The organism is Halobacillus halophilus, assembly GCF_020171985.1.
Lineage (GTDB): Bacteria > Bacillota > Bacilli > Bacillales > Halobacillaceae > Halobacillus > Halobacillus halophilus_A.
Genome location: NZ_JAIVAL010000014.1, coordinates 57,672 through 114,637 on the forward strand (window position 1 = coordinate 57,672; position 56,966 = coordinate 114,637).

At 42.2% G+C, this 56,966-nt stretch carries 63 protein-coding genes (2 of these 63 cut by a window edge); 22 read left to right on the plus strand and 41 right to left on the minus strand.

The features are described from left to right. The 4 genes from LCM11_RS17925 to LCM11_RS17940 form a co-directional block, all read right to left on the minus strand. Positions 1–1,508, minus strand: partial view of an ABC transporter ATP-binding protein gene (locus tag LCM11_RS17925; RefSeq protein WP_224895646.1) — the 5' portion only. The gene continues 325 nt to the left of window position 1, outside the view; only the first 1,508 of its 1,833 coding nucleotides appear in the window; it begins with the start codon at positions 1,506–1,508; its stop codon lies beyond the left edge, outside the window. A gap of 17 nt (positions 1,509–1,525) precedes the next feature. Next, the gene (locus LCM11_RS17930) at positions 1,526–3,280 is read right to left on the minus strand and encodes an ABC transporter ATP-binding protein (protein WP_224895647.1); all 1,755 of its coding nucleotides are present in this window, start codon (positions 3,278–3,280) and stop codon (positions 1,526–1,528) included. Between the two features lie 328 nt (positions 3,281–3,608). After that, positions 3,609–4,061, minus strand: coding sequence for a TlpA family protein disulfide reductase (locus tag LCM11_RS17935; RefSeq protein ID WP_224895648.1), 453 nt, complete (start codon positions 4,059–4,061; stop codon positions 3,609–3,611). Positions 4,062–4,149: 88 nt separating this feature from the next. After that, complete coding sequence (locus tag LCM11_RS17940) at positions 4,150–4,692, minus strand: peroxiredoxin (protein ID WP_014643036.1); 543 nt, start codon at positions 4,690–4,692, stop codon at positions 4,150–4,152. A 315-nt stretch (positions 4,693–5,007) separates the two neighbouring features. Here LCM11_RS17940 and LCM11_RS17945 point away from each other — a divergent pair, with 315 nt between their 5' ends. Then, positions 5,008–5,853 carry a mechanosensitive ion channel family protein gene (locus LCM11_RS17945; protein ID WP_224895649.1) on the plus strand — a complete coding sequence of 282 codons (846 nt, stop codon included), beginning with the start codon at positions 5,008–5,010 and terminating at the stop codon, positions 5,851–5,853. A 41-nt stretch (positions 5,854–5,894) separates the two neighbouring features. Here LCM11_RS17945 and LCM11_RS17950 read toward each other — a convergent pair whose 3' ends face one another. The 6 genes from LCM11_RS17950 to cbpB all read right to left on the minus strand — a co-directional run bounded on the left by LCM11_RS17950 (position 5,895) and on the right by cbpB (position 11,951). Beyond that, positions 5,895–7,184 carry a hemolysin family protein gene (locus LCM11_RS17950; protein WP_224895650.1) on the minus strand — a complete coding sequence of 430 codons (1,290 nt, stop codon included), beginning with the start codon at positions 7,182–7,184 and terminating at the stop codon, positions 5,895–5,897. A gap of 52 nt (positions 7,185–7,236) precedes the next feature. Beyond that, complete coding sequence (locus tag LCM11_RS17955; protein WP_014643033.1) at positions 7,237–7,479, minus strand: YkuS family protein; 243 nt, start codon at positions 7,477–7,479, stop codon at positions 7,237–7,239. 79 nt (positions 7,480–7,558) lie between these two features. Beyond that, on the minus strand, positions 7,559–8,674 hold the full coding sequence (locus tag LCM11_RS17960) for an N-acetyldiaminopimelate deacetylase (RefSeq protein WP_224895651.1): 1,116 nt from the start codon (positions 8,672–8,674) through the stop codon (positions 7,559–7,561). A 55-nt stretch (positions 8,675–8,729) separates the two neighbouring features. Further along, positions 8,730–9,449 carry a 2,3,4,5-tetrahydropyridine-2,6-dicarboxylate N-acetyltransferase gene (gene dapD, locus LCM11_RS17965; RefSeq protein ID WP_224895652.1) on the minus strand — a complete coding sequence of 240 codons (720 nt, stop codon included), beginning with the start codon at positions 9,447–9,449 and terminating at the stop codon, positions 8,730–8,732. A gap of 63 nt (positions 9,450–9,512) precedes the next feature. Next, positions 9,513–10,988, minus strand: coding sequence for an MDR family MFS transporter (locus tag LCM11_RS17970; RefSeq protein ID WP_224895653.1), 1,476 nt, complete (start codon positions 10,986–10,988; stop codon positions 9,513–9,515). Between the two features lie 513 nt (positions 10,989–11,501). Then, positions 11,502–11,951 (minus strand): cyclic-di-AMP-binding protein CbpB, encoded by a 450-nt coding sequence (gene cbpB, locus LCM11_RS17975; protein WP_224895654.1) that lies wholly within the window; start codon positions 11,949–11,951, stop codon positions 11,502–11,504. 243 nt (positions 11,952–12,194) lie between these two features. Between cbpB and trhA the strand changes: the two genes are divergently transcribed. Beyond that, on the plus strand, positions 12,195–12,830 hold the full coding sequence (gene trhA, locus LCM11_RS17980; RefSeq protein ID WP_224895655.1) for a PAQR family membrane homeostasis protein TrhA: 636 nt from the start codon (positions 12,195–12,197) through the stop codon (positions 12,828–12,830). A gap of 62 nt (positions 12,831–12,892) precedes the next feature. On the opposite strand, the gene fadH is transcribed toward trhA, so the two are convergent. Then, entirely contained in the window at positions 12,893–13,660 is a 768-nt protein-coding gene (gene fadH / locus LCM11_RS17985; protein WP_224895656.1) for a 2,4-dienoyl-CoA reductase, read from the minus strand. Between the two features lie 159 nt (positions 13,661–13,819). Between fadH and LCM11_RS17990 the strand changes: the two genes are divergently transcribed. From LCM11_RS17990 to LCM11_RS18005, 4 genes are all read left to right on the plus strand, one after another. After that, positions 13,820–14,680: a metallophosphoesterase gene (locus tag LCM11_RS17990; RefSeq protein WP_224895657.1), complete on the plus strand. Its 861-nt coding sequence runs from the start codon at positions 13,820–13,822 to the stop codon at positions 14,678–14,680. Positions 14,681–14,766: 86 nt separating this feature from the next. Next, complete coding sequence (locus LCM11_RS17995; RefSeq protein WP_224895658.1) at positions 14,767–15,348, plus strand: SCO family protein; 582 nt, start codon at positions 14,767–14,769, stop codon at positions 15,346–15,348. Positions 15,349–15,772: 424 nt separating this feature from the next. After that, positions 15,773–16,249 (plus strand): YkyB family protein, encoded by a 477-nt coding sequence (locus LCM11_RS18000; RefSeq protein ID WP_224895659.1) that lies wholly within the window; start codon positions 15,773–15,775, stop codon positions 16,247–16,249. Between the two features lie 76 nt (positions 16,250–16,325). Then, complete coding sequence (locus LCM11_RS18005) at positions 16,326–16,538, plus strand: hypothetical protein (RefSeq protein ID WP_139205846.1); 213 nt, start codon at positions 16,326–16,328, stop codon at positions 16,536–16,538. 37 nt (positions 16,539–16,575) lie between these two features. On the opposite strand, the gene LCM11_RS18010 is transcribed toward LCM11_RS18005, so the two are convergent. From LCM11_RS18010 to LCM11_RS18035, 6 genes are all read right to left on the minus strand, one after another. Beyond that, entirely contained in the window at positions 16,576–17,481 is a 906-nt protein-coding gene (locus LCM11_RS18010) for a chemotaxis protein (protein WP_224895660.1), read from the minus strand. A 107-nt stretch (positions 17,482–17,588) separates the two neighbouring features. Continuing rightward, complete coding sequence (locus LCM11_RS18015) at positions 17,589–17,798, minus strand: PLDc N-terminal domain-containing protein (protein WP_224895721.1); 210 nt, start codon at positions 17,796–17,798, stop codon at positions 17,589–17,591. 60 nt (positions 17,799–17,858) lie between these two features. Next, on the minus strand, positions 17,859–18,260 hold the full coding sequence (locus tag LCM11_RS18020) for a hypothetical protein (RefSeq protein ID WP_224895661.1): 402 nt from the start codon (positions 18,258–18,260) through the stop codon (positions 17,859–17,861). 61 nt (positions 18,261–18,321) lie between these two features. Next, on the minus strand, positions 18,322–19,020 hold the full coding sequence (locus tag LCM11_RS18025; RefSeq protein ID WP_224895662.1) for a DNA alkylation repair protein: 699 nt from the start codon (positions 19,018–19,020) through the stop codon (positions 18,322–18,324). A 17-nt stretch (positions 19,021–19,037) separates the two neighbouring features. Beyond that, positions 19,038–19,889: a patatin family protein gene (locus LCM11_RS18030; protein ID WP_224895663.1), complete on the minus strand. Its 852-nt coding sequence runs from the start codon at positions 19,887–19,889 to the stop codon at positions 19,038–19,040. Positions 19,890–20,204: 315 nt separating this feature from the next. Then, positions 20,205–20,348, minus strand: coding sequence for an FbpB family small basic protein (locus tag LCM11_RS18035; protein WP_089753533.1), 144 nt, complete (start codon positions 20,346–20,348; stop codon positions 20,205–20,207). 113 nt (positions 20,349–20,461) lie between these two features. Here LCM11_RS18035 and LCM11_RS18040 point away from each other — a divergent pair, with 113 nt between their 5' ends. After that, positions 20,462–21,613: an aminotransferase A gene (locus LCM11_RS18040; RefSeq protein ID WP_224895664.1), complete on the plus strand. Its 1,152-nt coding sequence runs from the start codon at positions 20,462–20,464 to the stop codon at positions 21,611–21,613. A gap of 29 nt (positions 21,614–21,642) precedes the next feature. On the opposite strand, the gene LCM11_RS18045 is transcribed toward LCM11_RS18040, so the two are convergent. Beyond that, positions 21,643–21,807 (minus strand): Spo0E family sporulation regulatory protein-aspartic acid phosphatase, encoded by a 165-nt coding sequence (locus LCM11_RS18045; protein ID WP_224895665.1) that lies wholly within the window; start codon positions 21,805–21,807, stop codon positions 21,643–21,645. Between the two features lie 268 nt (positions 21,808–22,075). Between LCM11_RS18045 and lepB the strand changes: the two genes are divergently transcribed. Then, positions 22,076–22,597, plus strand: a complete 522-nt coding sequence (gene lepB / locus LCM11_RS18050; protein ID WP_089753571.1) for a signal peptidase I — start codon at positions 22,076–22,078, stop codon at positions 22,595–22,597. Between the two features lie 52 nt (positions 22,598–22,649). Here the strand turns inward: lepB and LCM11_RS18055 are convergent, their stop codons facing one another. From LCM11_RS18055 to LCM11_RS18065, 3 genes are all read right to left on the minus strand, one after another. Continuing rightward, positions 22,650–22,793 (minus strand): YvrJ family protein, encoded by a 144-nt coding sequence (locus LCM11_RS18055; RefSeq protein ID WP_224895666.1) that lies wholly within the window; start codon positions 22,791–22,793, stop codon positions 22,650–22,652. A gap of 972 nt (positions 22,794–23,765) precedes the next feature. Continuing rightward, positions 23,766–23,978: a DUF2922 domain-containing protein gene (locus LCM11_RS18060; RefSeq protein WP_224895667.1), complete on the minus strand. Its 213-nt coding sequence runs from the start codon at positions 23,976–23,978 to the stop codon at positions 23,766–23,768. A 28-nt stretch (positions 23,979–24,006) separates the two neighbouring features. Next, positions 24,007–24,231 carry a DUF1659 domain-containing protein gene (locus LCM11_RS18065; RefSeq protein WP_224895668.1) on the minus strand — a complete coding sequence of 75 codons (225 nt, stop codon included), beginning with the start codon at positions 24,229–24,231 and terminating at the stop codon, positions 24,007–24,009. Between the two features lie 505 nt (positions 24,232–24,736). Here LCM11_RS18065 and LCM11_RS18070 point away from each other — a divergent pair. From LCM11_RS18070 to LCM11_RS18090, 5 genes are all read left to right on the plus strand, one after another. Further along, complete coding sequence (locus LCM11_RS18070) at positions 24,737–25,237, plus strand: DoxX family protein (RefSeq protein WP_224895669.1); 501 nt, start codon at positions 24,737–24,739, stop codon at positions 25,235–25,237. Positions 25,238–25,378: 141 nt separating this feature from the next. Continuing rightward, a complete protein-coding gene (locus LCM11_RS18075) occupies positions 25,379–26,146 on the plus strand; it encodes a carotenoid biosynthesis protein (RefSeq protein ID WP_224895670.1) in 768 nt (255 codons plus the stop codon). Beyond that, positions 26,133–26,789: a lysophospholipid acyltransferase family protein gene (locus tag LCM11_RS18080; RefSeq protein ID WP_224895671.1), complete on the plus strand. Its 657-nt coding sequence runs from the start codon at positions 26,133–26,135 to the stop codon at positions 26,787–26,789. Before LCM11_RS18075 ends, LCM11_RS18080 begins: the two co-directional genes overlap by 14 nt. Before the next feature lie 18 nt (positions 26,790–26,807). After that, positions 26,808–27,917, plus strand: coding sequence for a glycosyltransferase (locus tag LCM11_RS18085; RefSeq protein WP_224895672.1), 1,110 nt, complete (start codon positions 26,808–26,810; stop codon positions 27,915–27,917). Next, on the plus strand, positions 27,914–29,377 hold the full coding sequence (locus LCM11_RS18090; protein WP_224895673.1) for a phytoene desaturase family protein: 1,464 nt from the start codon (positions 27,914–27,916) through the stop codon (positions 29,375–29,377). Before LCM11_RS18085 ends, LCM11_RS18090 begins: the two co-directional genes overlap by 4 nt. A 262-nt stretch (positions 29,378–29,639) precedes the next feature. On the opposite strand, the gene LCM11_RS18095 is transcribed toward LCM11_RS18090, so the two are convergent. The 3 genes from LCM11_RS18095 to LCM11_RS18105 are packed head-to-tail and all read right to left on the minus strand — an operon-like array spanning position 29,640 to position 33,441. Continuing rightward, positions 29,640–30,476, minus strand: a complete 837-nt coding sequence (locus tag LCM11_RS18095) for a phytoene/squalene synthase family protein (protein WP_224895722.1) — start codon at positions 30,474–30,476, stop codon at positions 29,640–29,642. Between the two features lie 2 nt (positions 30,477–30,478). After that, positions 30,479–31,960: a phytoene desaturase family protein gene (locus LCM11_RS18100; RefSeq protein WP_224895674.1), complete on the minus strand. Its 1,482-nt coding sequence runs from the start codon at positions 31,958–31,960 to the stop codon at positions 30,479–30,481. After that, positions 31,957–33,441, minus strand: coding sequence for a phytoene desaturase family protein (locus LCM11_RS18105; RefSeq protein ID WP_224895675.1), 1,485 nt, complete (start codon positions 33,439–33,441; stop codon positions 31,957–31,959). The genes LCM11_RS18100 and LCM11_RS18105 overlap by 4 nt, the downstream gene beginning before the upstream one ends. Before the next feature lie 280 nt (positions 33,442–33,721). Between LCM11_RS18105 and LCM11_RS18110 the strand changes: the two genes are divergently transcribed. Next, positions 33,722–33,928 (plus strand): hypothetical protein, encoded by a 207-nt coding sequence (locus tag LCM11_RS18110; RefSeq protein ID WP_224895676.1) that lies wholly within the window; start codon positions 33,722–33,724, stop codon positions 33,926–33,928. 77 nt (positions 33,929–34,005) lie between these two features. Then, positions 34,006–34,137 (plus strand): YjcZ family sporulation protein, encoded by a 132-nt coding sequence (locus LCM11_RS18115; protein ID WP_087946066.1) that lies wholly within the window; start codon positions 34,006–34,008, stop codon positions 34,135–34,137. A gap of 93 nt (positions 34,138–34,230) precedes the next feature. On the opposite strand, the gene LCM11_RS18120 is transcribed toward LCM11_RS18115, so the two are convergent. After that, positions 34,231–35,589, minus strand: coding sequence for a TrkH family potassium uptake protein (locus tag LCM11_RS18120; protein ID WP_224895677.1), 1,359 nt, complete (start codon positions 35,587–35,589; stop codon positions 34,231–34,233). Between the two features lie 135 nt (positions 35,590–35,724). Then, on the minus strand, positions 35,725–36,150 hold the full coding sequence (locus tag LCM11_RS18125; RefSeq protein ID WP_224895678.1) for a YwpF-like family protein: 426 nt from the start codon (positions 36,148–36,150) through the stop codon (positions 35,725–35,727). A 243-nt stretch (positions 36,151–36,393) separates the two neighbouring features. Here LCM11_RS18125 and LCM11_RS18130 point away from each other — a divergent pair, with 243 nt between their 5' ends. Beyond that, the gene (locus LCM11_RS18130) at positions 36,394–37,428 is read left to right on the plus strand and encodes a zinc-binding dehydrogenase (protein WP_224895723.1); all 1,035 of its coding nucleotides are present in this window, start codon (positions 36,394–36,396) and stop codon (positions 37,426–37,428) included. Between the two features lie 599 nt (positions 37,429–38,027). Here the strand turns inward: LCM11_RS18130 and moaA are convergent. From moaA to LCM11_RS18150, 5 genes are all read right to left on the minus strand, one after another. Next, positions 38,028–39,038 (minus strand): GTP 3',8-cyclase MoaA, encoded by a 1,011-nt coding sequence (gene moaA, locus LCM11_RS18135; protein WP_224895679.1) that lies wholly within the window; start codon positions 39,036–39,038, stop codon positions 38,028–38,030. Between the two features lie 23 nt (positions 39,039–39,061). Beyond that, on the minus strand, positions 39,062–40,324 hold the full coding sequence (gene glp / locus LCM11_RS18140) for a gephyrin-like molybdotransferase Glp (RefSeq protein ID WP_224895680.1): 1,263 nt from the start codon (positions 40,322–40,324) through the stop codon (positions 39,062–39,064). Positions 40,325–40,478: 154 nt separating this feature from the next. Next, a complete protein-coding gene (locus LCM11_RS20435) occupies positions 40,479–40,613 on the minus strand; it encodes a hypothetical protein (RefSeq protein ID WP_263622710.1) in 135 nt (44 codons plus the stop codon). A 108-nt stretch (positions 40,614–40,721) separates the two neighbouring features. Next, the gene (locus LCM11_RS18145; RefSeq protein ID WP_175477904.1) at positions 40,722–40,859 is read right to left on the minus strand and encodes a hypothetical protein; all 138 of its coding nucleotides are present in this window, start codon (positions 40,857–40,859) and stop codon (positions 40,722–40,724) included. A gap of 357 nt (positions 40,860–41,216) precedes the next feature. Further along, positions 41,217–41,753 (minus strand): HD domain-containing protein, encoded by a 537-nt coding sequence (locus LCM11_RS18150; RefSeq protein ID WP_224895724.1) that lies wholly within the window; start codon positions 41,751–41,753, stop codon positions 41,217–41,219. 127 nt (positions 41,754–41,880) lie between these two features. Here LCM11_RS18150 and LCM11_RS18155 point away from each other — a divergent pair, with 127 nt between their 5' ends. The 3 genes from LCM11_RS18155 (at position 41,881) to LCM11_RS18165 (ending at position 43,820) form a co-directional block, all read left to right on the plus strand. Further along, on the plus strand, positions 41,881–42,630 hold the full coding sequence (locus LCM11_RS18155; RefSeq protein ID WP_224895681.1) for an SDR family NAD(P)-dependent oxidoreductase: 750 nt from the start codon (positions 41,881–41,883) through the stop codon (positions 42,628–42,630). 80 nt (positions 42,631–42,710) lie between these two features. Beyond that, positions 42,711–43,043 (plus strand): hypothetical protein, encoded by a 333-nt coding sequence (locus tag LCM11_RS18160; protein ID WP_224895682.1) that lies wholly within the window; start codon positions 42,711–42,713, stop codon positions 43,041–43,043. A 213-nt stretch (positions 43,044–43,256) separates the two neighbouring features. Continuing rightward, positions 43,257–43,820, plus strand: coding sequence for an FAD-dependent oxidoreductase (locus tag LCM11_RS18165; RefSeq protein WP_224895683.1), 564 nt, complete (start codon positions 43,257–43,259; stop codon positions 43,818–43,820). A 330-nt stretch (positions 43,821–44,150) separates the two neighbouring features. On the opposite strand, the gene corA is transcribed toward LCM11_RS18165, so the two are convergent. After that, positions 44,151–45,101: a magnesium/cobalt transporter CorA gene (corA, locus tag LCM11_RS18170; RefSeq protein WP_224895684.1), complete on the minus strand. Its 951-nt coding sequence runs from the start codon at positions 45,099–45,101 to the stop codon at positions 44,151–44,153. Positions 45,102–45,226: 125 nt separating this feature from the next. Between corA and LCM11_RS18175 the strand changes: the two genes are divergently transcribed. Together LCM11_RS18175 and LCM11_RS18180 are read left to right on the plus strand one after the other, a co-directional pair. Then, positions 45,227–45,808 carry a GNAT family N-acetyltransferase gene (locus tag LCM11_RS18175; RefSeq protein ID WP_224895685.1) on the plus strand — a complete coding sequence of 194 codons (582 nt, stop codon included), beginning with the start codon at positions 45,227–45,229 and terminating at the stop codon, positions 45,806–45,808. Continuing rightward, positions 45,801–46,352, plus strand: a complete 552-nt coding sequence (locus LCM11_RS18180; protein ID WP_224895686.1) for a hypothetical protein — start codon at positions 45,801–45,803, stop codon at positions 46,350–46,352. The genes LCM11_RS18175 and LCM11_RS18180 overlap by 8 nt, the downstream gene beginning before the upstream one ends. 719 nt (positions 46,353–47,071) lie before the next feature. Here LCM11_RS18180 and LCM11_RS18185 read toward each other — a convergent pair. Then, positions 47,072–47,995: a manganese-dependent inorganic pyrophosphatase gene (locus LCM11_RS18185; RefSeq protein WP_224895725.1), complete on the minus strand. Its 924-nt coding sequence runs from the start codon at positions 47,993–47,995 to the stop codon at positions 47,072–47,074. A gap of 147 nt (positions 47,996–48,142) precedes the next feature. Continuing rightward, positions 48,143–48,541 (minus strand): hypothetical protein, encoded by a 399-nt coding sequence (locus tag LCM11_RS18190; protein WP_224895687.1) that lies wholly within the window; start codon positions 48,539–48,541, stop codon positions 48,143–48,145. A gap of 255 nt (positions 48,542–48,796) precedes the next feature. Between LCM11_RS18190 and glnA the strand changes: the two genes are divergently transcribed. Beyond that, a complete protein-coding gene (gene glnA, locus LCM11_RS18195) occupies positions 48,797–50,107 on the plus strand; it encodes a type I glutamate--ammonia ligase (protein ID WP_224895688.1) in 1,311 nt (436 codons plus the stop codon). Positions 50,108–50,148: 41 nt separating this feature from the next. Here the strand turns inward: glnA and rsgA are convergent, their stop codons facing one another. The 7 genes from rsgA to LCM11_RS18230 form a co-directional block, all read right to left on the minus strand. Then, positions 50,149–51,192, minus strand: a complete 1,044-nt coding sequence (gene rsgA, locus LCM11_RS18200) for a ribosome small subunit-dependent GTPase A (protein WP_224895689.1) — start codon at positions 51,190–51,192, stop codon at positions 50,149–50,151. Between the two features lie 203 nt (positions 51,193–51,395). Then, positions 51,396–51,566 carry a hypothetical protein gene (locus tag LCM11_RS18205; RefSeq protein WP_224895690.1) on the minus strand — a complete coding sequence of 57 codons (171 nt, stop codon included), beginning with the start codon at positions 51,564–51,566 and terminating at the stop codon, positions 51,396–51,398. Between the two features lie 46 nt (positions 51,567–51,612). Beyond that, positions 51,613–52,536 (minus strand): VanW family protein, encoded by a 924-nt coding sequence (locus tag LCM11_RS18210; RefSeq protein WP_224895691.1) that lies wholly within the window; start codon positions 52,534–52,536, stop codon positions 51,613–51,615. A gap of 383 nt (positions 52,537–52,919) precedes the next feature. Then, complete coding sequence (locus tag LCM11_RS18215; protein ID WP_224895692.1) at positions 52,920–53,975, minus strand: Gfo/Idh/MocA family protein; 1,056 nt, start codon at positions 53,973–53,975, stop codon at positions 52,920–52,922. Between the two features lie 25 nt (positions 53,976–54,000). After that, positions 54,001–54,981, minus strand: a complete 981-nt coding sequence (locus LCM11_RS18220; RefSeq protein ID WP_224895693.1) for a Gfo/Idh/MocA family protein — start codon at positions 54,979–54,981, stop codon at positions 54,001–54,003. A gap of 289 nt (positions 54,982–55,270) precedes the next feature. Then, complete coding sequence (locus tag LCM11_RS18225) at positions 55,271–56,050, minus strand: ABC transporter permease (RefSeq protein ID WP_224895694.1); 780 nt, start codon at positions 56,048–56,050, stop codon at positions 55,271–55,273. Next, positions 56,040–56,966, minus strand: partial view of an ATP-binding cassette domain-containing protein gene (locus tag LCM11_RS18230; protein WP_224895695.1) — the 3' portion only. It continues 45 nt past the right edge of the window; the window shows 927 of its 972 coding nt (coding positions 46–972); its start codon lies off the right edge, out of view; it ends in the stop codon at positions 56,040–56,042. Before LCM11_RS18230 ends, LCM11_RS18225 begins: the two co-directional genes overlap by 11 nt.

The following is a 56,966-nucleotide window of genomic DNA, read 5'->3' on the forward strand; positions in this document are numbered from 1 at the left end:
CTTCCTCGCTCTTCTACTTCTGTGTCATATCCCTCGCTTAAACGGTTAATAAAATCTTCCGCTCCTACCACTTTAGCCGCTTCTTTCACTTCTTCATCACTGGCCGTTGGACGACCAAAGCGAATGTTTTCGAGAATAGTTCCGGAGAAGATAAAAGTATCCTGAAGCACGACACTGATTTGCTGCCTTACACTATCAATGGTGGCATCCTGCAAATCGACGCCGTCAATTTTAACCGCTCCTTTTGTTGGATCGTAGAAACGGCTGATTAAATTGGCAATAGTCGATTTTCCGGAGCCGGTATGCCCGACGAGAGCCACCGTCTCTCCCTGCTTCATTTCTAGATTGATATCATGGAGAGCGATCCGTTTCTCATCATAAGCAAATTGAACATGATCAAATTCTATATGACCTTTCATGTCTTTCAGTTCAACTGCATTTGTCTTCTCTTTTACATTTGGCTGTTCATCCAGGAACTCAAAGATCCTTTCTGATGATGCCATCGCCATAAGCATTTGATTGTACATCATACCCAGTCTTGAGATAGGTTCCCATAGCATACCAAGGTACAGTGCGAATAAGACGAATTTACCAATGGAGATATCTCCGCTTAGGATCAGATAGGCACCGAAAGAAATAAGGATAACGGTTCCTATCGCATTACTCATCTCTACGAACGGCCGGAACATCGCACTTTTTCTAGTGGCTGTATTCCAGGACTGGAAGTTATCGCTGTTCACACCGTCGAAGTACTCTGCATTTTCTCTTTCCTGTGAAAAAGATTGTGTAATTCGAATCCCTTGAATACTCTCGTTCAAATGAGAGTTCAAACGAGACTGCTGAATCCGTACATCCTGCCAGGAGCGCCTGATATTACGGCGCAGCTTTGTAGAAATATAAAACATCAGCGGCATGATCACAAGAATGGCTAAAGCAAGCTTCGGACTCATCCAGAACAGAATTCCGATAATCCCTGTTAGCATGACTATATCCATAAGCAGGTTAATAATTCCATTCGTAAACAATTCCTGAAGAGAGTTAATATCATTCATTATTCTTACTAGAATGGAACCGGCTGATCTTGAATCAAAGAATTTGTGAGAAAGCCGCTGTACATGCGAAAACAAGTGCTGCCTAAGGTCATAAATTACATTCTGACCTAAGATATTTACATATTTAATCCGCAGTGTATTTGCAATATAACTAAGCATGTAAAGAATCGAAATACCGACTACGAGTTGAATTAAAAAATTCGTATCACTGTTACCGATCGCTTTATCAATCGCTACTCGCCCAATTAGGATCGGCACGACCAGACGGACAATCGTTGATACGAGCATTGCAATGATCGAGATCGGAAGCAGTGTTTTAGAGTAAGGCTTCACATAACGAAGCAGTCTCCACATTTGCGACCAGTTAAAGGGCTTTTCCACTGCCTGGTCCTGTGTATATTTAAAACGATTTAAATGTTTACTCGTGACAGGTTTATGTTTCGGTTTTTTTGCCACCTGGTTCTCCCCCCTTCTTAAGCATTAGAAGCATTTAGAATTTTTTCTTTATCCTGATACTGGATATCGTAGATCCTCTGATATGGGCCCCCGTTATCCACAAGTTCATCATGAATGCCTCGCTCTTTCACTTCTCCGTCTTCCAGTACGAGAATTTCATCCGCATGTTTCAAGGAAGAGATACGGTGGGCAATAATGAAGGTTGTCCTTCCTTTCATAACCTCTTGCAGCGCCTTTTGAATCTGGAACTCCGTTTCCATATCCACGGCTGAAGTTGCATCATCCAAAATAAGAACTGAAGGATCGATCAGGATAGCTCTGGCAATCGCAATACGCTGCTTCTGTCCTCCAGATAGTCCCATTCCTCGTTCACCAAGCAGGGTGTCGTAACCCTCCGGCATTTCCATAATGAAGTCATGTGCCTGCGCCCGTTTAGCTGCATCCATCACATCTTCAATGGTCGCATCTGGATTTCCGTAGGATATATTTTCCTTAATTGTAGTAGAAAATAAAAAAGATTCCTGCAGAACAAATCCAATGTTTTTTCTTAGTGTTTTAAGTCCATATTCCTGGACAGGGGTGCCATCCAGTAAAACACGGCCTTTCTCTGGTTCATAAAATCTGGTGATCAGCTGGGTAATACTGCTTTTACCTGCACCGGTAGCACCGATTAAACCAATCGTTTTGCCGGGAGGTGCATCAAAGGTAATATGTTTTAAAGCTGAATCGTCATCTTTTGAATAGGTTAAAGTTACATCTTCAAATGTTACATGACCCTGCAATCGATCTGCGACAATCGGTTCTTCTTTCTCCTGGATATCCTCTTCAGCTTCCAGTATTTCAAGTAAGCGTTCTCCAGATGCTTTTGACTGGGAGAAAAGGTTGATGACAAAGCCTAAGTTCATAAGAGGCCCGAGAATGTACCACACTAAACTGAAGAAGGCCACCAGTTCCCCTAGTTGAAGGGATCCGTTAATGACTAAGTAACCTCCGTAACCTAAAAGAGCTACGACGCATACGTTACCAATAAATTCCATTAAAGGGAAAAAGCGCGCCCATATATTAGACGTCGTAATATATTTCGATCGATAGTCTTCACTCCGGTCCGAAAACCTGCCGATCTCAAAGCTTTCTCTAGAGAGTGATTTCACCGTATTCATCCCGCTGATATTTTCCTGTACTCTCGTATTCAGTTTTCCAAACGACTTCCGGATCCGTCGGAAGGCTGGGTGTACTCTACGATCAAAACTGTAAATCACGACAGCAAGAAACGGCATGGCCGCCATCGTCACAAGAGCAAGCGGAATGGAGTAATAAAACATAACACTCAAACTAATGACAATGAGCAAGGTTATACGAATCAGTTCTGAAAAACCAAACGATAAAAAGAAGCGGAATCCTTCTACATCTGCCGTTAAACGGGACATTAGGTCTCCTGTTTTCGCATTATCGTAATATTTAAAGGATAGACGCTGCAGTTTTTTATATAACTCATCCCGAAGAGTGAAAACGGAGCTGATCCCGAAGTATTCTCCTAAGTATTGATGAAAATAGGTTGCGATCCCCTTCACGATCATTAACAAAATAAAAATGCCGCAAATGTATGGGATTAAATTATACTTTTCGTCCCGGATCACTTCATCTATCGTTTTTTGCAGGATGATTGGATAAACTACTGTGATTCCAGCTACGAAAATCAAGGACAATACCGATAAGAAAAAGAACTTGCGATAAGGCCAGTAAAACTGCTTTAATTTTTTAAAAGTCTCCATAATCCCCCTCCTCCAAATAATTTTAACGTATTTATAAATATATCGGGTATCGAAATAAAATGCCACCCTTACGTGCCAATTTTTAAAAATTTCTGCCAGTTTGAACCCTTCAGCCAGTGACGATGGTCATATCCATTTATTAAAATCCATTGGATCTATGAAGTAATTTTCAACGCAATATTCCCTATAAATATAAAACTTTTTCAGGGAACCTTAATCCAATCATAATCGTGAATCTGATAAAATCCGGCCCTGAAGTTTTACAACTCTCGTTAATGTAAAAAAAGCAATCCCCATAGGTATATGGGAATTGCTTTCTTGGCATTCCTTATTTTTGATTCAGACCAAGAACACGGTTCACACGTTTACGAAGCATTTTCATGCCGCCGCCTCCAGCTTGAAAGTGACGGAGATTTCCTTCTTCATCAAATACATAATAAGCAGGTACGTACTGATTATCGAATGCATCCGTAAGAGCATGCCGATTATCCACGTAAATCGGTTGAGTTATGCCATGCTCTTTCGCTACTTCCTGAATTTGATCTAAGTCGAGATCTTTTTCAGAACGAGGCATATGCACGGCAATTACGTTTAGATCATCACCATATTCATCACGGAATTCATTGACATTAGGCATGGCTTCTTTGCACATGCCGCAGCTGACGGACCAAAAGTGAATTAAGGTTGGTTTATCCCCAATTAAATCTTCTTTCGTGAGTGGCTCACTATTATACCATGTGGTTGCTTCTGGCAAATCAGGCATTGGCGTTCTTAAACGCATAATCTAATCCTCCTCTTCCTTGCTTAAGATAGAGAAAGGTCTAACACCTGGCATGTTAGACCCTTAATCTTCATTTAGTAAAGGGAACTTATAGAGTTTCTTGACCTGGCTTCCAGTTAGCCGGGCATAGTCCACCAGTTTGAAGTGCCTGCAGGACACGAAGCGTTTCATCTACATCGCGTCCAATATTGTTGTGGTTCACTACCTGGTACTGAAGCTCACCTTCAGGACTGATGATGAAAAGACCACGAAGAGCAACCCCTTCTTCTTCAATCAATACACCGTAGTCTTTAGATACCTGATGATTGGTATCGGCCGCTAAATGATATTCAAGGTCACCTAAACCGTTATCTTCGCGGGAAGTATTAATCCACGCAAGGTGAGTGTGTATGGTATCTGTAGATACCCCGATGACTTCTGCATCCAGATCTTCGAATTCGTCGAAACGATCCGAAAGAGCTGTAATTTCTGTAGGGCATACAAATGTGAAGTCCATAGGGTAGAAGAAAAGGACTGTCCATTTGTCATTCTTCATGTTCTCTTCCAGTGATACTTTACCGAATTCTTTGTTTGGAAGTACTGCATCCATTTCAAAGCGTGGTGCTTGCTTGGCTACCATACGATCTGCCATTTGAATCCCTCCGAAAAAAATAATGTAAAACTGTCTTTATCACAGTACCTAGTATAACGAGAACACTAATTATAGTCAATGTCACATAATAATAATTTTAATCTTTGTTGTTCCCGTAGAAAGTTTTCTTACGAATAGTATGTGCGACTCCGTTTCTCATTAAACAATAGTTCATCAGAAAAGTAAAACTATGTACGTCTCATCCCGAATGTTCTACATAAATTGCCAAAAAACGAAATAATAATTGAAATGATTCTGGACTTTCCGATATTCTATAAAGGAACCCTAGCAAGTTTTGGAGAAAGGAGTCGTAAAATGAATATATTTGAAGAAGGTTTTAAGTTTAATCCTTCCGTGGTTGTGGAGTGGATCATCACTGGAGGGCTCAAAATCCTCCTTTTACTTATTGCTTTTGCTATTGTGAAGCCGCTTGGTAAAAAAGCCATTGGTGCAGCAATGAAACGGATGAGCAATCAGCGGAAATTATCAAATGGACGAAGTCAGACGCTTGAAAAACTGGCCATTAATATTTTTTCCTATTCCATTACTTTTATTTTCATCGTCATGCTATTGAGTGCCCTTTCAATTGAAATTGGACCCCTGCTCGCGGGAGCCGGTATTGTGGGACTTGCTATTGGCTTCGGCGCTCAAGGACTGGTTTCCGATATTGTGACCGGTTTTTTCCTATTATCAGAGCGGCAGGTTGAAGTGGGAGACTATGTCACCGCTGGCGGATATGACGGAGTGGTTGAGGAAGTAGGTATACGCACAACTCTGCTCCGCAGCTTTGATGGTACCCTTAATTTTATTCCTAACCGTAACATCTCAGGTGTCGCCAACCACTCCCGTGGAAACATGCGTGCACTGGTGGATATCGGCATAGGCTATGATGAAAACATTGATCAAGCTATGACTGTTCTAAAAGAGGTTGCTGATGAGTTTGCAAACGATGAGCGTTTTAAAGAAGGCCCAAGCGTTCTAGGTGTCCAAAGCTTAGGTTCCTCTGATGTGGTCATTCGCATCTTAGGAAAAACGGAAAATATGGAACAATGGGCTGTAGAGAGAGACTTAAGAAAAGCTATGAAAGAAGCTCTTGATCAAGCTGGTATTGAAATTCCATATCCTCATCAAGTATATGTAACCAAAAAAGAGAACGATTAATCGCTCTCTTTTAAAACAGGCCCGGGGCAACCCGGGCTATTTTATTGCGTATCTTCCCAGGCTTCCACTTTCTTGATTTGTCCATCTTCCATATCTACGATTTTAAACTGTAATTTATCTTCCGATACAATGGTTCCTTCCCTAGCATCATAATCACGGGTATATATCCAGCCTGAGATCGTATCAATATCTTCATGATCTAAGTCTAATTCAAAAAATTCGTTGATATCCTGAATAGATGTTTTTCCTTCCAGAAGGAAGTGTCCATTTTTCAGCCGCTTGATTTCCCGTTCTTCTTCGTGATCAAATTCATCCCGAATTTCCCCCACGATTTCTTCGAGAATATCTTCTACCGTCACGATGCCAGATGTTCCACCATACTCATCCATCAGTACGACCATATGCGTACGATCCTTTTGCATTTTCACAAGCAAATCATGAATTGGCACATTTTCAAACACCTTCATAACCGGACGGATGAAAGACCGAATGGATCCCTGCTCTTCTACATCCTCATAAAAGAATTCTTTCATATGGATAATCCCGATCACCTGATCCTTATCACCATCTACCACCGGGTAACGCGTGTACCTTTCCTGTTTCATCTCACGCAGAACATTTTTCAAGGAATGATTAATATCGATCACAGCCATTTCTGTGCGTGGGATCATTATTTCTTTAGCCGTCCTATTATCGAACTCAAAAATACGATCTACGTAGGTGTACTCAGACCGGTTGATCTCTCCTTTTTGATAGCTTTGCGTTAAGATATGTCTTAATTCATCTTCTGAATGAACTTCTTCTGATTCATTAGCTGTTTGAAAACCAAAAAGACGAACCAGCACATTCGCTGAGCCATTCAAAAGCCAGATCAACGGATACATGAGTTTGCTGTACAGCATCAAAGGTCTGGCAAGAAGAAGTGTTATAGCTTCAGCCTTCTGTATGGCTACTGTCTTAGGAGCAAGTTCTCCGAGCACAACATGCAAAAACGTAATGATGAAGAAAGATATAGCAAAGGAAATCGTATGAGTAATTCCGGATGGTAAATTGAAATTACCAATTAAAGGATCGAGCAGGATCACAAGTGTAGGCTCACCCAGCCACCCGAGTCCTAAAGCGGTAATCGTAATGCCCAGCTGACAGGCGGACAAATAATAATCAAGATTATTCAGTACACGCAGCGAATTTTTGGCTCTTTTATTTCCTTCTGCAGCTTTTGCCTCTACACGTGTTTTTCTAACTTTTACGATCGCAAATTCACTGGCCACAAAAAAAGCTGTTAGAACAATCAAAACAGCTACGGCTAATAGTTTCAACGTCGATTCCATAATGCAACTCTCCCTGTTCTATGTACTGGAGGTGAAAACCTCCATCTGTTTCTTAGGAGAAACGAGCGTCCACTTCCTGACAAACTTCATCCGCAGTCTTCCCATGAGCATCAATAACAGAGGCTTTTGTTTCAGCATCCATGATTCCCATTACGTTGCGATCCTGTCCGGAAATAACACAGCAGTCACAGCTCGCCGCATCCTCCTGTTTTTTCATCTCAACCAACTCATACCCTTTTTGCTGAAGAGCTGAACGTATATCACTTAGATTTTCTTCAATACCTATTCTTTTCATCACCATCCACCTCCCTGCTTTGTTTTAACCAGCATCTATTATTGTTTACTGAAGGCAGATGGGTATGCATCGATTTCGTTTATAGACCTCTTATATGAGCTTCAACCAGGTCGACACCTACAAGCAGAGATTCTTCTTTTGGATTTAATGCCGATTGGTGCAGCCCAGCTTTAGAATCCACTCCGAGCCAGAACATAAATCCTGGAATTTCCTTCAGCATGTAGCCGAAGTCTTCACCGGTCATAGCCATACTTGCCTCTTTAAACTCGTAAGAAGAGCTATCTACCGTGTGTTTGAAGCTCTGCACAGCTTCTGTATCATTATAAACTTGATAATAATTGGATCCGTAATGGATAGAAATGCGGCAGTCGTTGCTTATTTCAAAACCTTTGGCCAGTTTTTCAATGTCAGCCTTGACTTGATCCATCGCTTCCGGTGTCAGGGTACGGATCGTTCCTTCAAGTCTCGCTTCCTGAGCAATAATATTTTGTACGGTTCCTGCTTCCATTTTACCTATTGTTATTACTGCGCTGTCGAGCGGATCTACGCGACGGGCAACGATCTGCTGAAGGTGAGTGACAAACGAACTGCCTGCAACGACCATATCCTTCGCCATATGAGGAAAAGCAGCGTGCCCCCCAACACCTTTAAAATCGATAAATAATTCACTTGTATTCGCAAAAAGCAGTCCGGGTTTCGTGGATACCGATCCTACCGGGAGCTCTGGAGCAATATGAAGTCCAAATATGGTATCGGGTTTATGCTGCTTTAGAAAATCAGCCTGAAGCATAGGCTCAGCCCCTCCCGGACCTTCTTCTGCCGGTTGGAACAAAAAGACCACGTGATGATCAGCAGGATCAGAAGCAAGTCGCGTCAAGGCCCCTAAAGCAATCGTCATATGGAAATCATGACCGCAGGCGTGCATTCTTCCCTGATGAATGGAACGGAACTCGAGACCTGTTTCTTCATTTAAGGGTAAACCATCTATGTCTGCACGGTAGCCAACCGTTTTCTCCCCACTCTTTCCTTCCACTTTGACAAATATGCCGGTTCTCCATGTTTCAAAGGTAAGAGCCTCCTGAGGAAGCTGCTTAATGTAGTCCAATAAGAATGTCTGTGTCTTTTCTTCTTGAAATCCAAGCTCAGGTATCTGATGCAGATTTCGTCTTACTTCAATTAATTTCTCCAATTCCACGGGGGACCCTCCTTATAAGAAAGGCCTTGCTGCTTCAGCAAGGCCTCATCCATACTTATTGATCTAATTTACGAAGTTCTTGTTTAATTTCAGTTTTTGATTTTGTCTGGTCATCGATATCTTTAATTTTCTTCGCTGGCGTTCCTGCGACGAGGGTATTAGGTTCTACGTCAGCTGTAACAATCGAGCCGGCTGCGACAACAGCACCTTCACCGACCGTGACGCCCTCAAGAATAACAGCATTCGCTCCGATAACCACGCCATCCTCAACGACTACAGGACTTGCAGAAGGTGGTTCAATAACCCCGGCTAGTACGGCACCGGCTCCAATATGACAGTTTTTCCCTACCGTAGCACGGCCTCCAAGTACAACGTTCATATCAATCATAGTGCCCTCACCGACAACAGACCCGATATTAATCATGGCTCCAAGCATAATTACGGCTCCATCTCCAATTTCCACTTGGTCACGGATAACAGCACCAGGTTCGATGCGCGCGTTCACTTTTTTAAGATCAAGCAATGGAATAGCGGAGTTTCTGCGGTCATTTTCAATAACATAATCTTTAATTTCACTGCTGTATTTTTCAAGAAGAGGCTGGATTACTTTCCACTCCCCGAATAAGACTCCGGACTGTCCGGAAACAAAGTCTTGTACTTGTTCTCCAAAATCCAGACTCTCAAGCTGGTCACCCTTTATATATACTTTAACAGGTGTAGATTTTTCACTGTTTGAAATAAATGAAATAATTTCATTGGCATCCATTTGATTCAAGTTAAACTCCTCCTTTTATGTACTTCTTTCACCCTTTACTTTATCAAAGCAGCATGGATGATATCAAACTTCTTTTTTTGGAAGTCGCAAAATTAATAAAAAACTAATGACGGCAAGGATGAGTATTCCTATATATACCATATGCAACCCTGAAGTTAGTCCTGATTGTAACACTTCCAGAGCTTGTCTGCCTAACTCATTTCTTCCGCTTTCCCGTAAAAGTAAATTAGTGGAATCCACGGTAAACTGCTCAGGTAAGCCCGATTGCTCAATCGCTGCATTAATCCGGCTGTTCAGCAGTCCTCCGAGCAAGGCGGCACCAATCGCACTGCCTATCGTCCTCATAAACATGTTCGTTGCCGTCGCTATGCCTCTTGTCTTCCAATCGACCGTGTTTTGAATAGAGACGATAAAGGAAGTGGATGAGAGCCCCATGCCTATTCCTATGAACAGAGAACCAATAGCAGCAAATAATGGACCTTTATCAGGCGTTAGTACTGAAAATAATGAAGCTCCTATAATCAATGATACCCCGCCAAGGACGGAAGTTGGACGGAAGCCTATTCTAAGTACAAGCCGTCCGGCAAGGGTGGAAGCAATAGGCCACCCGATCGACATAGCCGTCAAGGTAAAACCTGCGACAGTAGCTGACTGCTCCATAACTCCCTGTACAAACGCAGGAAGGTAACTCGTCACTCCCATGAGAATCATACCTGTCGTCAGAGAAGTTAAATTTGCATAGCGGATGGACTGGTACTTCCAAATATGAAAGGGCATCATCGGCTCGCGGGCTTTTCTTTCCACAAGGCAGAAAATAATAAAGCTTATAATAGAGGCTATTGATAAAGCGAACATAGTCCATGATTTCCAGGGGATGCCTACTCCTCCCTCAACCAGGATAAACATGAGTGTACTGATCGTAATGACCACCCAGAAAGAACCAGCTATATCAATGGGTCTTTTTTCTTCAGAGACGTCTTCATGGAAGAAAAAAATGACACCAAGCAAAGCCAGCAGGCCGAGCGGAACGTTCATCCAAAATACATACGGCCAACTGAGTACATCTACAAAAAATCCGCCCAGGGCTGGACCTGTCACGGCTGAGATCCCCCATACACTGGACAGATAACCTTGGATTTTCGCTCGTTCTTCCTTTGTATAAATATCTCCAACGATCGTTGTGGCTATCGGCATTAAAGCCCCGGCCCCAAACCCCTGAATGAGTCTTGCCACGATTAATACTTCCATCGAAGGAGAAAGGGCAGAGGTCACAGCCCCGATTAAAAACAGGCTGATTCCCATCATAAAAATCGGTTTTCGCCCAAATATGTCAGATAAACGGCCAAACAATAATACTGTCGCAGCATTGGTTAATAAATAAGCTGAAAATACCCAGCTGTATAAACTAAATCCTCCGAGATCAGCCACAATGCTCGGCATGGCTGTCGACACGATTGTTGCTTCGATAGCTGCCAGAAACATTGCCATCATAATGGAAGCTAATACGAGACCACGGTTTCTTCTCTTTTTCTTAGTCATGCGGACATCCACCTTTAAAACCATACGCTAGATTAAACGTTGCTACAGTAATGATAGAATCAATCACTTCATAAATACGTTCTTTGGAAGACTCGACTTCGAAATAATCTGGGGTCCGTTACTTTATAGGTATAGGGTTGATGGGGAAATAACTCGTCTTGTTCTATCACCCAGACACTCGAGCCATAAGCCGTTCATCAACGGACGGAAAGACCACCGTCGTTTGATGCTCGGCTTATGCTGGTCGTGTCTTGCGGGGTGATGCCACATTTGAACACTTTCCTATGGCCCTACACGAAGTAGGGTCGATCGACCCTGCATCGTGCAGGGCCGAAAAGCGAAACGTCTCCCGAAGGACCAAATTCTCACAAAAGTCTCGAAATCAAGTCTTCAAGTAATGGGAACCTTATTGGAAAAACGTCCTGTAGATTTTCCTGACCTGAACCATAAAAAATAGAAGGCACCGATATGATGCCCTCTATTTTATCATAGCTGTTATTTATAGTCTTTTGTTTATGTCCATTTAAAAGTCTCGTGATAATGTTTACTAAACTGTTTTAGAATGGTGCGCCGGGTGACAATTCCATCAAATTCACCATCATCATCAATTACACATACGAAAGGAAAATCAATTAACTTATGCAAAGCGTCAATCATACTGTCTTCATGATGGAGATATGGAAAATCTTTATCCATCACTTCTTTTACTTGAATATCAGATAAACGGTTTAATTCGAATTCTTCAATGCCCAGGGTTTCTTCCAGAATCTTCGACTTACTGATGACCCCTTTAAACTTAAAAGTCGGATCTAAAACAGGTATAGAAGAATAGCCGGTCTTTACCAGCACCAGCAAAGCGTGCTCCAATGGATTGCCAACTTGGACATGAGCTACTTTTTCAGAAGAAATCATTAACTCGGATACTTTTGGAATAACTAATGCTTCTTTTTCTATACTTACCATAAACTTGTTCTCTCCTTTTTCTCTTGCAACTGAAGGAGCAGAAAGACGCTTGGGTTAACCAGTAAATATAGTAACATACATCTGGATAAATCTCGACCTGCAAATTCCGACAAACCTTTTACTGAAGGGTTTTCAGTCTATTTTTTATACCCCTTCTCGTTATATATAAACCTTGTTGTTTATTAAATATTCACGAAGGCGTATAATAAAAAGCAACATGAATTTATTGGGGCTGAGAAACTAATGATGACACACACATTTTCAAGACGCGAAGAAATAGCGAATGCCATCACGCACGGCATTGGTGCTGTATTAAGTGTGGGTATGCTGGTGATGCTGGTCGTATTTGCAAGTCTGGAAGGAAACGCCTGGCATGTGGTCTCCGTTTCTATTTACGGGGTTACCATGCTTATGCTGTTCGTTTCTTCTACACTCGTGCATAGTTTTCCACCTGGGAAAATGAAAGACTTATTCGAGATTTTCGATCATTCAGCGATCTATTTGTTTATTGCAGGCACTTATACCCCGATCCTGCTCGTTCCACTGCGCGGTTCCTTAGGTTGGACCCTGTTTGGAATTATATGGGGAATGGCTATTTTAGGTGTCATGTTCAAAGTCTTTTTTGTAAAACGTTTTGTCGTTCTTTCTACACTATTCTATGTGCTGATGGGATGGCTTCTCATTATTGCATGGGGACCGTTAACCTCCGAAGTGCCGGCAGCAGGTATAACTTACCTGATTCTGGGTGGTGTCCTGTATTCCATCGGTTCAATCTTCTATGTGTGGAGAAGCTTCACGTACCACCATATGGTTTGGCATTTATTTGTGCTTGGTGGCTCTATTTTCCATTTCTTCACTATATTCTTCTATGTAATCTAATTGCACAAAGAAACCGCTGCTACGTGCAGCGGTTTCTTTACTATTTTTTCAAAATCCTACCGTTAAAATGGAAATTTATTCAGCCATTGACCCCCGTCCAATGTAACGACTTCCCCGTTCATGTAAGCGGCTTCATCTGAGAGTATAAAACGAGCAAGACTGGCGATTTCTTCTGGCTGTCCAACTCGTCCAAGAGGCACGGATTTCAACGTGCGTTCCGTCGCTTCTTCGGATTGAAACAATCGCTCCGCTCCCCCTGTTCGTTCAATCGGTCCCGGCGCTATGGCATTAGCTCTAATTCCGTACTTACTTCCCCACTCCACAGCAAGCGTTCTCGTCATAGCAAGCACTCCAGCTTTTGCCGATGCTGAATGGATAACACCAGCTCCTGCCCCCCATGCATATGTAGCAACCATGTTTAAAATAGAGCCTTTAATTTGGTTTTCTATCCAATAGTTACCGACGGCCTGACTGCAGTAGAACGTTCCATTTAATACTATATTGATGACCGAATTCCACCCGTTAGGCGATAGCTTTTCTGCGGGTACGATAAAGTTGCCGGCTGCATTATTAACCAAATGGTCAATTCTTCCAAATGCCTCCGCGGTTTCATGAACCATTCTCTTTGTGTCTTCCACTTCCCGTACGTCCATAGCAATTAGCAGGAGATGGTCTCCATTGTCTCCAGCGATCTGTTTTTTTGCTTCCTCCAGACGCTCCTCTGACCGTCCTGTGATCGCGACTTTAGCACCTTCCTCAAGAAATCTTTTAGCCATATAGAGCCCCATACCACTCGAGCCCCCTGTAATAATAACCACCTGATTGTTCATTTCATCATCCTCCTATCTCTCTATATATCTACATTCCACATAAAAAAATGAATTCCTGTTCATTTTTTAAAAAATATTTAAAAGGAGGAGAATCTTCCTAAGTTTGAATTAAGATTTTCGTGGTATAATGACCAAAGAATTCAGGGGAGAGGACTTTCTATGAAATTAACCAGGCGCAAGTTCATTAAGAATATGGTGCGCAGTTTTCTTGGTTTTCTAGGTTTAAGTGGACTGAGTTATTATTATGCCAAGTACGTAGAACCTGATTTATTAACCGTAAAAAAGTTCAGCATCCATCATTCGAAAATTCCTAAAAGCTTTCATAACGTAGATATCCTTCAATTCTCCGATACGCATATCGGATTTCATTATGATTTAAATAAATTCGAGCAGCTTATTGAAACCATCAATAATAAAAACCCGGATTTGATTTTATTTACCGGGGATTTAGTAGATGAACCGCAGACTTACTCATTTACAGATCGTCTTCCCTTATTATTAAACAGATTGGAAGCTCCACTCGGAAAGTACTGGATTTATGGCAACCACGACCACGGTGGATACGGTACGGAGAAGATTTATGAAGTTATGTCGCGCGGTGGATTCACCCTCCTGCAAAATGAAAGCAAAGCGATTCAAAAAGACAGCGATTCCTTTACACTTGCCGGCCTGGACGACGTCATGCTTGGACGTCCAGATATAGAAGAAACACTTTCAGAGCGCAGAGAAGACAGCTTCACACTTCTTCTCGCCCATGAACCTGATATTGCTGACCAAGTCCAGAGGTACAAGGTAGATGTCCAATTATCCGGTCACAGTCACGGCGGACAAGTCCAGCTTCCGATTTATGGCTATTTAATCACTCCACCTTTAGCTGAAAAATATGTAGAGGGTCATTATCGGCTTCCAGATGGAATGGATTTATTTGTAAGCCGAGGATTGGGTACTACTCGGATGCCTTACCGTTTTCTCTGCCGCCCTGAAATATCGATCTTTCGCTTAAACTCGCCAGAAATCTAACTATTTTGTGACATTGAGCACTCGATGCCTGCCTGGCGGAAAGCAGTGGTACACTTAGAGAAGAGAAAAGCAATTGGGGGATTTACATGAAACGCAGAACAATATGGGTACTCGGTTTGGCAGTTTTACTTCTGACAGCATGCGGGTCCCCAATCGAAACAAATATGTCCAGGGATGTGAATTCGCTTGAAGCTGTAAACCAGGATGGTGAAAAAGTTACTCTCCCGGAAGACTACAGCGGAGAATACTGGATTGCAGATTTTATCTTTACAAGTTGTGAGACAGTATGTCCGCCGATGACCGGAAATATGTCCCGTTTACAGCAGGAGCTGGACCAGAAAGGGATGGAGGTCCCTCTCGTTTCTATGAGTGTAGATCCTAAGACTGATACTCCTGAGAAAATGAAGTCGTTTGCGGAACCCTATCAGCCTGATTTCAGCCGATGGAATTTCCTGACGGGTTATTCCTTTCAGGAGATAAAGGAATTTTCGATCAAGTCTTTCCAATCCCCTCTTAAACAGCTGGAGAATTCCGACCAAGTTGCTCACGGAACCAGTTTTTACCTGGTCACTCCCAAAGGAGAAGTAATTAAAAGCTATAACGGTACAGAAGCTGGGAGTCTGGATCAGATTATTGAAGATTTGCAATCCTTAAAAGAAAATGAATAGAAGTCTAACAAAACGTTACGCAGATATTAAAGATAAGCTCCCGTTACTTGAAGACTCAGTTTCGAAGCATTTGTTGAGCGAAAGGTTCTGCGGGGGACGTTTTGCTTTCCGCCCTACACGACGCAGGGGCGGTCGAACCTGCGTCGTGTAGGCCATAGGAAAGTGTTCAAATGTGGCATCATCCCGAAAGACACGATCAGCCTAAGCCGAGCATCAAAAGGGCGGAAAGATTACCGCTTTTTTGATGCTCCGCTTATATCTCGAAACTTAGTCTTCCACAATCCGGCGCTATTCTGGAAGAACATTCATATTATACGAATGATGCAGATTCGCATTTTTCATAAAAATAAATGTAAATTTTTTGCAATTATAACAAAAAACACATATGATAGATTTACACAATTGGATAGAAAGGAGAAATGTAATGAAGAATTATGCTCTTTCAAATAGAGAACTGGCCGAATCCCTGTTTATTGTTAACCGACACGCCAAAACGGCACCCGAACCTAAACACTTATATGATATAAAAAAATATACAATTGACAAACTTTTGCAGGAAAGCCGCGCTAAAAAAATTGGACTCCATTTCTCAGATCACCCTAAACTCAGCCAGCAGCATTCCACCCTCCTCATAGAAATTGCCGGATACTACTTTCATATTCCAGCTAATAAACAGGATTTCGACCAGTTAGAACACCTGGGTAAAGTGGACCAGTCGTACAGGAATCCGAAACCAAAACTATCTCTCTCCAAAGCAAAACGAATTCTTTACCGCTATTTGAACTGGGAACAGCCTGTGAAAAGACAGCCGGCCTACGCCTCTCAATCCCGTCCTGCCGCCAGTTTTCTTGGCCAGCGCGATGTATCCCCGTGGAATCAAAGACGCCGTAAGCATCATTAATTACAGGTAATGTTCTGAACCATGTTTTATTGCTTGAATAATAAGGAAATAGAGGTTGTAGAGGAGGATGATACAAATGAGTACGGACATGCTGGAAGATTTCCAATATCATTTAAAGAAATACATGGAATACACAACAGAGATGCGTGCGGCTTTTGAACACTTGTCGGAACATCAACAAAAAATCATTGTGGAAGCGTCCCCTACTAAAACTGGACCTGAAACTTTATCCAAGCAGGCGTATGCCTGGCACGATGAACTTTACAAACGGTTAAATATTGAAAAATAAGTCAGAAAAAGCCGCTGGGAGACAGCGGCTTTTTTTGTTACAGGATATAGTGATCAATCCACTTGACCAGGTTAAGAATCTCAGGCTTGGATACTTGTGCATCCGCTCCGACCTTTTCTCCTTTATGGCGAAGATCCCGTGTAATTAAAGAAGAAAAAATGATAACCGGCAGAGACGACATCTCTTCACTTTCTTTAATGACTCTTGTCAGATGATGTCCATCGATCTGCGGCATTTCTATATCCGTGATGACCAGCTGATATTCTTCCTCTACTTCTTTCCCTTCGTCCACCAGCTGCTTAAGATGATCCAGTGCTTCTTTTCCATTCTGGAATACAACCGTCTGGTCATACCCCGCCTCTTCAAGAGTCTCTTGTAATAACTCCCGAAGAAGACTGGAATCTTCAACGACCATAATTCTTTTTTCGGACCTCTCTCTTTCCCCAAGGTTCCGTAACTGTTCCTTAGTGATACTGGCCTCAGGATTAATATCAGCGGCCACTTTTTCAAAATCTAATAGAAGCAGCATGCCGCCTTCCATTTTTACAATCCCCGTTATTTTCGTTTCCAGTCCCTGATACATCTCTTTCGGTTTCTCCATCTGCTCCCAGGAAATGCGGTGAATTTGTGTGACCGTATGTACATGAAAAACGATTTTCATTTGATTAAACTCTGCTAGAATGAATTTATCCTGAGCAGGTTTTTTCGAAGGGTCAAAGCCAAGAGCATGAGCGGTGTCAACTACTGGCACGACTTCCCCTCTTACCTCAATAATCCCTTCCACGGAAGGATGGGAGTGTGGAATAGGGGTAATAGGCAGCGGGTTAAGTATCTCTTTTACTTTTATTACGTTGATACCGAATCGATTGGAGCCAATCCCGAATTCCACAATTTCCAGCTCATTGATCCCACTCTCCAGTAGAATGCCTTGCTGATTTTCCATACATGATCGTCCTTCCTATCTTGGTTCATTCTATCTATATATCGTCTTGAAGAACTCTTTTTTCAACAGGATATAGCATAAAAAAACACCCTTTCAAAGAGGGTGTTCTAAATATCATTTCTGATCACTAAATAAATGACGAGCCCTATGACAGGGAAAAACAAAGTGCCCAGTAAAACCATTATAGCAAACTCAGGACTTCTTCCTTTCCTTCGTGAGTCACGGTAGGACCAGATACTTGTAACAATATTTAAGATCAATAGAAGCAGACCAAATAAAAGAAAGGCGAACAACAAGGCAAAGTTAAATTCCATCATCATGGTGTAATCCCCCTTCTATACGCTCTACGAATCGTAAAGTCAGAAGGTTTCAGAAAACTACGCAGCCTGTTTTTTCGCTCTCGCTCTCAGGTGAGTCCATGTTTTTTTGCACAATTTAAACAGTACATATATGACTCCATAGCTGCTGACTGCAAGCAGACAAATAGACCAGTAATAATCCGGCAGAGCCGACTGCTCCTGACTCATCGCATACCTGTCCACCAGCTGTAAAAAAACAATCGTAATTAAGCTGCTTGTAAAATAACTCGCAAAGGTATTCCAGTTTTTTACCATCATCCATTCAATGATGGGACGAGCGACCCACATCAAGGACATAACTAGGACAAAAACAAGAAAAAACTGTACATGCTCCGGTTTAAAGCCGATCATACGAATCACATCATCATTTAACATGGCAATCACTTGATCCAGTACAGAATAATCAATCCACTTCTCCATACAACGCATCCCCCCGTGTTCATTATACAACCATTATGAACATAACCTATGGAGAATAAACTTAAGAAGATAGCAGCCCTTTGTTCTTTGCCCACTTTAATCCTTCTCTTTTGGTTAAAGGGCGGAAAGATTCGGACTCCAATAAGTGAACTACGGCATCCGCATCTGTTTTACTATATTCACGAAGCGCCCAGCCTATAGCTTTTTCGATAAAGAACTCTTTCTCATCCTTCAGCTGATGTGCCGTGTCGAATAATAACTCCTTATCTGTCTGCTCTTTGTACTTTAGTTGATGAAGAATGCTGGAACGCCGGATCCAAAGGTTACCAGAATAGCTCCATTTCTCTGTGATGGGTCTTAACCGTTCGGGATATCGCTTAAAATAGCCACCGCATAAATTGGACGCTATCATATCCACGGTATCCCACCACGAGGCGGTCATTATCAGTTCTTTATACACAGCGACGGAAGATGGAACAGCTCTCTTCACACCTTTTTCCAATAGGCCAAGAGCTGCATAGTGACATTCCCTTTCCGGCTGCTGAAAAAGCAGGATGGCCGCGTCCATCCGTTCTGTTTCCGAAATCGTGTTATACTCTTTAAAAATCGGTCGCAAAATCGCTGTGCGCTCAGGACTTTTAATGCCGTAAAACCGGAACTGATGTTTCATGTAGGCCTCCATAGCCGGCCTGTTCTCTTCATTTTGATGCTCCTTGAAAGTATCTATAATAGCGGATTTGATTTGTTCGCTTCTCTTCACTCAGATCTTCCCTTCCCTCAGGTTTGTAGAAAGTCTGCCAATTGATCGGCCTGACATTGTGCTTCCTCGTATCCTTGAGTGTACAATTGGTGAAGACGATCCCGATTTCTTTCAATACGGCTTACTTGAAGCGGCTTCATTGGTCGCAGTACAAAGGCTTCTCCTGCTTGTTCCATCCGCTTCACTTCTTTCAACTTTTCGTTATAACGTTCATGACGGTTAATCAAAGATTTAGCGAACATCGGGAACTGTCTATATTTCCGATTAAAATACCAGCCCAATTTCATTTTTCCTTTTAAGTAACCGTCATTCCTGGTTAACACGAATACGTGTTTAGTGTTTCCATGCTTAATAGAAGGACCAACCGGAATCGGATCTGAAATACCTCCATCCATCAATTGTTTCCCATCGTACATAATGCTCGGTGCAATCAATGGAAGAGAACTCGAAGCACGCATCACCTTCAACAAACTTTCCCTTGTGGGGAAATGATCATAAAAAAGAGGCTCTCCGGTTTCAAGATTCGTGGTCCCTACTACAAAATCAGCCTTCTTTGTTTGAAATGATTCATAATCAAATGGAACTAGATCATTCGGAAGTTTATCAAAAATAAAATCCATCCCAAATAACTGGCGTTTCGTAAACATTCGTTTATAGGATATGTACTCGGGATGATCCCCGTATTCAACCATGACTTCATAATTTCTACCTCTCTGTCCAGCCACGTAGGAGCTTCCATTGCAGGCACCTGCTGAAGCACCTACTACAAATGGGAACTGGATTCCTTCATCATGAAAGAAATCCAGAACACCTGCCGTATAAGCTCCCCTCATGCCTCCGCCTTCTAAAACTAAACCCGTATCTTTCATAGATGGACCTCCTTTGTGCTTGTACTCCTTATTATACCAGCGATATGCCAATTTTAAATCATCCTGCCTACCTCTAGCTTGGTGCTCCATAAGTTTACAAAAAAGACTCCGTAACTTTCGTGAAGATCTTAACGTTAAGCTCCCATTACTTGAAGACTTGATTAATTAGGTTGAGAGGACAGTCCTTCGGGGGATGATTTCGCTTTCCGGCCCTATTGCGGCCTTTCTAGTGAGACTTCAGCTATAAACTTCAACAGAGTCAATAACTAAAAAAGCAGCCCGCTGCTATGCGGCTGCTTTTATCATATGGTATCATCAATTAACATAAGAGGATTCCAGTTTCTTTGCATGTTTTTCATCTATTAGTTCTTCAATTTTATCAATGGCTTTCTGGTCTTCTAAAAGCTGTTGTTTATTTTGAGCGACTAATTCTTCAAAAGAGATTCTGCTCATTCTCATAACAATCAAACTCCTTTCTATTAAACTACAATCAAATTATAACAAAATTCTACAGAATAACTATCAAAATTGTTTGAACATTTTGTTAAATATATGTAAAGAGGTGCTCACCAATGGAACAATATATCAACCCCCGCCTAAACGATATCCAAATTTCGGGGATTCGCCGCTTCTTTAATATGGTGAATCAATATAATGATGTGGTATCCCTTACAATTGGCCAGCCTGATTTTTACACACCAGATCATGTTAAGCAGGGCGCCATCGATGCAATCCAGCATAATCGGACGACTTACACTCCGAATGCTGGAATTCTTGAGCTAAGAAAGGCCATTCAGCAATATGTATCCGAGAAATATCGTTTATCCTATCATGCCGAGGAAGAAATTATCGTGACGGTCGGTGCCTCCCAGGCGATTGATGCTACACTTCGAACCATCCTTACCCCAGGAGACGAAGTTATTTTGCCAGGACCTGTTTACCCTGGGTATGAACCTTTAATTAAACTTGCGGGAGCCACCCCCGTGTACGTGGATACGAGAGAGCAGGATTTTAAACTAACCGCTAGGCAGCTTGAACAATCTATAACATCCAAAACAAAAGCCGTTATCCTTCCTTATCCATCTAATCCAACCGGTGTTTCGTTGAGTGAAAGTGAGTTACGCGAAATTGCAGATGTATTGAAGAAATATAAACTGTTCGGATTAGCAGATGAAATATATAGTGAACTGGTTTATACAGGGAAACACACATCCATCGCCCAGTTTTCGGATGTTCGGGATCACATCATTGTCATCAATGGTGTTTCCAAGTCCCATGCTATGACCGGCTGGAGAATTGGCTTTTTACTTGCTCCGGCCTGGCTTGCCAGACACATATTAAAAGTACATCAGTACAATGTTTCCTGTCCGACTTCGATCAGCCAATATGCAGCACTCGAAGCATTGACTAACGGGAAAGAAGATCCCTCCTTTATGAAGGAAAAGTATAGAGAACGAAGGGATTATGTCATGAGGCGGTTAACGGAAATGGGACTTGACTACGTCGTACCTGACGGAGCATTTTATATCTTCCCTAAATTTCCTCTGGGAGAAATGACAAGTTTTGAAAAAGCCGTCCAGCTTTTAGAAGAGTGCCGCCTTGCCCTGGTTCCTGGGGATGCATTTTCCACTTACGGCGAAGGTTACATGCGACTGTCCTATGCTTATAGCCAGGAGACCCTTAGAAAGGGACTGGACAGACTGGAAAGTTATATGGCAGATTAAAAAAAACCTGCAGTTCTAGCTGCAGGTTTCTACTTATTAGCTTTATGGTGAATTTGATTGAGGAGAGCGTCTAACTCTTGACTGATTTTAACCGACTCTTCACTGGAAAAACCTTTTTCTAACGCAACTTCGGTCATCCGTTTGCGAAGTGCTTCTATTTTAATGGAAATAGGATCTTCCTTTGATGTAGTCACGACAGGCTACCTCCTTGGCTTTAAGGGCATGTTACAACCGTCCAACGGGAAAGAATGTGTGTTCCCCTTGACAGAAAAATTATCTCAAGTTTTTTTATATTTGTAAATGTAGTTGCCAAAACTTCTATACATTCGACAATAATTTTACACATGTAAATTATCTGTTAAATCACTGCTTTCCCATCTTTTCTTTTAAGTGGGATGTGATAAAATATAGGGGAAGTGAACATTATTTAATTCCATGTTCATGGAGAAAGGAAGATACAAAGTGTCAGAGCAATCTAAGAACGAATGGCTCGAGTGGATTAAAGCCATCGTTGTAGCCATTGCGTTAGCATTCATTTTACGTACTTTTTTCTTTGCCACTTCTATTGTAGAAGGAGCCAGTATGGACCCGACACTTGAAAACGGTGAACGCGTCATGTTCAACAAGATTATTTATTATATTGATGAACCCGAACGAGGAGACATTGTCATTATTGAAAGGCCGGTAAAGAGTTATGTTAAGCGCATTGTAGGACAGCCGGGAGATACGATTGAAATCCGCGATCATACGTTGTTTATAAACGGGAAAGAGCAAAATCAGCCCTACCTTAATCAAACAGCTATTCATGCTACCAGAGATTTTGGTAAAGTAGAGGTCCCGGAAGACCACTATTTCGTGATGGGAGATAACCGTTCCATCAGTAAAGACAGCCGTAATGGACTTGGCTTCGTTGAAGAGAGTGAAATTATCGGGCGAACCGAGCTCGTAATCTATCCATTTAATGAGTGGGGTCTAACGAATTAATCAGTAAAAAGGCGAGTCTGAGAAGTGTATGAACACTTTCAGACTCGTCTTTTTATTTGATCGAATAAATTTTTTCAGGTAGTTGGTGAAGCGTTTCTATTAATAGATCAAGTTTTCCCTCAACGCGGTGCAGCAAATAAAAAGTTACCGCAATCGGGAAGCCGACATCTGTAATGAAAGGCAGCCAAGTTTCCATCTCGTTCCCCTCCTTTTCTATTCCTGGGATAATGTTATCTATGGCTTTGCATATTACTATCTAATTAGATTCACATACCAAGTAAATCCCCACCACTTACGATTTCTATCTTTTATTTCAGCAAAGTTTCTGCGATTTTCCACTAGTCCTTATTCAACAATAGGGCCGATTAGTTGAAGACTCAGTTTCGAGATAATTGGGTCCGTTACGTTAAATGGAAGTAGAGGCTGGTGGGGAAATAACTCGTCTTGTTCTATCACCCAGACACTCGAGACATAAGCCGTTCATCAACGGACGGAAAGACCACCGTCCTTTTGATGCTCGGCTTATGCTGGTCGTGTCTTTCGGGGTGATGCCACATTTGAACACTTTCCTGTGGGGGAACGGTGAGCTTCCTCACTCGTTTCACTCGCTGTGGGATCTCACCTGATTCCTTCTCCAACGGGAGTCTCGCCATTTCCCCACCAGCCCCACTTAGTTAGGAGAAACGGGCCCTTCAGAAAAGAAGTGCTTGGCTTCTATTACCTGCCCGAAATGTTTATGTATCGGGCAATTAATCAAAATTATCGACTTTAAAACGCCTTTCACTGCTTCATGTTATTTCCCTGAAAACGGGTACTTTTTGAGTGATTTCGAGTCTCTGATTTGGCCAGGTCCGAAGGGGGACGATGCAGACTTCTGCGGGATGAACATGATCGGTGAGATCCCGCAGGGCTGATAAGCCCGAGGAAGCTCAGCACATATAAGAAGTTCGACTAAGATCGCCACGTCCTGTGGCAACGTCGAACGACCCTGCATCGTGCAGGGCCGAAAAGCGAAATCGTCCCCCGCAGGACCAAATTCTCACAAAAGTCTCGAAACTAAGTCTTCAACAAAAGGGAGCTTTAGTGAAAGATTAGCCCTGTTCTTAAACGATTTGCGTTTCTTAGAAAGACAGCCGCTATTTATCAAAATAGCGGCTGTGTTCAATTATTAAATTTCTACATCAAGTACATTGCGTTCTACAATGCGGGCTTCTTTTTTTGCGACTAAATCCCCGCCGCTTGTTGTAAAACAGTTCTCCAACAGGATCGTATCCATAACGGAATTAATCAATACCGGATCTGCAGGCTCCACAGGATCGTCCAGAGTAAGGGTTACGGTACGGTTTTCTTCGTTTAAGAATTTCAGCTCTAGCTTCTTCACGTTCATTTCTCCTCTTTTATTCTATTTTTTACAAATCAATCAAAATGGAATTATCATTACGTTCAACCGCGTACAATAGATGCTGTTGAAGAGGCGCCATTGCCGTTGCTACGCGGTACAACTGATCTTCAGAAGCTGTCATTTTAATATTGTTAAAAGACTTCGTACGGAAGACCGTGTTCCCTTTCTCATCCTGCCCATTTTCAAGAACGAGTTGAAGCTGTGAGCGTACAATTTCAGTGCTTACTGCCATTATCTTTCACCTCCCTTCACTTCTATAATCGAATGGAAGCTCAAAAAGGTGTCAAAAAAAAAGATTCGCAGGAGCAGCTTCATGAGCTTCTCCTGCGAACCTTCTTCTTTCTCTTATATGATATGTCATTCCAAAGTTAAGTACAGATTACCCTCGATCGAAAATACACATTCCAATGAGACCTAGTAAAACAACTAAACAAACAATGAACATAACTACTTCAGCCATATCCTCACTCCTTTCTTCTACATCTATTTTAGCAAAAAACACACGAATATGCTGAGTCTATTTTTAGTCGAAATGATCCTATCCATTCATTATAAAAGATTCACTTCCCTAATGAAAAGTAAACTACTAAAATTCATCGGATTGACATAACTTTTAGTCCACTTTGTGAATGATCGCACAAAGTATGGTACCTTAACGTTTACCCTTATATACTATAGGTGTAGCAAGAGATTAGCTAATCATGTGAAATGTTGAACAAACTAAAGGAGTGAGTGTAATGATTAATCAATGGATTCGAAACAATGAGAAAGCAGCCCTTATTTTAACCGTCATTCGAGTGTACTTAGGTTATACGTGGCTCACCTCTGGATTAGGAAAAGTCACAGGAGGATTTGAAGTGAATGGCTTCTTAATGGGGGCCATAGGTAAAGCTGAAGGTGCTCATCCTGCGGTTCAAGGATGGTGGGCAATATTCCTGGAACAGTTTGCCCTTCCGAATCATGAACTATTCGCTTTCCTCGTGATGTGGGGTGAAGTGTTTGCCGGAATTGCACTCATACTTGGTTTATTTACGAATATCGCCGCTCTTGGAGGCATCTTGATGAACTTCGCATTTTTGTTCAGTGGTACAACCAGCACGAATCCACAGATGGTATTACTGACGGTCTTCCTGTTAGTAGCGGGTGCCAATGCTGGTAAATACGGACTTGATCGCTGGGTTCTTCCTCATCTTCCTCGCAAAATAGCCTGGCCTAAAAGGAAAACGCTGGCCCATTAATCACTATAGAAGCTTGTTGAAGTCCTATGGCATATTCCATAGGACTTCTTTCTGTTTAACCCCCTATCCTTTGAGGTATGATTAGGTAGAAAATACTTTTCATTACATAATTTCTTTTAAATTCGAGAGCAGGGTGAAAAGATGGACACAATTATTTATCGCTTTTTCATTTTCTGGTACATATGCGGCGTTATTTTACTTACATTCGACTGGCTGCCACCCTGGCTGGAATGGGCAAACAGTGTGTTTTTAATTACTGCAGGCGTGATTGCTCTTATTTACTTTATTCGAATGTACGGAGCAACTGGAGGTGTACTCTACAGTTTATTTATTATCGTTTTCAGTATCTATATAGAACATCTAGGTGTCGCTTACAATTTTCTTTTCGGTTCCTATGATTATAACCAGAATTTCGGATTAAAGATCTTTGATACGCCAATTACCATTGGGTTCGCCTGGATGCTGATCATTGGCTGTTCTCATGAGCTGGCTCGGGGGATTACGGAGAAATGGAGTGGCTTCTTCCGTCATATTGGTTTTGTTATGACAGGTGGTTTACTCGCTGTAACGATGGATTTGATTCTTGATCCTGTATCGTACAAAGTCAAAGAATATTGGATATGGCAGGAGCCTGGAGTTTATTACGATATTCCCTTTTCCAATTTCGTAGGGTGGTTTGTCCTTGCCATTATATTTCACGCCGTATTTCTACTATGGAACCCGGCAAAGGTCTCTCGCTCTTCGCTTTGGCCGTCACGTATGGCCCTTACGTTTGGCTTAATTATTGGCATGTTTTGTATTATGGCCATCAGTGGAGGACTATTTGGCGCCGCCATTTTAGTAGGGTCCCTTGCCGCTTTATGGTATATTATTTATTTCTGGAGGAAGAAAGGCTATGCTGAAAGCTAAAAAGAATTCAATCATTGAATGGGGATTTTCCAGATTTAATCGCTTTCTGTTGAAGTCACAGTTTAAGCACATTAATGTGTCCTATTCTACCCTTCCTGATGGTCCTGCTCTATTTTTAATAAACCATTCCACATGGTGGGACCCCTTGATGATTTATCATTTGAATAAAGAAATCATTCAGTCCGATGGCTATGGAATGATGCATGAAGACGGCATAAGACGCTTTCCTTTTTTCCGCCGGATTGGTGCTTTTTCCATTAACACCAATGATCGGAGACATCTACTTCAATCGTTGAATTATAGTAAAGAACTTCTTGAACAAGACAGCACGGTATGGATTTTCCCTCAAGGAGAGGAGCAGCACTTGGAGAAGCGCCCTCTTGAGTTCTTCACCGGGGTCGCCTACATAGCTAAGAAGTGTCCTAGCGTCCCTGTAGTACCGATTTCCATTTACTATTCGTTTGAGCACACCAAAAAACCAAACGTCTATATTAAAATTGGAGATCCACTTGCTCGAAAAGAGTACTCTTCTTTAAATAGAAAAGAAATGACGCGTTATTTTGAAAATCGTTCCACCGAACAGCTGGATCAGCTGCGTGAGACGATTATTAAGGAAGACCATCATTCGTTTAGAACCCTGTAATAGAAAGGAAGGGATATCGTGACGTTTTTTACCATTATCCTGATCATGACGGTTCTTCTCAATCTATGGACGATCCTAAACAGCTTTTTCTTACTGCCTTTATCTCCAGCCGGGCACTTAAAAAGCACCCCTCGCGTTTCTCTTCTTATTCCTTTACGAAATGAAGAAGAAAACGTGGAGGGGCTGATGGATTCGATCCATAGATTGAGCTACCCTTCGCTTGAGGTGATCTTTCTGGATGACCATTCAGAAGATAAAACTTATGAGAAGCTCTTGCATGAAACGAAAAATGACTCACGTTTTAAGGTGCATCAAGGAAAAGAGCTGCCGGATGGCTGGAATGGGAAAGTTCACGCCTGTTATCAGCTCTCTGAATTAGCAAGCGGGGACTACTACTTATTTCTGGATGCCGATGCGCGCGTTGCCCCTTCAATCATCGAAAAAACCCTTGCCACGATGGAAAAACACGGAGCTTCGATGCTAAGCGGCTTCCCTCGTTACCCAAACGACCATTTCCTAAGTCATATGCTGGTCCCGCTTCAACACATGGTCGTGCAGCTTCACCTGCCTCTTGCTATAGCTAACTTTACAAAAAAACCAATGTTTACAGCGGCGTGTGGTATTTTTATTATGGTGGAACGAAACGCCTATGAAGCAATTGGGGGACACGAGTCCGTTAAAGGATCCCTCGTAGAGGACGTACACATCAGCAGAGAAATGAAAAAGAACGGCCATAAAATGGTGCTTGCCAATATTACACCTTCCGTTCTTTCCTATATGTACCATCATCCTAAAGAAACGTGGGCCGGCTTTCAGAAGAATATCTATACTGGATTAGGACGCTCCGCGGCACTAGTTGTGATCTTGTCTCTCCTTTATACGCTCTTGTTTCTTGTCCCGTTTGGATTCATCGCTATTGCTTTTGTAGAAGAAAGCTGGCTGTATGTGCTGCCCTACCTGCTAACCGTGTCCTTTAAAATGTACGTCGATGCTCGCACTGGGCATCCATTATGGCTGTCTTTTTTTATTCCTGTGTCGATCGTGTTACTTATATTAATTATGATTTCCTCCATGACGGTACATATCCGGGGAAAATCTTATCAGTGGAAAGGAAGGTCTTACGAATGAAAGTTGCTATAGTCGGGGGCGGCCTAGGTGGGCTGTCGGCAGCTGTCACCCTGGCCAAAGCCGGAGCCGAAGTAAATCTCTTCGAAAAGAACGACCATTTTGGCGGGAAGATGATGCCGGTCAATGAAGCTGGTTATCATTTCGATTTCGGGCCGAATACCATCACCATGCCAGAGGTATTTCAAGATGTCCTTCGCCAGGGCGGTCTAGAAAAAGAACTCTCCTTTTCTAAACTCACCCATCATACAAGAAACCAGTTTAAGGATGGCACAACCTTTGATCTCTCCTCTGATCGGCAATATATGAAGCAGCAGCTCTACTATTTGGACAAAAAAGGCTATCAGAACTATGATGCCTTTTTACTGGAAATTGAGCGCCTGTTTCATTTATCGAAAGAATACTTTCTTCACCGGACCTTTTCCGGATGGAAAGATTACCTCTCTCCTTCCCTGGCCAAAGGGTTTGCGCAGGTGAGACCTCTAGAGTCGATGGATCATTTTTTCAGAAGATATTTTTCTCATCCTGGCATCATTCAATCCCTTAACCGTTATTCGACCTATGTAGGCTCAAATCCCTACGTTACACCGGCTACATTTGCGATGATTGCTCACCTGGAGTTAAATGATGGTGTTTACTACGTCCCGGGCGGAAATACGAAGATCGCAGAAAACATGGCGAAAGCTGCAGAAAATCAGGGAGCACAGCTATATAAGAACACGCGGGTAGAAAAAATCTTAACCCATAACAAGCAGGCCACGGGCGTGGTGGCTGGAGGCCATACTTACGAAGCGGACTACGTGATCGTGAATGGAGACCTACTCCAATCCGTACCGGAATTAATCGATAACAATAAACGGACCTCATTATCTGATAAAAAACTCCGTTCCTTTGATCCTTCCATATCTGCTTTCGTTATTATGGCAGGACTGGACACGACTATGCCAGATCTGCATCACCACCACGTTCTTTTTTCCAGAAATTACGAAAAGGAATTCTCAAGTTTAAAAAATGGCCACTATGCTGAAGAGCCTACCATCTATATCGGAACATCAGCTAAGTCAGACTCCACCCTTTCCTCTGAAGGTGATAATTGTTTCATCCTGGTTAATGCCCCGGCGCTTAGCTCTTCAACTGAAATAGATCGTGAAGAGTATAAAAAGAGGATTTATGAAGATCTAGCCCAGTCCGGTCTCCCGATTAAAAACCATGTAACTTTCGAAAAAGTAATCGGTCCCGAGGAAATTGAGAGCCGCTTCGGTGCATACCGCGGCTCCCTTTACGGTCCTTCCTCCAACCGCAGGCTCCAGGCGTTTATGAGACCATTCAATCAGTCTCAGGATTTCAGCAATCTGTACTTCTGCGGAGGCAGTACCCATCCGGGAGGCGGCTCTCCGATGGTCGTTCTCAGCGGTCAAAACGTAGCCAACCAGATCCTTGGCAAAATTGTTCACCCCGAATAGAAAAAAGTTCTGATAAAAATTATTATTGATTTTTCTTAAGAGGGCTTATTACGCAATAGGGCGGTTATATGTAAGACTCCGTTTCAAGATGAATTGGGTCCGTTACAAGATGAAGAGGTGGCTGGTTTGGCTAGTGGAAAAATGACCCCTCTTCCCCGGAGGATCTACCTCATAACCAATATCTCGAAACAGGGTCTTACAAAAACGGGAACTTAACGAAATGATCATCACGGAAGTTTAATAGAGCCAGAAAAAAAGCAGATTATTGCATTTCCGCAATAATCTGCTTTTTCATTTGGTCAGATACGTAGTTTCGCTTCCCAAAGACCTGATAATCATTATCTCTCACTGTCTGGATGATGGCGCGATACATTTTCGCAGCTCCTCCTACAGGAGTTCTTGAATAAAGTGGATACTCCGGCAAAGTAGCTAATGCATTCCGATAGTAATGCTCAGCATCCTGGGCTAAGTCTTCCCAGAGCCGTATAAATGCTTCATTTACCTTCTTGTTATGGAGATCTGAACGAGTATAACCATAGTCCATCATCATCTGTTCAGGGATGTAAATTCGATTATTGTCCAGATCTTCTCCGATATCCCTCAGGATATTGGTGATCTGCATCGCATACCCAAGTTCAATAGCACCTGTTTTAACTCTGGAGACTTTACCGGGGGCAAGCACAGGCAGAAGCATAAGCCCGACCGTACTTGCGACATGATAGCAATAATGAAGGAGATCGTCTTTTGTATCAATCGTTTTCGGATATAAGTCCATGCGCTGGCCGACAATCATCTCATAAAAAGGAGTCGGATCAAGGGGAAACCGTTTAAAAGCATCCTGAAGAGCAATCCAGCATGGATCTTCCGTTTCGAGCCTGCCCTCCATAAAAAGATCAAACTCTACAGCAAATGCTTCCAGCTCTTCTCTCGGATTTTCCCCTTCATCCACGATGTCATCGGCCCTGCGACAAAAGGCATAAATGGCCCATACTGCCCTCTTCTGATGTTTAGGGAGCATAGCGAACGCTTTCGAGAAGGTCTTTGAATGTTTCTCTATTATGTTTTTGCAATGGTCGTAAGCATGATTCAAGTCCATTATCTCTAAACACCTCGCTTATAATTATGCCTTTCTTCAGAACCATTTTGCAAATGATCCGCTAGCAGCTTAGCCCCCTGCATAACAATGGGAATGCCGCCTCCAGGATGAATGGAAGCTCCAACCGCATATAGATTTGAAAGAGAATACGGTTTTAGCTGGGGACGGAATACTCCGGACTGAAAGAGGGTTGGGGCAATACCGAAGCTTCCTCCTCCATAAAGACCGTCTCTTTTGGCTTCTTCCGGTGTCCTCACCTTTATCCAATTCATATGTTTCCTTAATTCCGGAAAACCTCTTTCTTCCATCTGCTGAAGCACGTGCTCAATTAATTGGTCCTTTTTACTCCAGTCAACATCGTCTCCTGCGGGCACAGGTATTAAGGTATAAAGAACCCCTTTACCAGCAGGCGCTAAAGAATCATCCACGATTGAAGGATGAAACGTATAGAAAGAAGGATCATCGGGCAGCTCTTTAGTTTCAAATACCTGCTTCATGTGTTCGTCGAAGTTTGAAGACATGTAAAATTGATGAATGGTGTGATTCGGATAGATTTTATCCAGTCCCATGTAAAGAAGCAGACAGCCGGAGGAAGGGGTATAATTACGTTTATGCTGCCGTTCTTCAGGCAGTAAACGATCCATTGTAGGAAAATCACCATTCAGAATAAGTTCATCTATTTCGAACTCCTCCCCCGCGGCTGTAATAGACTGTACCTTAGAGTGCGAGGTGTGAAGCTGCTCTACTTCAGAACTGATGTGAATCTCTACCCCTCGTTCCTTGAGACGCTCGACAATTAAATCAACCAGGTGGGCATAGCCGCCTTTCATATACCAGATCCCGTGTTCATGTTCGCTGTACGAAACAAGTGAATACATGGCCGGAGACTGCTCCGGGTGACCACCTATATAAAGCGTCTGCAATGTGTAAGCTTCCACCAGCTGTTCGTCTGAGAAATAGCTTCTCATCATCTTTCTCACATTTTGATATGCTTTCAGCTGAATCAGCGTTTTAATATTCTGACCAGAGAAAAAACGGCGTTTGTTCACGAAGGATTGTTCTAAAAACTGAGATTTACCTCGAAGAAAACGAATTTTCATGTCCTCCAGAAACCGGTCAAATTGCTTCTCGTTCCCTGGGAATTTGGCTTTCAATTCCTGCTTTTGCTGCTCAGGATCCGAATATTTAGTAAATGCACGGCCATCTTTAAATCGGATATCATAAAGAGGATCACATGGAATGAGCGGAATGTCTTTTCGATCAAAACCACCCTCCTCTAATATGCTTAGAAGCATTTCCGGCAGCAGAACAATGGTCGGTCCCTGGTCAATTTTGTAGGGCCCATTTCGCTCATAGGTCAGACGTCCACCAAGGTAATCGTTCTTTTCAAAAATAGTAATCTTTCTTTCCTTTTCTTTGGAAAGGAGCAGGGCGGTTACTAAACCGCCAATTCCGCCCCCTACAATAGCTGTCCGGGTTTGTCTCATGAGGTTTCCGCCTCCTCTCTGATCCACCCTGTGGTTATTCTGGCTGATTCAAGGATGGTTGGAAGTCCGCTTCCTGGATGAGTGCCGCCGCCGACCAGCCAGCAGTGATCCAATTCCTGAAAGCGATTGTGGGGCCGGAAGTACATCATTTGAGAAAGCTGATGTCCTAAGCTGAACGTCGCACCTTTATGAACAAAATGATCGGTTTGCCACTGTTTAGGTGTTAACACTTTTTCTGTAACAATGTGCTCGCGGATGTCACTGAATCCAGTTTTATTTTCGAGCTCATCAAGGATAAGGTTTTTAAATGTTTCCTGCTTTTCATCCCAGTCGATTTCAGAGTAGTTGTTCGGGACAGGGGCTAAGATGTAAACAGCTGAATGCCCCTCAGGTGCTAATGTATCGTCTGTTACGCTTGCATTATGAATATAAATCGACGGTTCGTCGGACAGGACAAGATCTTTCGTCATTTCATCGACGTTTTTCTTATAATCTTCCGCGAAGAGAATCGTATGGTGAGGCATCTGATCATAAAGTTTATCCAATCCGACATAGATCATAAAAGTGGAACACGAATATTTTTTCTTAGACAGATTTTTCTCGGAATACTTTTTCAGCTTGTCCCCCTCCACCATGTGACTCATTGCATTGGCAAAATCAGCGTTTACGATCACCTCATCCGCTTCAAATTCTTCTCCAGATTCAAGTTCAATGCCAACGACTTTTTTACCCTCCGTTTTAAATTTGCGTACGCCGTTACCCAGGTGGATCTGTCCTCCATGTTCCTCGGTTACTTTTGCCATAGACTTAGAAAGCTGGTTGACTCCGCCCTTTGGATGAAAGACGCCGTACTCATGTTCCATATATGAGAGAATCGAAAAGGCTCCCGGGCATTCCCAGGGGGACATGCCTAAATACTTTGCCTGGAATGTAAAAGCAATTTTTAATTTCTCATCTGTAAAGTAATCGGATAATACTTGATAAACCGACTTTCCAAGCGATAGCTTAGGAAGTGCTTTCAAAGCACGAAGGCTTACATAATCGGTCAGCTTGTTATGGCGCGTCTGAAGCAGAGGAAGCAGAGCATCCATTTTCTTTCTCGTATCGTTCATAAAACGGACGTAGCCTTTTTCATTGCCTGGGAAATGCTTGGAGATCACGTTCAGCATTTTCATGCGGTCACGGTACATCGGTACACGCTTCCCATCGAATTGCAGCTCGTACATCGGTGCAAGTTCGATTAGATCCATGTAGTCATGAGCATTTCTGCCGGACATTTCAAATAATTCCTCAACGATATGAGGCATACTCAAAAAGGTCGGACCTATATCGAACGTATAGTCACCTAAAGAAAAATGCCCATTTCTTCCTCCTACGAATGGTTGTTTTTCAAATACATGAACATCGTAACCTTTTGAAGCGAGGATCATAGCTGAAGCTAATCCTCCAGGCCCTGCTCCTATTACTGCCACTTTCTTCATCGCGCCACCTTCTCTCTATATAACGACTAATTTAGAATCATTATACAAAATATCTACGCAGCAAACGAATAATAACCTTTATTCGATGTGCTCAGAAGTCCTTCTTTCGACTTACTAAAAATTCTACCCCTTGCGCATTCCCTTGTTATTGAAGAAAAAACCATAGGAAGCACATCCCTTTTCCTGTGTATGTAAATTATCCTTTTCGCCACTAACCTTAAGACTCCTTCATATTTTTATAAGATTTGCGAATAATAAACAGACAAGGAGGCTGATGGTGATGTACGCTAACCAAAGAATTTCAGGACCCTATTTCCCTTCTCATGTGACTTCTTCTCCTGATCAGAAAAGGTTGATCAATGAGCAGTTGAACCACTGGTGTGAAGAGATTGATTGCAGTGAACAATCCTTGAACGATTCTCAGAAGGAATTCCTTCACCAAAAGAGCAAAATTATTAAATTGGCTCCTTCCACCTTCATGAATTAATCTTCTCTAGGTGAATAACCATACACATATGCCTCCTCCTGCATACGCTGAGTATGTAAACAACAGGAGGTGAGCTTATGTACGGAGGCTATCCTTACGGCGGAAGACGTTGCGGAAGATATGGCGGAGCTGGTTATGGTAACAACTTTGCCTTGATCGTCGTATTGTTCATTCTATTGGTAATCGTGGGTGCAGCATTTTACTGCTAATGTAAATGAAAAATCTTTGCGAGATACAGATACCGGAAAGATAAATCGATTCGATCAAAAAAAGCTCAGCCTGATGGCTGAGCTTTTTCTGATTTAACCAATGATTAACCTCTCTTTTGGATAATGATAATTCCCTTTTGTTCTGTCTTTCTGGAAAGAGAACAAGAAAGTCAATATACCAATTCTCCCGAGGAACATGAGAAGCATTAATACAATTTTTCCAAAAGCAGTCATCCCTGGTGTTATACCTAACGAGAGACCAACCGTTCCAAATGCGGAACATACTTCAAACAGGATTTCATTTAATGTAAAAGGCTCACTTATGGACAAAGCCATTAAAGCGATAAAGCAAAGCAGCATGGCCATCATCATAACCACAACGGCTCTATTTAAATCTTCATTATGAACCTCTCTCCTGAACAGTCGAATTCTGCTTCCGCCACGGGCAAAGGTTAAGATAAAGATGACAACCAGAGCAAAAGTAGTGGTACGTATTCCTCCACCGACACTGCTTGGAGAAGCCCCAATAAACATTAAAGACGACATAAACAGCTGCGTCTGTTCGGTGAACTGGTTAATATCCATAGTTGAAAGCCCGCCACTTCTCGTTGTGACCGACTGAAACAGGGCATAGAAAAATACTTCATGCCAGTCTTTTCCGGCAAAGAAATGATTAAACTCGAGGAGGATAATCATCCCCATCCCGAGCAGTACAAGCATGAAAAAAGTGAAACTCGTCAGTTTTGCAAATAAAGAAAACCGGATTGTTTTTACATCGTTGTTATTAAATAAATACTGTTTGACTTCAATCAGGACAGGAAACCCAATCGCTCCTGCAATAATTAAAATCATATTAATGAATTGAACAAAATAATCATGCCTAAATGGAATGAGTGATTGTCCAGTGATATCAAAACCACCGTTTGTCATAGCACTAATGGTTCCAAAGAAGCCTTGTAAATAAGCTTCGCCAGGATCATAGTACTGAAGGAAATACGTCCCAAGAGTTAAAAAACCGATAAATTCAATGAGAAGTACCACCAGCACGATTTCCTTGACCATTTGGACCATTCCCTGGAAGGAAGTCCGGTTTTGGTCTGTCATAATGAGACGCCGCTCTTTCAAGCCTATTTTTTTCCCAAGCACAAGCCAGATCAACGTGCCGAGTGTCATAACTCCAATTCCGCCAAACTGTAATACTAACGCTAAAATAAATACCCCGGTTGTACTAAACGTCTCCGCCGTCGGGACCGTCGTCAGACCTGTTACACTTACGGCGCTGACGGCTGTAAATAATACGTCTATGAAATCCAGTTTCACGCCCGGTTTATGGGCCACAGGTAAAGCAATTAGTATAGATGAAATGGTGACCGCAATTAGATAATATATGGCAATTAATTGAAATGGCGATAATTCATTCAGCCAGCGCAGGCTCTTTCTTCTCACCCACATACGATATCTCCTTTAACATGCTGTTTCCGACTTAATGATTGAACACCATTCCTATTATAGCAGGGTAATTTAAGATTTTCTTTACCCGATTTAATTTTTTCGCCCGCGCTCTTATGTAAGGAGAACTACAGCAGATTACGAAGAGGCTTCTTCCGCTTTTTTCTTGAAAGCAGCCAGAAGTTCTTCATTCTGATATCCTTCATCCATAAGCTGGCGAAGAGTCTTCTCAATTTGTTCCTGTTGTCGATTCACGATTGACCCCATAAAAATAACATTGATGTGATCCCCAATTACATTCGTATCAATCGGTGTCACTAAAAACGTAGCAGGCTGGTTACTAGGTTTTGTAATTTTCACCTGTACCATAATTTCTTCACTGTTGTTGCACATAGTCTGGAAGAAATCCTGGTAGCTTTGGTCCACATACGCTTCGATGATCCATCGTCCATGATCGTCTTCACGGTTAATAATGAGCCCATCCAGCAGTTTAATCCGTCTTTGTGTAATATCTTCATCTTTCTCTTCTATGATATCCAAAGAAATTAATTTAAAGGTTTTCATGGAAACTCCCCTCCGCAAACACATATTACCTTTATTATAGAGGACGGTTACGATTTGAGCAAAGGCTTAATAATTATACCGGAGAAAGTTTGAAGCAGCCTATGGTTTGATTAAGATCAACTCTCAAGCATGATGGTGCAATAGTGAGATTGGTTAACTAAACTCGCAGATTGGATGAACGGCTCATTTCCGTGTAAGCTAATAGAGACAAGCTTAGAATACAAACTGGGAGGTAATGGTGTGATGAAAGCAGTTCAAGTTACTGGATATGGGGATGTCGATCAATTACAAGTAGTAGATAAAGACATTCCAGAGCCGAAAAGTAACGAAGTTTTAATCAAAGTGAAAGCCTGTGCGATTAATAATACTGAAATCTGGATGAGAGAAGGTGCGTACGGAACAGGAGGCAAATCTGGCTGGCGCCCGGAAGGTGTCCATTTCCCTCGAATACCCGGTTCCGATATAACAGGCACTATTGAAAAAGCAGGCAGCGAAGTAGATCAGCATATGATTGGAAGGGATGTCGTGGTTTTCCCTTTTACTTCAAGCGGAGACGAAGGTAAGGAACATATAGCGGAAGATATGTCGTTCATTGGTTCAGAATACGATGGAGGATATGCAGAGTACGTCGTGTGGCCGGCAGAGCTTTGCTTTGACATGCCCCTATCTGACTACACAGAAAGTACCGTGTTCTCTGTCAGTGGCATGACAGCTTGGCACATGATCGAACAGCTTCAGGTACAGCCTGGTGAAACGATAATGGTGACAGGAGCTAATGGAGGCGTAGGATCATTAAATGTTCAAATCGCTTCTCAAGTATTTGGCGCCAAAGTTATCGCTATTGTAGGGGACCTGGCTTTGGAAGAAAGATTAAAAGAACTTGGAGCAGACCATGTATTGTCTTATCGTTCGGAGCGATTGGCAGAAGAAATCCTGGAGGCAAACGGAGGGCCAATCGATTCTGTAGTGGATGTTGTGGGAGACGCTTTGTTTTCAACTTCTCTGGAAGTATTGAAAAAAGGAGGGAAATTCTGTACTTCCGGATCTGCAGGGGGACAGAAGACAGAACTGGACTTTCGGACGCTCTACTTGAAACATATTACTCTCTATGGATCAGTACTCGGGACAAGAGCAGAGTTCAAGCGTATGCTTCAAGCCATTTCAGAAGGTAAGATTAAACCCGTCATCGATCGGACATTTCCTTTGGAAAAAGCAAGAGAAGCACAAACTTACTTTAAGCAAGCCGGCAAAACCGGAAAGATTGTACTAATTCCATAGTAAGAAACTCCGCTAAATCTACGATGTACAATCTTCAAGTAAAGCTCCCATTACTTGAAGACTCAGTTTCGAGATAACTCGGGTCCGTTGCCAAAAAAGGATGAGGGCGTCTACAGAAACAACTCGCTTTCCTGCGGGGGAACTGGCAAGCCTCCTCAGTCGTTAAAACTCCTTGTGGGGTCTCGCCTAGCTCCTTCTCCCGCGGGAGTCTCGTCGTTTCCTCCGCCGCCCAGCCATTTCATGTGAACGGACCCTGGCAGTAAAAAAAGTGGGAACCCTATCTTAAATGCTTCTATATCGCCAGAGACTACGTTGATCACATAGGTTTCTTCCTCATATAAAGGCATTTACGTAAAGGATTTCGAGCTCTCCATGATCGCAAAGGGGCGGAAGGGAACGGCGAAGCCTGAGGAAGCTCACCACATGCCCGCGGAAAGCGAGTCGTTCCCTGAAGCCCCTTCTCCACCCAATATCTCGAAACTGAGTCTTACACAATCCGGCCCTTTAGCTGAAGATCTATCTTAATTAAAGTCTATAAAAATGTTTTGCATATCCTAGTAAAAAGCCGGATACCCAGCGCGAGGGTATCCGGCTTTTTTTCAGCCGCCGATATACGACATTTCAATTTTCTTCTTCGTTGGTTTACCATTGGCACGGTCAATCGAATATTGGTCATCTCTTCTTGTCCATATTTTTATAAGATTGGAAATAATCGCTTCGTCCGGCTCCCCGCCTCTCAGTAATTCACGAATATCATGTCCTTCTGAAGCAAAGAGACAGGTAAACAGCTTTCCATCTGCTGAAAGACGTACTCGCGTGCAGCTGCTGCAAAAAGCGTCTGTAACCGAAGAAATAACTCCAATTTCTGCTTCGCTTCCTTCATAACGATACCTGGAAGCTACTTCTCCAAAATAATTCGCATCAAGCGGCACTAATGGCAGCTCCTGATTAATTTCTTCAATGATTTCTTTTTTAGAAACAACAGAACCCATATTCCAGCCGTTATGATTTCCTACGTCCATAAATTCTATAAACCGCAGCGTATCACCCGTGTCCTTAAAGTAACGGGCCATCGGAAGAATCTGACTCTCGTTCATACCTTTTTTCACGACCATATTGATCTTTATATCTAGTCCTGCATCCCTGGCAGCTTCTATTCCCTTAAGAACAGGACTGGTTTTAATCCCTCGGCCGTTCGTCTGCTGGAAGACTTCATCTTCAATGGCATCAAGACTTACGTTTACACGATTAAGGCCTGCTTCCTTGAGCTTCTTCGCCTGTTTGACGAGGAATACAGCATTCGTGGTTACGGCAATATCCTTAATTCCATCTATATCGTTTAGTCTAGCCACCAGTTCATGAAGATCCTTCCTCATCAGAGGTTCTCCTCCCGTTAGGCGGATCTTTTCAACTCCAAATTTCGAAAAGATTTGAACAAGCCGGATGATTTCGTCGAAACTTAGAAGCTCGTCCTTTGGCATAAATTTATAATCATCACCGAAAATCTCTGCCGGCATACAGTACGTACACCTGAAATTACATTTATCAATAACAGAGATTCGTAAATCCTTCATTGGTCGTTCATGCTGGTCTAATACATAATCGGTCATACCTTCACTCCTTCTGTGTCTTATCAGAAGCTCTGTTGTCCTGTCTGATCTTCTAGTAAAAGGGCTTCCACGTCGTCCCCTTTTTCATAACCCCGCGTTCCTCCCGGGAGCATAATAAGTACATTTGTATGAGCAAGCGAAGAAACAACGGCTGACTTGTCCATACCGACCGGGTCAACGATCACTTTCCCCTCATGGTACCGGAGGCATCCTCGCACAAATCTGGTAAAAGGATTGGGCTTTTTAAAATCTTTTCCTAATGTAGCCTGGATTCGTTGATGAAAGGGTTCTGACCGCCCTAAATAAGAAAGAATAATGGGATAAGTAAACAACTCAAACCCTACATAGCAGGCGGAAGGGTTTCCTGATAATCCAAACAACAATTTCTCCTGGTAAGAAGCTACCGTCGTCACACTTCCTGGTCTCATCGCTACCTTATTAAATAACACGTCCGCTTCTAATTTCTCATAAATATCAGGCATCAAATCATAATCCCCGACTGATACGCCGCCCGTTGTAATTAATACATCCACCTTATCTAAAGCTTCAGATACAGATTGATAACAAATATCAAAGTCATCTTCCAGCTTCCCAAAATAAAGAGCTTCTCCACCTGCACGCTTTACTTGAGAAACAATCATGTATGCGTTGGAATTACGTATCTTTCCCGGCTCCAGAGGCTCATCAACGTCCAGTAATTCAGTACCGGTGGCGAACACGCCTATAACCGGCTTTTTATATACATTCACATCGCTGTAGCCAAATGTCGCAAGCAGAGCTTTTACACCTGGATTCACTTCCGTTCCAGACTCTACTAACACATCATGTTCCTTTGTTTCTGATCCTTGTTGTATAATATTCTGATTCTTTTCCATTGGTCGCTTTAAAGACATCCAGGACTCGCCATCTTGTTCATAAGTCTGACAAATCTCGAACATAGCTACGCAATCCGCGCCTTCAGGAATTTCTGCGCCCGTCATAATGCGAACCGCTTCCCCTTCCTTTATTGGACGACTGGCACGATGGCCGGCTCCTACCGTTTCCGTTACCCGAAACTGACCGCTTTTTTCCTTGGATAGTCCTTCTGTATCTTCGGACCGTAATGCAAATCCGTCATAAGGAGACTTATTAAAAGGAGGAACCGGGTGTGTAGCGACTATATCTTCTGCTAAGGTGCGGTTATCACAAAACTCCAGAGGAAGAATTTCAGCCTCAGCCTTTTTTTTATAGTTCATCACCGAATCCACTGCATCCGGTACAGGCATAGGTTTTCTATGTAAACTCATGTCAAAAAAGCCTTTCTATATAAAATTTTTCTTTAAAAGTATCTTTTCCTGACCTTAACGGATTTGACAGTTTTTTTCAAAGGTTTAGCTTCTTAAATCCTGTAATACTCTAAAAATAACAATCCCCCAGTCAAAATGACTGGGGGGTTGCACCTTATAATGAGGTGTATTTTAATTTAGTTTTATTAATTTTATCTCCAATTGCTTTTGACCTTTGGAATGACCGTTCTCTAGCTTCCTGGTCCAGCTTTTGGATATAAATTGTAAAAATAAGCACGTTGATCCGCATGTTTACCCCTCCAATACTACGTAACTAAGCGGTATCCTTCTCGTCGTTTAACCAATCCATAAATTCCATCCTTAGTGTGCTGCTCATAATTTTTCACTCCTTTTTAATTTACATGTAATGGATAAATGATGATTTCCTATCAAGCCATTGCTCTTCTGCAGACGGATGGTATCCGGGTAACGGCGCATATTTCTCTTCCTGGCGTCTACTTACTTGAATCTTAAAAATAAACAAATGAATCGTCATAATTTCCACCTCCTCAACTTGTGTATATTTATATCAAAAGAGTAAAATTACCCTTTGATAGCATAACAAAAAACCACAGGTCCCCTGTGGCTTCGTTTTTAGCAAACGATATAATGCTTTCATTAAAAAAGCCACAGGAATACAATATGCGTAACCTGCGGCAGTTATGAATAAATTGATGAAAAAGTTTATTCGCTAATCCCTATTTGCGCAGGTCGATGTTCGATTTTCTGGTTTACTGTCATTTTTAGGTTCGTCATTTATGTCGACCTCGCTTTCAGAAAATTTTGCTTTCATTGGAATTATATAGAAGGCTGATTTAAAAGTAAAGCTTAATTAGGAAAAAAGTTATACTTTTTAACCAGAAAGCTCTCCCTGATCTTCTAAAGCTGCTTCCACTTTCAAATCAAGCTGATTTAATAACTGGATGGCTTCACTTTTGTCCATTTGCTTATAATGATGCAGGCCGGATGGCTGCTCATCCTTTTCATCGGCTTTCCTTACGACTTCTTGGAGATCTGTCCGCTGGGCTGCGAGGGAAAAAGGCAGATAGCTGTCCGTGTGAAGAAGTACAGCAAGCGATACCTCTTTAGCAACCAATCGGTCTTCCCCAAGGCGAATTAATAATTTATGAGCCCGTTCCGCTCCCTTAATAGCATGAATATCATGTTTACGATATTCTTCGTAGTCCCACTTTCCGTCACGGTACCACTCATAATGCCCCATATCGTGAAGTAATGCTGATTTTGTCGCAAGGTCCGGATCTACATTGGATTCAATCGCCATATCATATGCATAACCTGCTACGGTGACCGCGTGATGGATACCTGATCGCTGTAAGTATTTCTGTGTGATACGGTGTTTAAAAACATCGACTAATGTTACGCGTTTGATACGATCACCTCCAATTTTTTAAGATAATACCATGTTCCATCCTGCTCTACAAGCCTTTTCCAATCCATATGACAACACAGGTTTATGAATAAAGACATTAAGGTAAAGTGAGGCAGGAGGGATTACTATGAATTTTCATGATGAAATTGTTTTGATCACGGGTGCAAGTAACGGGATCGGCCGAGGCCTGGCTTTATCCTATGCTGAGCAGGGCGCCACGGTGATTGCCTGTGATAAAGATGAAGAACATGGCCGGCAGCTTGTGGGAGAAATTAGAGAGAATGGCGGCAACGGTTTCTTTTTTTACTGTGACGTACGTGACCCAAAAAATATAAATGAGTTGTTTGAGGAAATAAATCAACACGTCGGCACGATCTCCATTTTGATTAACAATGCCGGGGTAAGTTCATTCCAGCCGCTTTTTGAACTGGATGTTGATCAGTGGGATGATGTGATTCAGACTAACCTGCGAAGTATTTTCCTATTTTCCAAGCAGGCTGGAAAGCTGTGGAAGAACGAAGGTGTACAGGGTAGAATCGTTAATATGGCTTCAACGCGAGCTTTTATGTCCGAGCCGGACTCAGAGGCATATGCAGCTAGTAAAGGTGGTATTATAGCACTCACCCATGCATTAGCATCCTCTCTATCTGATTATAACATTCGTGTAAATTCCATTAGTCCGGGCTGGATTCAGACAGAGAACTACGAACAGCTCCGTGAGGTTGATCATGAGCAGCACTTATCTAATCGAGTTGGAAAAGTCGAAGATGTAGCTAAAGCCTGCTTCTATTTGACTGATCGCTCTAATGATTTTGTTACAGGAGAAAATTTAACAGTGGACGGCGGTATGACAAGGAAAATGATTTACAAACATTAACAAAAATACGGGGAGTCAGGTTTAGGACCCTTGACCCCCGGGTAGTGTTAAAGCAAGCAGAGAACATGGAGGTGACAAGGATGGAAGAATTATCATCATATCAATTGCACCTGTACCAGCCCTTACAAACCAACCAGGTTATGAAATTCTACAAATTAGTTTCTAAAAGTAATCAGAACGTGTATTTGCATCAAAACCATTTGATCGCAGACAGCGGGCACTTACCTAAGCTTATGTCTTTTTTTCTATTAATGGATATCAATGAGCCTCTTGTTATGATTATTGACGGTGAAGAAGTGGAACAAACTTTTCAGGAGATTGAGAGTTCCTGGCAGGATAACATCGCTGAGGCCAACTGCCGAAGAAGGTACACAGATTCTATCATAAACAGTAACTCATCTATATTCGTATAACCTTTATAGAGATAAATACTTACCGCACAAGGAATACGTACCTTAAACGGCTAAAAGAACTCACTTCTAAAAGAAATGAGTTCTTTTTTATGTCTTCTGGTAAGTGCCCTCCCTTCCCAAAAATCATTTTCTATTTCACATACCTGATTTCTTCCCTGCGTAAAATTCGATATAATGAAAGTGTACCTACTTATCCTAAGGAGTGAGTTTTCTATGTATGATGTAGCTATTATCGGGGCAGGACCAGCCGGAGCCAGTGCTGCTTTATTTGCAGCGAAGTCAGGTGTAAAGACAGTCATGTTCGACAGCGGTAAAAGTATAACAGCGAAAGCATGGGTGGAAAATCACTACGGAGTAAAAGAAATCGAAGGTCCTTCTCTTCTTCAGACAGGTCAAGAACAAGCTATTAAATTCGGTACGGAACTTGTGAAAGATGAAGTTCAGAGAATTCAAGAAAATGGAGCTATGTACACCATCGAAACGAACGAAGGTTCTTATGATGCTGAGCACATCATTTTTGCTACGGGAATGTCCGTAAAGCTCGCTGAAGCCTTTGGTTTGGAAACCCGGGACGGCCTTGAACCAAGAGTAGCTAAAATCATTGAAGTGGATAAAAAAGGTCATACGTCTTACCCGAAAGTGTGGGCCGCTGGAACCGTTGCCGGATTAAGTGTTCATACTATTATTACCGCTGGTGATGGCGCAAGAGTTGCGGTAAATGTCATCAGTGCCCTCAAAGGAAAACGCTACGTTGATCACGACGTTTTGAAATCATGATTCGGTAACTTACTGGTAATTAGAGTGGTTTAGATTTCCCGCCTCCGTCAGGGCAGCCACAATAAAAATTCCACTGAAAAAATATTTAGTCTTAGTTCGTTTTTAGATTAAGGAATGTAAAAAAGCTATCCCTTGTTATGAACGGGATAGCTTTTTACGTTATTTAGTCCGGCGCTCCTGCACGTCAAGAGAGACTTCCAATTCATTAAACACGATAAATTCATCTCCTTTGATTGATGATATTTAAAGTGTAGTCGAATTCCGTCTTTTCTATAACGGTCCACCGGGTGATTTTCTTTCAGCCTTCAGTCGTAATCCACTTCAGACTCCTTAATCGAACCAGCCTTTACGTTTGAACCACGTGAACATTCCTATGGAAACACCAATCATAATGATCCAGACGACCAAATAGCCATATTGAGTATTGAGCTCAGGCATATGTTGAAAATTCATACCATAGACCCCAACAATAAACGTCAGCGGCATAAAGATGACGGATATAACCGTCAGAATCTGCATCGTTCGATTGGTTTGATGAGAGTTTAAAGACAAATAACTATCCCTGATATCCTGTGTCATTTCACGGTTTGAAGCTATAATATCTGCGACTTTAATTAAGTGGTCGTGGATATCAGCGAAATACTCCCTGCGGTCGTGCACACCTTCTAAATGATGAGTATTCAAAACACGATATAATAAATCCCTCATCGGGTGCACCGTCTGTCTCAAGGTGAGCAGTTCACTTCTACGATCAAACAGTTCATCCAGCAGGTTTTCCATAGATAGATTCTTCGTATTGGATTCAATTTCGTTAATATGATCTTCAATTTCATAAACGATTGGAAAATAGTTATCCACTACCTTATCAAGGATCTGATAAAGTATAAAATACTCATCTACTTTGCTCATATCTTTGCTGCGTTTGAGCAGCCTCTCCGCTATGTCAAGCGAAGTAGCGGGTTCCTTGTGAAACGTAACTATGGAACACTCTCCTAGAAAAATATCAATTTCTTCTCTTTCTAGTTCTTCTCGATTGACAGAATGAAGCACAAAAAATGTGTGGTCATCATAGTAATCTAATTTAGGCCTTTGCAAATCATGAAGACAATCTTCAATAGCTAAAGGGTGAAAATGAAAATAACTATCCAGCAGTTTGACTTCTTCTTCTGTAGGAGATTCAAAATCTACCCAATACCAGTTCCAGTCGAGCGAGGATAGCTGCTCAAGCGTTAAATCCTTATGAAGTCCATCCTTATTCGAATAGGCCGTGACATGAATCATATACTCACCTCTTACTTATGTAGCTTCTTCTACTCATACCCTGCAAGTAAAAAGAGAAAACACTCAACCTGATTCTTCCATTGTGATAGGATAAGACTGAAGAACAATTAAGGAGCTTGTATATTATGAATAAATCGAAATTTAACACCCATTTATCGGGAAAAAAAGTCACCCTGCGATCCATTCAAGATGAAGACATCCCGCTGCTTTGGGAGAAAATTTATGCTAATGAGCAAGAGTGGAAAAAGTGGGACGCCCCCTACTACCCTCTTGAACCGCATACGCTTGAAAGCTACCGCAGTCACGAGAACGCTCGTAAAGAACGCTTAGGTACTGATGAGCCGGATTCGCGCCTGTTGATTGAGGTTGATGGTCAAATCATCGGAACCGTGACGTACTATTGGGAGCACAAACCATCTTTATGGCTTGAGGTAGGCATTGGTATTTATGATCCTGACTACTGGAATGGAGGTTTCGGAACTGAAGCTTTAACGTTATGGATTGACCACCTTTTTCAATCGCTGCCAATAGTACGTGCCGGATTAACGACCTGGTCTAAAAATGAACGGATGATGAAAGTGGGGGAGAAATTAGGTCTGGTATTAGAAGGACGGATGAGGAAATGCCGAATTTACGAAGGCAAATTTTACGACTCCATCCGCATGGGAGTGCTTAGAGAAGAATGGAATGAGATGCATCGTGACTAAATTAAAGTTTTATAAAGTTACATCGATTGCGCTGTTATTCCTATCCATCATCTTAGCCTATATGTGGTACGATTCCTCAAAACCTCAGCCTGTCGAGTCCTTCGCTATTCAGGCTTCTTCTTCAGCGGTCAAAGAACTGCCCCGTAATCTTGAAGATGTGAAGCAGACTTTTAATCAGTATCTTAGACAAAATTCAGAGGATGAGAAAAATTACGAACTAGGTTTTTTACTATCTAATCAATTGCAGGATTTACACGACCACACCCGGCTATTTAACACAGCGCAGAGAAGCAGCCTTCTAAGCGGTCAATGGTTCGGAGATTACAATGAATCCCTTCGAACTTTCGACTCTATCATTACGGAGAACTCAGTCGGCCAGACTGGAGAAAAGAACACAAATGAAAACCAGATGGATAAAGAACTGAGTCAGCTTATAAATAACATTACGAAGATCACTTCATCTGATGATTTTTCAATTGGGGATAAAGCATCCTTACATTCAATTACCCAAGAAATCCAGAATTTTAACAAAACATTCCAGTAATCCGTCTCCCCCTATTCATTCTTTCACTCTGTAAAATTACCATGTTGATTACTATAGAAAAGCTCCCGTTTGTTGAAGACTCAGTTTCGAGATAAACGGGTCCGTTACTTTATGTGGAAAAGGGCTGGTGGGGAAATAACTCGCTTTCCTATGGGGGAACGGTGAGCTTCCTCGCTCGTTTCACTCCCTGTGGGATCTCACCTAGTCCCTTCTCCCATGGGAGTCTCGCCATTTCCCCACCAACCCAACGATAGGAAGAAAAACGGACCTTTTGAAAAAGAGGAATTGTTCATAACTCATTTGCAGTAAACGCCTTTATATCAACGTTTTCCACTGTAATGAAGCAGAAAGCAGGAATTAGTTCCCTGATATCATGATAACGAAGCAGGTAAGATTCAGAGTGATTTCGAGTTTCTGATCTGGCAAGGTCCGGAGGGGGAAGATGAAGACTCCTGTGGGATGAACATGATCGGTAAGATCCCGGAAGGCGAAGCCTGAGGAAGCTTACCACATGCCCACGGAAAGCGGAATCGTCCCCCGCAGGACCTTCACTCTAACCTAATATCTCGAAATCGAGTCTTACAGTAATCGGCCCTATAGCTTAACAGGGCTTAAAAATTAAATCAGCTGCAGACTTCAACAGAAAGTAAAAAAGACCGCCGAGTTTAACTCGACGGCCCGGAAACGATCCTTTTTACGAAAGGGTCGTTTTCTTAGTATTACGCGAAATATTGGTTCAGCGGCGGTACGATTTGTTTCTTACGGGAAACAACACCTTCCAGTACAGCCTGGTTGCCATCTAATGAAACATTAAACGCCTGAGCGACAGCTTCTTTGTTCCCAACAGCCACAACGGTGGAATTGTTCGTAAGAATGTCCGTTACAACTAATAAGAATAATTCCGATCCTTTATCTGATACAGCTTTTTCCATAGCTTGTTCAAGTTCTGCTTTACGGCTGAGCACATCATCTGTATCCACTGTATTTACCTGAGCAATTTCAACGTTTTTATCTCCCATGGTGAATTCTTTGGCATCGAGAGAAATAACTTCTTCAGCAGAAAGACCGCTGATATCTGCGCCGGCTTTCAGCATTTCAAGTCCATACTCTTCTGCATTCACTCCTGCAATAGCAGCCAGCTCTTCAGCTGCCTGGCGATCCTCATCCGTACAAGTCGGAGATTTAAACAATAAGGAATCAGAGATAATGGCAGATAGCATCAGTCCAGCCATCGGTTTAGAGACTTCTTTATTATTTTCTTTATAAAGTTTGTTTAGAATGGTAGCCGTGCAACCTACAGGCTCAGCACGATAGTAAAGAGGTCCTTCCGTTTCGAAGTTCGCAATACGGTGATGATCGATGACCTCGAGAATTTTCACTTCTTCCAGATCTTCTACACTTTGCTGGCGCTCGTTATGATCAACAAGGATGACTTGATCCACTTCGTCAGATACTTTCTCAACTAGTCTTGGTGCTTTCACATCAAAATAGTCAAGAGCGTATTGGGTTTCTCCGCCAATCTCTCCTAAACGTACGGGCTCTGTATCAAAGCCAAGTGAATTTTTTAGAGCGGCATATGCTATCGCTGAACTAATCGTATCCGTGTCAGGATTTTTATGGCCAAAAATTAATGTTTTATTCATTGTCATCTTCCTTTCTCCTTGTGCGTAGTTATGTACGTCTTTTACAGTGACGATTATAAGACAAAAATAGACGCGCGTCCATCTTATCGCTGTAATAAACGATGAATCAACCACTACTTTTACGGAAAATGAAGAGACTTTCTCCATTCACTTCTTTTTTTGAATGCTCCTGACTAAAGCATATCCTGCCATAATCTGGATCACGGTTCCGGCTGAAGGATTTGTTAAGATAAGAGCAGGCGTTATGGAGTGGAAAGGAAAAAAGTAGGGTACAGATAGAATATAAAGCGCTGGCACTACTAATAATGCGATCAATAATGGGTTTACTTTAAATCTGCCATCTTCCTTCCATTCTCTTATCAAATAGCCTGAACCCATTATAAAACCAAGAGGAATATATGCGATCTGGCCAAATAATAGATAAGAATAAAAACTTTCCATCTCATTCGCTTTCACTTGTAAAATTTGGAATAGATAAGAAACTATCCAAAGGTAAATAAATACAAATAATGCCTGTCCGAGAATTACTCCATATGCTCGCTTCAAGATTCATCACCCCTACTAGTAAGCATACGATGAGGATATTCAAATATTTCTAAAAATTTTTCAGATCCGTAAACCCTGCGGCATGCATGATTTGAGAAGGTTTAAAGTAATGGAGTATGGGGTAAAAGTAAAAAAGATGTTTGAGAACTAATAACACTTTGTGTTAGAATTCCTTACATACACAAATTAAGTGAGGTTCTACTTCAATTGTATTGAAGCGAAACTCCTCATAATAAATTAAAGAGAGGGTAATGTATGACTTACACGAAAGAAACGATTAAGCAGGAAGTACAAGCACACAAAGTAGAATTCATCGTACTAGAATTTACAGATATGCTTGGGGAAACTAAAAACGTAGAACTCCCTATCGATGAACTAGATATGGTATTAAATGAGGAGGCTATGTTTGACAGTTCTTCCATTTCAGGTTTCTCTGACATCCAAGAAAGTGATATGTACCTTGTGCCAGACTTAGATACGTTCTTGGTTCTGCCTTCCCTGGTAGACGAAGATCAGAGTGCTCGTTTTATTTGCGACATCTATAAGCCTGACGGTACACCTTTCGAAGGAGACCCTCGTTACATTTTGAAACGCGCTATGCAAAAAGCAGAAGACATGGGCTATACCGTTAACGTAGGTCCTGAACCAGAGTTCTTCTTATTTAAATTAAATGAAGATGGATATCCAGTTAGAAAGTTCAATGACCGCGCTGGTTATTTCGACTCTTCTCCTAAAGATAAAGGAGATAAAGTACGTCGTGACATCGTACGTACGCTGAAAAAGTATGGTTTTGAAATGGAAGCTTCTCACCACGAAGTTGCCATGGGTCAGCACGAAATCAACTTCCGTTTTGACAACATGCTGAAAACGGCAGACAACATCCAAACGTTCAAAAACGTTGTAAAAGATATTGCAACAAACCACGACTATCACGCAACATTTATGCCTAAGCCGATCACAGGTGAGAATGGTTCCGGTATGCACTGCCACCTTTCTCTGTTCCAGGATGGCGATAGCGCGTTCTTTGATGAAAAAGCTGAAGATGGCGTTTCTAAGACAATGAAACAATTCATTGCCGGAATTCTGCATCATGCAAGCGGAATTGCCGCCATCACCAATCCTAACGTTAACTCGTACAAACGTCTAGTGCCTGGGTATGAGGCTCCGGTCAGTGTAGCTTGGTCTCACTCCAACCGAAGCTGTATGATGCGCGTACCGACTACACGTGGAAAAGGAACACGTTTCGAAGTACGTAATCCAGACCCTACAGCAAACCCTTACTTGACGCTGGCTGTTCTTATTCAAGCTGGACTTGAAGGTATCCGCAATGAACTGGATGCAGGAGAAGCAGAAAGCCGTAACTTGTATGAGGTTGACGACGGCAGTGTACCAACACTTCCGACAAACTTAAAAGAAGCCATTGAAGCTCTTAAGAAAGATGAAGTTCTTCTGGATGCTCTTGGTGAGCACACCGCGCAGGCTTATATTGAGGATAAAGAAGAAGAATGGACTAGCTACTCCCTGCAAGTAAGCCAGTGGGAAGTCGACAAATATATGAACAAATAGAAAGTAAAATGCCCCCCATCTTATAGATGGGGGGCTAATTTTTATGAAGAATAAAATTTTCCTTTATTAGGACCGTGCAGCATCCGATTCGTTCGATGAGTGCCATATTGATCTTTTAACTCTAGACGATGCAATTCACGATTCAATTTATTAAAACTGTTGAGCCTCTCAGTCTCAAGCTCTCCCTCAGCAATAGCCTGCTGAACCGCACATCCAGGTTCTTGTTCATGCTGACAATCCCTGAATTTACATTGTTTGCTCCATTCTTCGATATCAGAAAAGGTCCCCGCTGTTGTTTCCTGATCACCCCAAAGCTGTAACTCCCGCATCCCGGGAGTATCAATAATAAAGGCCCCTTCCGGCAGCTCAAACAATTCCCTGTGCGTGGTTGTATGACGCCCTCGTTCATCGCTTTCACGAACATTTTTTGTTGCCTGAACTTCTTTATGAAGGAGTCGATTAATTAAGGTCGACTTACCTACTCCAGAAGAACCTATTAAGGATATGGTCTCTCCTTCACTGATTTCTTTTTGCAGCGAATCCATTCCTTCTCCCGTCAAGCTGTCCACTGCATAAACTGGAATCCCGGGAGCAGCACGCTCCACCTGCCACAGCTTTTCAGAGACCGTATCGCACAAATCACGTTTCGTGCAAACCACTACTGGTCGGGCGCCGCTCTCATATACCTGTTGTACGTACCGTTCAAGTCTTCGGACGTTAAACTCTTTTGTCAGAGCAGTAACGATAAATACAGCATCTATATTAGCAGCGATAACCTGTTCTTCGTTCCCTGTACCTGCTTTCTTTCGGGAAAGAAGGGTTCTTCTCTGCAGGATGCGTTGAATGAAAGCCTTAGAATCATTGTCATAAGGCTGAAAGATGACCCAGTCTCCTACCGCAGGATAGTCTCTATTCTCCGTTACTTGATTATAAAAACGTCCGGATAATGTACCTGTGTAGACTTTGGCGTCTGTTGCAATGCTGTATATCCCATGAGTGGATCGAACCACACGTCCCGCTTGCTCCTGTTCGTTCAACTGCTTTCTAAAATGCTCATAAAAGTCTTTTCTTTCGTTCCGGTTCATTAAATTCCTCCTGAGCGCGGAGGACGTCAGAAGTTGATAGATCCTCCACTGTGTAATGTGTTGGATACATAATTAAAATTCTTCATGGTATTTGCCATAAAACATCAACTCCTAACATGTAATTACTTTATAGTATAGCAGAAAAAGCAATGAATGCTGGTACTTTTTCAGTACAAATAAATTCACCTTCACAGTGCTGTACTTTAATCTTCTACTGTCCCATGCAGCAGGGAGTAATATTCTACTTTATCATTCGATGTAGAAAAACCATGCTTTCCATTGTCATAGGCGATTAATACATAACCTAACTCACTCTCAAGCTCCATGATGCTTCTTTTTTGTTGTTCCGTTAGTGCAGCGATCTCCCAGTCCATATGTTCACTTCCTTATCTGTGACTTTATTTTCATAAGGAATAACTTTTATTCCTCTTTATGACCCGTTATTTCGGTTTCCTCCGGCAGTTTCTTGGAAGCGCCTGGTATCTCCCTCGATTCGAAATTGATTACATCTGAGGAATATACCGAAACACTCATCTGCCCTCCATACACATTGGCACGGAGAAGGATTGGCTGATTATATATATTTTTAAACGTGAAGTCCGGTCCGTACCAGCTGACCGTGGCATCCCGGCCTTCAGGTACATAAGGAACTCGTTTACTGTGGGAATAACGCTGCCCTATCTGTACCCCAGCATTATCTACTGCGTTAAAAATCGTCGAGGAAACCTGACAGATTCCTCCGCCAATTCCTTCCGACACTTCACCTCTCACAATAACCGGGGCTGGCATGTATCCTTTTTCCTTTGTTCGTTTTCCAACCACTTCATTGAAAGAGAATGTTTCCCCCGGGAACACGACAGTACTGTCGATACTCTCAGCAGCCAGCCGAATATTATGGGTGCGTTCTTTGTTATTGGAATTGAAATACGTATCATAATGACCAATTTTCTGCGCACGAAGTCTGGCAAGGACCTCACTATCTACTTTCGGGTGAACGGTATTCAAAGGAACTTCAATTTCTTGTCCATTCTGTCTGTACAAGGAATGAAACATGCTTTTAGAAAAGGTTTGTTTATCGAGTTTATAACCCGTTTTTTCAGCTACGATTTCTCCAGACTCCCCTATTTTTGCATTTACCGGCTCTTTTTTAACGCTCTCCCCCACACGTTTCAAAATTTCCTGCACCTTCGTATGATCTGTAAAAGGCTGAAGAATAGGATCCATGAGAATGTCTGCCGGATGTATGGTAAGTATTTCTTCCCCTTCATGCGTAATTGCCAGTTGCTCATTTTGACTAAATGGAGAAATAAGCAATAAAAAAATAAACATGTTCGCTAATTTCATAAACGAAACCTCCCACCTCTAGTTTGAGTAGAGGATAGGATTTCATGTAGAAAATCTTTTGCTAAGAAGTAAATTTCAAATGCTCATTTGTTCATTTTTACTTGTTCTTAGAAGGAAAGCTCTTCCTTCGGAACCAAAAAAGGAATTACACTCTATTGAGTACAATTCCTTTCCAGTAATGGCTTTTAGTTAAAGTGCTGTCCCCATTGATCTTACGAATAAGCTCCCTTTTCTGTAAGCTTCAGTAGGAAAAGAAGTTATTTACCCACCAGCCCTTCTTCACGTACCGTGACGGATCCGAATTATCTCGAAACTGAGTCTTCAACTCGGGGCTTTTGGGTTAAATACACCCTGAAAATCAATAACAAAGTTGAACATGGTCTTTATTTCATTCCGTTTATATTTACAGCTTCTCCTGTTTTGGCAGACTCATAAAGAGCCTGAATAATTCGCTGGATTCGTACTCCTTCTGATGGTGTACTCAATGGTTGTTTGTCATGAAGAATACATTCTATAAAATCATGAATGAGGTATTCGTTTGCATCTCGTTTTTCTACATAAGCGGGGGTTGTATCAACCAGAGTGTCGTATTTTTCCTGAAATATTTTCAGTGGAAAAAGATCAGCTCCGCCCTCGTCACCTATAACGGATACTTTTTTACTGCTCAGCTCTTCTACGTTCGCGGCAAAAGTAGATTCAAATATAAGAGAAGACCCGTTTTCAAACGTAATCATCCCTCTTGCCATATCTTCTACCGAAAAGTTTTCACAATCCCATTCCCCCATTAAACCTACACCCGGACGCTGACCAATCTTTTGATAAGTAGCTCCTAAAACCGTTTTCGGCTTTGGATATCCCATTAAATATAAGGCTGTATCCAGCATATGAACACCATTATCGATAAGTGTTCCTCCGCCCTGAAGTTCTTTATTCGTAAATACGCCCCAGCCAGGGATCCCCCTTCTCCGGTTATAGTGGGTTTGGGCTGCATAAATCTCACCTAATTCATGTCCATCGATGTATTTCTTTAACGTCTCTACCTCAGGTTGAAAACGGAAATGAAAACCATAGGTTAAAAATTTCCCTGCCTTTTCTGCTTCTAACTGCATCTTCTCTGCTTCCTCCACCATCATGGCGGGAGGTTTTTCACAGAGTACGTGACACCCGGCCTGCAGGGCTGCAATCGCTTGTGAGGAATGGAATTTATTTGGGGTACAAATGCTCACTGCATCAAGTTCCTGTTCGTCAAGCATTTGTTGTTCATCTTCATATGCATAAGGGATAGAAAACTCTTCTGCACATTCAACGGCTTTGTCTCGATTATGGTTAGCCACAGCTACGACTTGAACGTCCTGTCCATAGCTCTGGTAACTCGGGATATGGGCACTTCTGGCAATTCCGCCCGCTCCAATAATTCCAATTCGAATAGGTTGTGACATTGAATACCTCCTATTAGGATGCTTGTTATTTCTGATAGTAACCTTTTACCAGTTCGTCCATCACACGATTAGTACGTAGAGCGGTCTCCCCCGTACTTGGTGAACTTCCTTTACCAGTCAGTTCATCGACGATCTCCTGAATGAGATGCTGCTGAATATGTTTAGGACGTTCGATAATAAATTGTTTAGTATCTGATTCTTTAATAAGAGTAACCGGTTTTTCATCAAAAGAAGAAAAAGTAATTTCCCCTTTGGAGCCCACGATTCGATTAATATCTTCATGTTTGTAAGAAGAAAAATTCCAAACTCCATTTCCGATTACGCCGCTCTCAAAAAGGAAGGTACCGCTCACAATATCCTCTGCCGGATAGGCTTTCGCCTGGTTTGACGCGATGCCTTTTGCGTCAGTTATTGGACCGAGTAAATAATCAACCAAATCCAATGTGTGAGAGGCTACATCATAAAACAAACCTCCTCCGCTTACTTCAGGCTGAACCCTCCAGGGCAGGTTATTATTTTCATCTTTTTCAACTAGTTTTTGGGTCTGTTGAATGGAAACAAAACGGACGTCCCCTATTTCGTTTTTGTCGAGAAGTTCTTTCACTTTTAAAAATCGTGGAAGAGATCGTCTGTAAAAGGCTACATACAACGGTACTTGCCGTTGGCTACAAGCTTCTACCATTTCCTTGCATTCCTCTACATTCAAAGCCATTGGTTTTTCAACATAGACTGGCTTGCCTGCTTCAGCTGCCTTCAGAGTGTACTCTTTATGGGAGGCAGGGGGCGTCGCAATATAAATAGCATCCACATCAGGGTCATTGATTAAATCGTCAGCTTGGTTATACCATTTCGGTACCCCGTGACGTTCAGCATAGTCTTTTGCTAAGTCTCCATTTCGTCTCATCACCGCTTCCAATGAACTGTTATCTGCTAAATCAAAAGCAGGGCCGCTTTTTACTTCCGTTACATCGCCGCATCCGATAATTCCCCATCTTACTTTTTCCATTCTTAGCCTCCTCTTCTTGAGCATATAGTATATCTTTTTCACCCAATTTCTCTTTATAAAACAAATTTTTAGGTTATTCAAGAAATTCCCTGAAAAACAATAGGATAAGGTTTATACTCAATATCCGAAATAACGAACAGGAAGCTCTTCATGATGAAACATATGTAAAGAAAATAAGCAGAAGGAACAAGAAAAGAGCAAGCCCTGCCAAAGGACTTGCTCTCTTTTGTAAAACTTCATATTAATATTGACTTAGAATAGCATGGAAGATTCATGCTCCATCATACGATTAACCACGTGACACCGCCTTCTTAGCTGATACTGCCGCGAAGGTAATCGTAATGGTGCAGGCGATTACGATGGCAATGACGCCCTGCATCAAATCCCAGAAAATCCACCCATCAATCAAGACCGTCCGCATACTTTCAAAGATATAGGTGGTCGGGTTAATGGTCGCCGCTACTTTCAGCCACTGGGCTTCAATTAACTCGTAAGGGACAAAGGTTGTGCTTAAGAAGATAAGCGGAAAAAAGATAAAAGTTCCTGCCTGAGCGGCCTGCGCATTTTTTGTACGGAGTGCAACTCCTGCAGAATAGCCTGCGAATGCAAGTCCCCATCCAATTGCGATTAACAATACAAACAGAATTCCTCCAAAGCCTGTTTCGACCTCCAAACCAAGCAGAAATGCAATTCCAATGATCAATAAGGTTTGGATAAATAACTGAAGCATCCCCGCAATGATAGGACCGAGGACAATAGCAAGTCTCGAAGCAGGAGTAAGCAATAATCTGGAGAAAAATCCGTTCTCAATGTCTTTTACGATTCCCTGTCCGGCTCCCCCAGCGCCTCCAATTGCAGCGGATACTATAGAAACCGGAAGGATAAAGGCGAGATAGTTCGCACCCTCAAACATGGGAAGCTGGGATATTCCGCTTAATCCTCCTTCATATACTAATAGAAAGAAAGCGGAAATCATTAAGTTTGGAATAAAGGAAAAAGGGTTTCTAAGCGTTGTCTTAATACTTCGGAGTGTGATCAGCCATGTATCTTTCCATACGCTATTCCCCATGAACTTCTCCCTCCTTTTCAGCCTGTTCACTTGTTATTTTCAAGAATATGTCATCCAGCGTAGGTGATGATAAATTAACAGTGGCCACTTCAATATTCTCTTGGTCTAATAGCCTCACGAGTTCTAATAATTGCTTCGTGCCATCTTCCACGTAGACGGTCAACTTACCATTTTGCAGGATCACATCGCTTGGATCCATGTGCTCCTTTAGAATTCGTTCTGCTTTTTCTTCCTCTTCCTTGGATGAAAAAGTTAAAGCGATTAGATCATTGCCGATTTGCGCCTTAAGTTCTCTCGGTGTCCCAGTAGCGACAATTTCACCGTCATTAATGATACTGATTCGGTGGGCGAGTGAATCGGCTTCTTCCAAATATTGAGTCGTTAGAAAAATCGTGGTTCCATTTTCTTCATTTAAACGGCGAAGCTCTTTCCAAATAGCCATTCGATTGGATGGATCGAGACCTGTGGTCGGCTCATCTAAAAATAGTATCTTAGGCTCGTTCACAAGCGTAAGAGCTAAATCGAGCCTTCTTCTCATCCCTCCCGAGTAGTTGCCGATTCGGCGCTCGGCTGAGTCCGTAAGCTGCACGATCTTAAGCAATTCTTCCGCTCTTTTCTTAGCCTCAGTTTTTGAAAAACCAAAGATATTGGCTTGAAGCTCGATCAGCTCACGACCGGTAAGATCCGGGTCGACTCCTGTTTCCTGCAGAGCAACCCCTATATATCTTCTGACTTTCTCCGGTTCTCGAATTACATCATGCCCGGCTACGGTTGCCTTGCCGCCTGTTGCGTTAATTAAGGTAGTCAGAATTTGTACCGTTGTGGATTTGCCAGCCCCGTTTGGGCCCAGAAACGCAAAAAATTCTCCGTCTTCCACAGTAAACGATACATCCTTTACCGCCTGAACATCTCCCTT

Coding starts and splice junctions, on each gene's coding strand:
- LCM11_RS17930 (WP_224895647.1), bottom strand. CDS start 3,280: ATGGAGACTTTTAAAAAATTAAAGCAGTTTTACTGGCCTTATCGCAAG.
- LCM11_RS17935 (WP_224895648.1), bottom strand. CDS start 4,061: ATGCGTTTAAGAACGCCAATGCCTGATTTGCCAGAAGCAACCACATGG.
- LCM11_RS17940 (WP_014643036.1), bottom strand. CDS start 4,692: ATGGCAGATCGTATGGTAGCCAAGCAAGCACCACGCTTTGAAATGGAT.
- LCM11_RS17945 (WP_224895649.1), top strand. CDS start 5,008: ATGAATATATTTGAAGAAGGTTTTAAGTTTAATCCTTCCGTGGTTGTG.
- LCM11_RS17950 (WP_224895650.1), bottom strand. CDS start 7,184: ATGGAATCGACGTTGAAACTATTAGCCGTAGCTGTTTTGATTGTTCTA.
- LCM11_RS17955 (WP_014643033.1), bottom strand. CDS start 7,479: ATGAAAAGAATAGGTATTGAAGAAAATCTAAGTGATATACGTTCAGCT.
- LCM11_RS17970 (WP_224895653.1), bottom strand. CDS start 10,988: ATGACTAAGAAAAAGAGAAGAAACCGTGGTCTCGTATTAGCTTCCATT.
- cbpB (WP_224895654.1), bottom strand. CDS start 11,951: ATGGTAAGTATAGAAAAAGAAGCATTAGTTATTCCAAAAGTATCCGAG.
- trhA (WP_224895655.1), top strand. CDS start 12,195: ATGATGACACACACATTTTCAAGACGCGAAGAAATAGCGAATGCCATC.
- fadH (WP_224895656.1), bottom strand. CDS start 13,660: ATGAACAATCAGGTGGTTATTATTACAGGGGGCTCGAGTGGTATGGGG.
- LCM11_RS17990 (WP_224895657.1), top strand. CDS start 13,820: ATGAAATTAACCAGGCGCAAGTTCATTAAGAATATGGTGCGCAGTTTT.
- LCM11_RS17995 (WP_224895658.1), top strand. CDS start 14,767: ATGAAACGCAGAACAATATGGGTACTCGGTTTGGCAGTTTTACTTCTG.
- LCM11_RS18000 (WP_224895659.1), top strand. CDS start 15,773: ATGAAGAATTATGCTCTTTCAAATAGAGAACTGGCCGAATCCCTGTTT.
- LCM11_RS18005 (WP_139205846.1), top strand. CDS start 16,326: ATGAGTACGGACATGCTGGAAGATTTCCAATATCATTTAAAGAAATAC.
- LCM11_RS18010 (WP_224895660.1), bottom strand. CDS start 17,481: ATGGAAAATCAGCAAGGCATTCTACTGGAGAGTGGGATCAATGAGCTG.
- LCM11_RS18015 (WP_224895721.1), bottom strand. CDS start 17,798: ATGATGGAATTTAACTTTGCCTTGTTGTTCGCCTTTCTTTTATTTGGT.
- LCM11_RS18020 (WP_224895661.1), bottom strand. CDS start 18,260: ATGGAGAAGTGGATTGATTATTCTGTACTGGATCAAGTGATTGCCATG.
- LCM11_RS18030 (WP_224895663.1), bottom strand. CDS start 19,889: ATGAAAGATACGGGTTTAGTTTTAGAAGGCGGAGGCATGAGGGGAGCT.
- LCM11_RS18035 (WP_089753533.1), bottom strand. CDS start 20,348: ATGAGAATGAGCAGAATCTCTTTTGAAGAATTAGTCGCTCAAAATAAA.
- LCM11_RS18040 (WP_224895664.1), top strand. CDS start 20,462: ATGGAACAATATATCAACCCCCGCCTAAACGATATCCAAATTTCGGGG.
- LCM11_RS18055 (WP_224895666.1), bottom strand. CDS start 22,793: ATGGAAACTTGGCTGCCTTTCATTACAGATGTCGGCTTCCCGATTGCG.
- LCM11_RS18065 (WP_224895668.1), bottom strand. CDS start 24,231: ATGGCAGTAAGCACTGAAATTGTACGCTCACAGCTTCAACTCGTTCTT.
- LCM11_RS18070 (WP_224895669.1), top strand. CDS start 24,737: ATGATTAATCAATGGATTCGAAACAATGAGAAAGCAGCCCTTATTTTA.
- LCM11_RS18075 (WP_224895670.1), top strand. CDS start 25,379: ATGGACACAATTATTTATCGCTTTTTCATTTTCTGGTACATATGCGGC.
- LCM11_RS18080 (WP_224895671.1), top strand. CDS start 26,133: ATGCTGAAAGCTAAAAAGAATTCAATCATTGAATGGGGATTTTCCAGA.
- LCM11_RS18090 (WP_224895673.1), top strand. CDS start 27,914: ATGAAAGTTGCTATAGTCGGGGGCGGCCTAGGTGGGCTGTCGGCAGCT.
- LCM11_RS18100 (WP_224895674.1), bottom strand. CDS start 31,960: ATGAGACAAACCCGGACAGCTATTGTAGGGGGCGGAATTGGCGGTTTA.
- LCM11_RS18105 (WP_224895675.1), bottom strand. CDS start 33,441: ATGAAGAAAGTGGCAGTAATAGGAGCAGGGCCTGGAGGATTAGCTTCA.
- LCM11_RS18110 (WP_224895676.1), top strand. CDS start 33,722: ATGTACGCTAACCAAAGAATTTCAGGACCCTATTTCCCTTCTCATGTG.
- LCM11_RS18115 (WP_087946066.1), top strand. CDS start 34,006: ATGTACGGAGGCTATCCTTACGGCGGAAGACGTTGCGGAAGATATGGC.
- LCM11_RS18120 (WP_224895677.1), bottom strand. CDS start 35,589: ATGTGGGTGAGAAGAAAGAGCCTGCGCTGGCTGAATGAATTATCGCCA.
- LCM11_RS18125 (WP_224895678.1), bottom strand. CDS start 36,150: ATGAAAACCTTTAAATTAATTTCTTTGGATATCATAGAAGAGAAAGAT.
- LCM11_RS18130 (WP_224895723.1), top strand. CDS start 36,394: ATGAAAGCAGTTCAAGTTACTGGATATGGGGATGTCGATCAATTACAA.
- moaA (WP_224895679.1), bottom strand. CDS start 39,038: ATGACCGATTATGTATTAGACCAGCATGAACGACCAATGAAGGATTTA.
- glp (WP_224895680.1), bottom strand. CDS start 40,324: ATGAGTTTACATAGAAAACCTATGCCTGTACCGGATGCAGTGGATTCG.
- LCM11_RS20435 (WP_263622710.1), bottom strand. CDS start 40,613: ATGCGGATCAACGTGCTTATTTTTACAATTTATATCCAAAAGCTGGAC.
- LCM11_RS18145 (WP_175477904.1), bottom strand. CDS start 40,859: ATGACGATTCATTTGTTTATTTTTAAGATTCAAGTAAGTAGACGCCAG.
- LCM11_RS18155 (WP_224895681.1), top strand. CDS start 41,881: ATGAATTTTCATGATGAAATTGTTTTGATCACGGGTGCAAGTAACGGG.
- LCM11_RS18160 (WP_224895682.1), top strand. CDS start 42,711: ATGGAAGAATTATCATCATATCAATTGCACCTGTACCAGCCCTTACAA.
- LCM11_RS18165 (WP_224895683.1), top strand. CDS start 43,257: ATGTATGATGTAGCTATTATCGGGGCAGGACCAGCCGGAGCCAGTGCT.
- corA (WP_224895684.1), bottom strand. CDS start 45,101: ATGATTCATGTCACGGCCTATTCGAATAAGGATGGACTTCATAAGGAT.
- LCM11_RS18175 (WP_224895685.1), top strand. CDS start 45,227: ATGAATAAATCGAAATTTAACACCCATTTATCGGGAAAAAAAGTCACC.
- LCM11_RS18185 (WP_224895725.1), bottom strand. CDS start 47,995: ATGAATAAAACATTAATTTTTGGCCATAAAAATCCTGACACGGATACG.
- glnA (WP_224895688.1), top strand. CDS start 48,797: ATGACTTACACGAAAGAAACGATTAAGCAGGAAGTACAAGCACACAAA.
- rsgA (WP_224895689.1), bottom strand. CDS start 51,192: ATGAACCGGAACGAAAGAAAAGACTTTTATGAGCATTTTAGAAAGCAG.
- LCM11_RS18205 (WP_224895690.1), bottom strand. CDS start 51,566: ATGGACTGGGAGATCGCTGCACTAACGGAACAACAAAAAAGAAGCATC.
- LCM11_RS18210 (WP_224895691.1), bottom strand. CDS start 52,536: ATGAAATTAGCGAACATGTTTATTTTTTTATTGCTTATTTCTCCATTT.
- LCM11_RS18215 (WP_224895692.1), bottom strand. CDS start 53,975: ATGTCACAACCTATTCGAATTGGAATTATTGGAGCGGGCGGAATTGCC.
- LCM11_RS18220 (WP_224895693.1), bottom strand. CDS start 54,981: ATGGAAAAAGTAAGATGGGGAATTATCGGATGCGGCGATGTAACGGAA.
- LCM11_RS18225 (WP_224895694.1), bottom strand. CDS start 56,050: ATGGGGAATAGCGTATGGAAAGATACATGGCTGATCACACTCCGAAGT.